Annotated in this window: 45 protein-coding genes (1 of these 45 running past the window's edge); 26 read left to right on the top strand and 19 right to left on the bottom strand. The window is 72.4% G+C overall.

Features of this window, described 5'->3' with window-relative positions:
• Window positions 1-421: 421 nt before the first annotated feature.
• Complete coding sequence (locus tag WMF20_RS37505; RefSeq protein ID WP_437606590.1) at window positions 422-2,221, bottom strand: protein kinase domain-containing protein; 1,800 nt, start codon at window positions 2,219-2,221, stop codon at window positions 422-424.
• 302 nt (window positions 2,222-2,523) lie between these two features.
• On the bottom strand, window positions 2,524-4,350 hold the full coding sequence (locus WMF20_RS37500; protein ID WP_437606589.1) for a radical SAM protein: 1,827 nt from the start codon (window positions 4,348-4,350) through the stop codon (window positions 2,524-2,526).
• Between the two features lie 228 nt (window positions 4,351-4,578).
• On the opposite strand from WMF20_RS37500, the gene WMF20_RS37495 reads away from it, so the two are divergent.
• The 15 genes from WMF20_RS37495 to WMF20_RS37425 all read left to right on the top strand — a co-directional run bounded on the left by WMF20_RS37495 (window position 4,579) and on the right by WMF20_RS37425 (window position 23,105).
• Window positions 4,579-6,768, top strand: coding sequence for a HEAT repeat domain-containing protein (locus WMF20_RS37495; RefSeq protein ID WP_437606588.1), 2,190 nt, complete (start codon window positions 4,579-4,581; stop codon window positions 6,766-6,768).
• On the top strand, window positions 6,765-7,169 hold the full coding sequence (gene xseB / locus WMF20_RS37490; protein ID WP_437606587.1) for an exodeoxyribonuclease VII small subunit: 405 nt from the start codon (window positions 6,765-6,767) through the stop codon (window positions 7,167-7,169). Before WMF20_RS37495 ends, xseB begins: the two co-directional genes overlap by 4 nt.
• 16 nt (window positions 7,170-7,185) lie before the next feature.
• On the top strand, window positions 7,186-7,914 hold the full coding sequence (locus WMF20_RS37485) for a competence/damage-inducible protein A (RefSeq protein ID WP_129578782.1): 729 nt from the start codon (window positions 7,186-7,188) through the stop codon (window positions 7,912-7,914).
• A 565-nt stretch (window positions 7,915-8,479) separates the two neighbouring features.
• Window positions 8,480-9,457: a hypothetical protein gene (locus WMF20_RS37480; protein WP_437606586.1), complete on the top strand. Its 978-nt coding sequence runs from the start codon at window positions 8,480-8,482 to the stop codon at window positions 9,455-9,457.
• A gap of 657 nt (window positions 9,458-10,114) precedes the next feature.
• Window positions 10,115-11,431 (top strand): hypothetical protein, encoded by a 1,317-nt coding sequence (locus tag WMF20_RS37475; protein WP_437606585.1) that lies wholly within the window; start codon window positions 10,115-10,117, stop codon window positions 11,429-11,431.
• Window positions 11,428-13,635 (top strand): hypothetical protein, encoded by a 2,208-nt coding sequence (locus tag WMF20_RS37470; protein ID WP_437606584.1) that lies wholly within the window; start codon window positions 11,428-11,430, stop codon window positions 13,633-13,635. The genes WMF20_RS37475 and WMF20_RS37470 overlap by 4 nt, the downstream gene beginning before the upstream one ends.
• A complete protein-coding gene (locus WMF20_RS37465; RefSeq protein ID WP_437606583.1) occupies window positions 13,632-14,783 on the top strand; it encodes a hypothetical protein in 1,152 nt (383 codons plus the stop codon). Before WMF20_RS37470 ends, WMF20_RS37465 begins: the two co-directional genes overlap by 4 nt.
• A 172-nt stretch (window positions 14,784-14,955) precedes the next feature.
• Window positions 14,956-15,429, top strand: a complete 474-nt coding sequence (locus WMF20_RS37460; protein WP_437606582.1) for a hypothetical protein — start codon at window positions 14,956-14,958, stop codon at window positions 15,427-15,429.
• A 282-nt stretch (window positions 15,430-15,711) separates the two neighbouring features.
• The gene (locus WMF20_RS37455; protein WP_437606581.1) at window positions 15,712-16,998 is read left to right on the top strand and encodes a hypothetical protein; all 1,287 of its coding nucleotides are present in this window, start codon (window positions 15,712-15,714) and stop codon (window positions 16,996-16,998) included.
• The gene (locus tag WMF20_RS37450; protein WP_437606580.1) at window positions 16,995-18,050 is read left to right on the top strand and encodes a hypothetical protein; all 1,056 of its coding nucleotides are present in this window, start codon (window positions 16,995-16,997) and stop codon (window positions 18,048-18,050) included. Before WMF20_RS37455 ends, WMF20_RS37450 begins: the two co-directional genes overlap by 4 nt.
• A gap of 493 nt (window positions 18,051-18,543) precedes the next feature.
• Complete coding sequence (locus tag WMF20_RS37445) at window positions 18,544-19,383, top strand: JAB domain-containing protein (RefSeq protein ID WP_437606578.1); 840 nt, start codon at window positions 18,544-18,546, stop codon at window positions 19,381-19,383.
• Window positions 19,384-19,505: 122 nt separating this feature from the next.
• Window positions 19,506-20,111, top strand: coding sequence for an RNA polymerase sigma factor (locus WMF20_RS37440; RefSeq protein WP_437606576.1), 606 nt, complete (start codon window positions 19,506-19,508; stop codon window positions 20,109-20,111).
• Complete coding sequence (locus WMF20_RS37435; protein ID WP_437606575.1) at window positions 20,108-21,394, top strand: FecR domain-containing protein; 1,287 nt, start codon at window positions 20,108-20,110, stop codon at window positions 21,392-21,394. Before WMF20_RS37440 ends, WMF20_RS37435 begins: the two co-directional genes overlap by 4 nt.
• Window positions 21,395-22,522 carry a hypothetical protein gene (locus WMF20_RS37430; RefSeq protein WP_437606574.1) on the top strand — a complete coding sequence of 376 codons (1,128 nt, stop codon included), beginning with the start codon at window positions 21,395-21,397 and terminating at the stop codon, window positions 22,520-22,522.
• Between the two features lie 19 nt (window positions 22,523-22,541).
• Window positions 22,542-23,105, top strand: coding sequence for a hypothetical protein (locus WMF20_RS37425; protein WP_437606572.1), 564 nt, complete (start codon window positions 22,542-22,544; stop codon window positions 23,103-23,105).
• A gap of 58 nt (window positions 23,106-23,163) precedes the next feature.
• Here the strand turns inward: WMF20_RS37425 and WMF20_RS37420 are convergent, their stop codons facing one another.
• Together WMF20_RS37420 and WMF20_RS37415 are read right to left on the bottom strand one after the other, a co-directional pair.
• On the bottom strand, window positions 23,164-24,342 hold the full coding sequence (locus tag WMF20_RS37420) for a tetratricopeptide repeat protein (protein WP_437606571.1): 1,179 nt from the start codon (window positions 24,340-24,342) through the stop codon (window positions 23,164-23,166).
• Window positions 24,343-24,439: 97 nt separating this feature from the next.
• The gene (locus WMF20_RS37415) at window positions 24,440-25,225 is read right to left on the bottom strand and encodes a hypothetical protein (protein ID WP_437606569.1); all 786 of its coding nucleotides are present in this window, start codon (window positions 25,223-25,225) and stop codon (window positions 24,440-24,442) included.
• Window positions 25,226-25,507: 282 nt separating this feature from the next.
• Here WMF20_RS37415 and WMF20_RS37410 point away from each other — a divergent pair, with 282 nt between their 5' ends.
• The 4 genes from WMF20_RS37410 (at window position 25,508) to WMF20_RS37395 (ending at window position 30,984) form a co-directional block, all read left to right on the top strand.
• A complete protein-coding gene (locus WMF20_RS37410) occupies window positions 25,508-26,845 on the top strand; it encodes a Stp1/IreP family PP2C-type Ser/Thr phosphatase (RefSeq protein WP_129578767.1) in 1,338 nt (445 codons plus the stop codon).
• A gap of 89 nt (window positions 26,846-26,934) precedes the next feature.
• The gene (locus WMF20_RS37405; protein WP_437606568.1) at window positions 26,935-28,509 is read left to right on the top strand and encodes a hypothetical protein; all 1,575 of its coding nucleotides are present in this window, start codon (window positions 26,935-26,937) and stop codon (window positions 28,507-28,509) included.
• A gap of 61 nt (window positions 28,510-28,570) precedes the next feature.
• Complete coding sequence (locus tag WMF20_RS37400; protein ID WP_437606566.1) at window positions 28,571-30,034, top strand: hypothetical protein; 1,464 nt, start codon at window positions 28,571-28,573, stop codon at window positions 30,032-30,034.
• Window positions 30,035-30,039: 5 nt separating this feature from the next.
• On the top strand, window positions 30,040-30,984 hold the full coding sequence (locus WMF20_RS37395) for an RluA family pseudouridine synthase (protein ID WP_437606564.1): 945 nt from the start codon (window positions 30,040-30,042) through the stop codon (window positions 30,982-30,984).
• A 76-nt stretch (window positions 30,985-31,060) separates the two neighbouring features.
• Here WMF20_RS37395 and WMF20_RS37390 read toward each other — a convergent pair whose 3' ends face one another.
• From WMF20_RS37390 to WMF20_RS37365, 6 genes are all read right to left on the bottom strand, one after another.
• Window positions 31,061-31,981 carry a M23 family metallopeptidase gene (locus WMF20_RS37390; protein WP_437606563.1) on the bottom strand — a complete coding sequence of 307 codons (921 nt, stop codon included), beginning with the start codon at window positions 31,979-31,981 and terminating at the stop codon, window positions 31,061-31,063.
• A 172-nt stretch (window positions 31,982-32,153) separates the two neighbouring features.
• A complete protein-coding gene (locus WMF20_RS37385; protein ID WP_437606562.1) occupies window positions 32,154-34,454 on the bottom strand; it encodes a CapA family protein in 2,301 nt (766 codons plus the stop codon).
• Between the two features lie 633 nt (window positions 34,455-35,087).
• Window positions 35,088-35,792: a phosphoenolpyruvate--protein phosphotransferase gene (locus WMF20_RS37380; protein ID WP_437606560.1), complete on the bottom strand. Its 705-nt coding sequence runs from the start codon at window positions 35,790-35,792 to the stop codon at window positions 35,088-35,090.
• Between the two features lie 585 nt (window positions 35,793-36,377).
• Window positions 36,378-37,208: an alpha/beta fold hydrolase gene (locus WMF20_RS37375; protein ID WP_437606559.1), complete on the bottom strand. Its 831-nt coding sequence runs from the start codon at window positions 37,206-37,208 to the stop codon at window positions 36,378-36,380.
• A 136-nt stretch (window positions 37,209-37,344) separates the two neighbouring features.
• Window positions 37,345-37,704, bottom strand: a complete 360-nt coding sequence (locus tag WMF20_RS37370) for a hypothetical protein (protein WP_437606558.1) — start codon at window positions 37,702-37,704, stop codon at window positions 37,345-37,347.
• 251 nt (window positions 37,705-37,955) lie between these two features.
• Window positions 37,956-38,315 carry a hypothetical protein gene (locus WMF20_RS37365; RefSeq protein ID WP_437606557.1) on the bottom strand — a complete coding sequence of 120 codons (360 nt, stop codon included), beginning with the start codon at window positions 38,313-38,315 and terminating at the stop codon, window positions 37,956-37,958.
• A gap of 104 nt (window positions 38,316-38,419) precedes the next feature.
• Between WMF20_RS37365 and WMF20_RS37360 the strand changes: the two genes are divergently transcribed.
• Window positions 38,420-39,304, top strand: coding sequence for an alpha/beta fold hydrolase (locus WMF20_RS37360; protein ID WP_437617203.1), 885 nt, complete (start codon window positions 38,420-38,422; stop codon window positions 39,302-39,304).
• Window positions 39,305-39,434: 130 nt separating this feature from the next.
• Here the strand turns inward: WMF20_RS37360 and WMF20_RS37355 are convergent, their stop codons facing one another.
• On the bottom strand, window positions 39,435-39,557 hold the full coding sequence (locus WMF20_RS37355) for a hypothetical protein (protein ID WP_437606556.1): 123 nt from the start codon (window positions 39,555-39,557) through the stop codon (window positions 39,435-39,437).
• 622 nt (window positions 39,558-40,179) lie between these two features.
• Here WMF20_RS37355 and WMF20_RS37350 point away from each other — a divergent pair.
• Both WMF20_RS37350 and WMF20_RS37345 read left to right on the top strand, forming a co-directional pair.
• Complete coding sequence (locus tag WMF20_RS37350; RefSeq protein ID WP_437606554.1) at window positions 40,180-40,806, top strand: hypothetical protein; 627 nt, start codon at window positions 40,180-40,182, stop codon at window positions 40,804-40,806.
• Between the two features lie 436 nt (window positions 40,807-41,242).
• Window positions 41,243-42,043 (top strand): hypothetical protein, encoded by an 801-nt coding sequence (locus tag WMF20_RS37345; RefSeq protein ID WP_437606553.1) that lies wholly within the window; start codon window positions 41,243-41,245, stop codon window positions 42,041-42,043.
• A 149-nt stretch (window positions 42,044-42,192) separates the two neighbouring features.
• Here WMF20_RS37345 and WMF20_RS37340 read toward each other — a convergent pair whose 3' ends face one another.
• Both WMF20_RS37340 and WMF20_RS37335 read right to left on the bottom strand, forming a co-directional pair.
• Window positions 42,193-44,196 carry a hypothetical protein gene (locus tag WMF20_RS37340; protein ID WP_437606552.1) on the bottom strand — a complete coding sequence of 668 codons (2,004 nt, stop codon included), beginning with the start codon at window positions 44,194-44,196 and terminating at the stop codon, window positions 42,193-42,195.
• A gap of 138 nt (window positions 44,197-44,334) precedes the next feature.
• Window positions 44,335-45,399, bottom strand: coding sequence for a hypothetical protein (locus WMF20_RS37335; RefSeq protein WP_437606551.1), 1,065 nt, complete (start codon window positions 45,397-45,399; stop codon window positions 44,335-44,337).
• 104 nt (window positions 45,400-45,503) lie between these two features.
• Here WMF20_RS37335 and WMF20_RS37330 point away from each other — a divergent pair, with 104 nt between their 5' ends.
• A complete protein-coding gene (locus WMF20_RS37330; protein WP_437606549.1) occupies window positions 45,504-47,360 on the top strand; it encodes a hypothetical protein in 1,857 nt (618 codons plus the stop codon).
• 138 nt (window positions 47,361-47,498) lie between these two features.
• Here WMF20_RS37330 and WMF20_RS37325 read toward each other — a convergent pair whose 3' ends face one another.
• From WMF20_RS37325 to WMF20_RS37305, 5 genes are all read right to left on the bottom strand, one after another.
• Window positions 47,499-47,747: a hypothetical protein gene (locus tag WMF20_RS37325; protein WP_129578743.1), complete on the bottom strand. Its 249-nt coding sequence runs from the start codon at window positions 47,745-47,747 to the stop codon at window positions 47,499-47,501.
• Window positions 47,748-47,972: 225 nt separating this feature from the next.
• Window positions 47,973-48,464, bottom strand: a complete 492-nt coding sequence (gene rraA / locus WMF20_RS37320) for a ribonuclease E activity regulator RraA (protein WP_437606548.1) — start codon at window positions 48,462-48,464, stop codon at window positions 47,973-47,975.
• Complete coding sequence (locus WMF20_RS37315) at window positions 48,461-49,825, bottom strand: sigma 54-interacting transcriptional regulator (protein WP_437606547.1); 1,365 nt, start codon at window positions 49,823-49,825, stop codon at window positions 48,461-48,463. The genes rraA and WMF20_RS37315 overlap by 4 nt, the downstream gene beginning before the upstream one ends.
• 128 nt (window positions 49,826-49,953) lie before the next feature.
• Window positions 49,954-50,880: a Grx4 family monothiol glutaredoxin gene (gene grxD, locus WMF20_RS37310; RefSeq protein WP_437606545.1), complete on the bottom strand. Its 927-nt coding sequence runs from the start codon at window positions 50,878-50,880 to the stop codon at window positions 49,954-49,956.
• 120 nt (window positions 50,881-51,000) lie between these two features.
• Entirely contained in the window at window positions 51,001-51,519 is a 519-nt protein-coding gene (locus WMF20_RS37305) for a hypothetical protein (RefSeq protein WP_437606543.1), read from the bottom strand.
• A 75-nt stretch (window positions 51,520-51,594) separates the two neighbouring features.
• Here WMF20_RS37305 and WMF20_RS37300 point away from each other — a divergent pair, with 75 nt between their 5' ends.
• Window positions 51,595-51,753 (top strand): hypothetical protein, encoded by a 159-nt coding sequence (locus WMF20_RS37300; protein ID WP_437606541.1) that lies wholly within the window; start codon window positions 51,595-51,597, stop codon window positions 51,751-51,753.
• 83 nt (window positions 51,754-51,836) lie between these two features.
• Here the strand turns inward: WMF20_RS37300 and WMF20_RS37295 are convergent, their stop codons facing one another.
• Entirely contained in the window at window positions 51,837-54,872 is a 3,036-nt protein-coding gene (locus tag WMF20_RS37295) for a beta-propeller domain-containing protein (RefSeq protein ID WP_437606539.1), read from the bottom strand.
• 432 nt (window positions 54,873-55,304) lie between these two features.
• Between WMF20_RS37295 and WMF20_RS37290 the strand changes: the two genes are divergently transcribed.
• On the top strand, window positions 55,305-56,216 hold the full coding sequence (locus tag WMF20_RS37290; protein WP_437606537.1) for a hypothetical protein: 912 nt from the start codon (window positions 55,305-55,307) through the stop codon (window positions 56,214-56,216).
• 564 nt (window positions 56,217-56,780) lie between these two features.
• Window positions 56,781-57,671, top strand: the 5' portion of a protein-coding gene (locus WMF20_RS37285) for a type I restriction endonuclease (protein ID WP_437606536.1). The gene runs 342 nt beyond the window's last position; the window shows 891 of its 1,233 coding nt (coding positions 1-891); its start codon is at window positions 56,781-56,783; its stop codon lies beyond the right edge, outside the window.

Genomic DNA, 57,671 nt, shown 5'->3' with positions numbered 1-57,671 from the left:
CCTTCTGCTGGTTTTCGCGGAGATGTAGGTGCGGCGGCGACGCGTTCCCTCCGCCTCGCGCAGGCCGCGCGACCTCGGGTCGCGCGGCCTGCGCGAGGCGGAGGGCGGTCGTGGTCGCCGGAGCCTTGGACGGGCCTCCATGGCCGGAGTGTTGGACGGGTCGGCAAAAAGGATCACCGCCTGGCCGGCCTCGCGCGTGATGATCGCTGCGCCGGCGCGCAGGCGCGAAGCGCCGCGTCTGTCCAGCGCTGACGTCCGGGGACGCAGGTGCGCCGATGGCGTCTCGCGATCCCGTGACATCGCGCGTTACCACCTCGCCGGTTGGCGCGTTATCACCTCGCCGGTTGGCGCGTTATCACCGTCGCTGGCGGGCGCGTCGCCGCCCCGCTGGTCGGCGCGTCACCGCCCGCTCTCCGGCGTGTCACAGCCCTGAGGGTTTGAAGGGTGTCCGGGAGGTCGCCCGCGGAGCGCTCCGCTTCGGCTCCGGTGCCTTCGGCGTCGCGGTGCGGACGGCCGACGAGCGGGGGGCAGGCTTCGCCGTCGAGACCGTGGATCCGCCCGCCGTGCGCGGTTCCGCCCGGCCCGTCCTGGGCTTGACGGCCACGGGCGGGGTCGCTCTGGGCGCCGGCCGCGGGGCGGCGTTCGCCGCGCGGATGGCGGTGGGAGCAGGGGCATGCGCGGCTCGGCCGAGCGCGGAGCCCTGGACGGATCGGCCGGGAGCGGGGGCATGGGCGGAACCGACGGGGGGCGGGCTGTGCGCGGCCCGGCCGGGGGCGGGGACCTGGCCGGCGCCGCCGGGGGCGAGAGCCTCGACGGTCCCGGCGGGCTGTCCCGGCGCGGTGGCGTGGACCGTCGCGCCGTCGGCCACCGTCGCGGGGAGGTGGGGCGAGCTCGCGAGGACCGGGGCGCTCTCCGTCGCCTCTCGAGCGGCGGGCTCGCGCGCGCCGAAGGCGAAGAAGGCGCCCACGCCGGCCGCGAGCGCGACGGCGCAGGCGCTGGCGATCACGCTGCGGCGCACGAGGTGCTGCCGGCGGAACACGGCCTCCGAGACGACGGCGCCGAGGCCCGGCGCGCTGCCCTCGGCGCCCGAGAGGTCCGGCGCCGGCCCGAGGATCTGCAGGCCGAGCGGAGAGCGGTCGCTCAGGGGAGAGCGCTGGCTGAGCGGCTCGCCCAGGGGAGAGCGCTGGCTGAGCGGCTCGCTCCGCGGAGAGCGCTGGCTCAGGGGCGAGGGCTCGCTCAGAGGGGAGCGCTGGCTGAGCGGCGAGCGCGCCGACATCGGCCCGGACCTCGGGCCCGACGCGGGGCCGTTCCGCGCGCTGATGGGCGCGGTGAGGTCGCGCAGGCCGACCTCCTTGATGAGCGCCTCCACCGCCCGGGGCGACGACACGGCGAGGCCCGGCGTCTGCGCGGCCGCCTCCTCGAGCGCCTCGGCGAACGCCGCCGCGGTCGGGAACCGGTCGTCCGGGTCGGCGCGCAGCGCGCGCATGCAGATCGTGTCGAGCGCGGCGGGGACCGACGGCACCACGGCGCGCGGACCAGCGGGCGGGCCCTTCAGGATCTGCGCGATCAGCGCGCCGTCGTTGTCGGCCTTGAACAGGCGCTCCTCCGTGAGCATCTCCCAGAGCACCACGCCGGCCGAGTACACGTCGCTGCGGCGGTCGACCTGCTCGGCGTGGATCTGCTCGGGCGCCATGTACGAGAGCTTGCCCTTGAGCGCGTTCCCCTGCGTCGACATGAGCCTGGTCTCGGCGCGGGCCACGCCGAAGTCGGTGATGCGCGAGACGCCGTCGATGCCGACGAGCACGTTCTGCGGCGAGACGTCGCGGTGCACGAGGTTGAGCGGCTCGCCCTCGGAGCCGGTGAGCTCGTGCGCCGCGTGCAGGCCCGCGAGCACGTCGAGGAAGATACGGAGCACGATCCCGATGGGGACCCGCCGCTTCGCCCGCGCGCACGTGCGGAGCAAGAGGTGCAGCGACGGGCCCTCGATGTACTCCATGACGAGGAACAGCGGGTCCTCGACGAGATCGAAGGTCGCGACGACGTTGGGGTGGCGGACCCGCGCCGCGAGGCGCGCCTCGTCGAGGAACATCGCGACGAACTCGGGCTCCGCCGCGATGTGCGGGTGCATCATCTTCAGGGCGACGAGGCGCTCGAACCCGCCGGCGCCGAGCGCCCGCCCGAGGTACACGGTGGCCATGCCGCCCGACGCAATGGCGCGCAAGCTCTCATAGCGGCCAGCGTGCAAGGTCACCCGGCCAGGCTACACCATGCGTGGTGCGTTCTCCACGAGTCATGCGCCGCTCTCCGCGTGCGCGCGAGCGTCGCACACGGCCACGACGAAAACCCGATTTCCTTCCGATGTGAGGCGCGCTACGACCGATCGCCGACAGCCTGGGCTCACGTGATCCCTGGGTCGGCGATCGGCGGCGATGGCGCATGCGCGCGGCGATGGCGCATGCGCGCGGCGATGGCGCATGCGCGCGGCGATGGCGCATGCGCGCGGGCGCGGAGGATGCCGCGCGATCAGCTCACGATCGGCAGCCGCCTGGCCGCCGGTCGCGCGCGCGGAACGCCCTGCTCGCGCTCGCGCAATGCGAGATCATGCTCGATGATCGTTAGGGGATTCTCGTAGGCCGGTAGAGGGAGATCCCTATTCTTCGCGTACACGGGGTGTCGGCCGTGCTTCTTGTACCATTCGGCGACCGTGGCATTGGCCTTCATCTTCTCGAGGATGTTCCGCCACCCGGCGCCGGTGTTGTACGCGCAGAAGCTGATTTCGCCGAGCTGCGTTCCGTACGGAATGATGCACATCTCGGTGCGGCGGAAGTCGTAGTTGAACAGGTCCTGGAACCACATGCCCGCCACGAACAGGACCCGCCACTCGTAGTCGCGGGCGTCGCCCTCGCCGGCGTGCGCGGCGCCCGTCTGGCTCATGAACTGCTTCACCAGGGTCGCGAGGTGGAAGTTCGTCGGCGCCTTCTCGGGCCGGTAGCGGCGCAAGAGCGCGGCGACGACCTGCGCCGTCGTGAGCGCGCGGCCGCGCCCGGCGTCGAAGATCGCGCGCAGGTCGGAGAGCAGCCCCTCGACGTCGATGAAATCGAGCAGCGGGACCACCTGCTTCGTCTTCTTGTGGACGAACAGCACCGTCCCGATCCCGCAGTTCGGGTGGCACCCGCAGTTGAGCTGGCCCCAGTCCTTGTCGGGGCCGTCGAGCAGATCGGTCACGTTGCCGAAGGGGCTGAGCGCCGACAGGGGGAACCAGTCGCGGAGCGGGTCGGTCACGCCGGTCTGCCGGGCGACGTCGTGCGCGAGGTGGCTCAGCGTGTAACGCTGCTTCTCGCGCAGCTCGTCGGAGATGTCCTCGTCGCGGCCGGTGAAGCTGACCGGCTGGAAGCTGACGACCGTGACCTTGTCGGCGTTCTGGACCGCGAAGTCGATGATCGGGCCCACCTGGTCGTTGTTCACGCCGTTGACGATCGTCACGACCAGGATGACGTCGATCCCGGCGGCCGAGAGCTCCTCGATCGCCCGCAGCTTCACGTCGTAGAGGTTCGCGATCTTCCGGTGGCTGTTCGCGGCGTTCGTCACCCCGTCGAACTGCAGGTACGCCATCCGGAGGCCCGCCTCCTTGGCCTTCCTGGCGAAGCCCGGCTCCTCCGCGAAGCGGATCCCGTTCGTCGCGCACTGCACCGCGAAGTACCCTTTCTTGCGCGCGTACCGGATCGCGTCGAGGAAATGCGGGCTCAGCGTCGGCTCGCCGCCGGAGAACTGGATCGACATCTGGCGGCGCGGGCGCACCTCCGCGGCGTCGTCCAGGATGCGCGTGATCTCCTCCCAGGAGAGCTCGTGCACGTAGCCGACCTGATTGGCATCCATGAAGCACGGGTCGCACATCATGTTGCAGCGGTTCGTCAGATCCACCGTGAGCACCGAGCCGCGGCCGTACCGGATGGTGCTCGAGCCGTGGTCGTGGATCCGGTCCGGCGTCATCTCGACGTCGCGGCCGCCGAACAGGCGCTCGATCCGGGCGAGGAACTCCGGGTCGATCGAGATCGTGTCCGAGAAGAAGCCGTGCTTCGGGCACGTCTTCTCCATGACGACGCGGCCGTCGCGCGCGACGATGCGGGCGCGGATCTCCCCGGGCTTGTCATGGATGAGCTTGGTCCAGTCCGCCCTGCCACTCAGGATCTCGGCGCGCGCCTCCTTGACGCAGCGCGGGCACAGGCTGTCCGTCTCTCGAGGCCAGCCGAGCGGGGGCTTCGAGCGCTGGCCGCCCCTCGGGATCGGCTTGTCGCTCCACTTCGGGTGAAACGGCTTGGGCTCGCCGCCGAGCCGGCTCAGATGCTGCAAGACTGGCCACGCCTTGTTGGCCGATACCGTGATGGCCTTTTCCAGTGTCCGTACCAGGTCGATCAAGCGTCACCTCTCTCACAGGCCCATTTCGCGGCCGCACCGTAGGGCGACCTAGCGCGTGCTTCCATCAAATTCCAGGCTCGTCACGCCGCGTTGGCGCGCCCTCCGCGGCTCAGCCCGGGGAGTGACAGCGGGCCGTCGATCGCGGGATAGTACGGGGCGCGTATGCGATTCCTCCCTGGAACCCCCCGCGCCCTGGGCCTCGCCGCGGCGCTCGCGGCCGCGGCGGCGGCGGGCCCGGCCGTGGCGCAGCCCGCGCGGGCGGCCCGGGCCGCGGAGGACAGCGGCAGGGCGGCGGCCGAGGCCGGCGCGGCGCCGCTGCGCGGCAGCCTGGGCGTGCCCGTCGCCGAGCGGCTGCTCGCGTCGAGCGACCCGGAGGCGCGGCTGCGCGGCATCGAACGGCTCGGCGCGATCGGCACCGAGGAGGCGGTGACCGCGCTGCTCGCCGCGCTCGATCAGGGGGGCCCGGCGGCGCGGGATCCGAGGGCGCGCCTCGCGGCGGTGCGGGCGCTCGCCCCGCACGCGCAGCGCGACAGCGTGCGCCAGCTCCTCTCGCGCGAGCTCTCGGAGGGCGGCGGCCCCGCGCGCGGCGCCGCCTCGCCGCTCGGCGAGGTGCTGCGGGGCACGGCCGCCCTCGCGCTCGCGCGCACCGGCGAGCGGCGCGCGCTCGGCGCGCTCGTGAACGCGCTCGTGCAGGGCGGGGCCGCGGGGGAGGCCGCCGCGCTCGCCATGAAGGCATACCCGCCCGAGTCGCTCCAGCTCCTGCTCGGGAGCCGCAAGCGGCTCGAGCCCGCGCTCGTGAGCTTCCTCGGCGAGCTCGGCGATCTGCGGGCGATCGCGGCGCTGCGGCCGATGCTCGAGGGCGGCGATCGGGCGGCGCAGGTGGCCGCGGCGCGCGCCCTCGCGCGGCTCGGCGACGAGGCGGCGCTGGCGAAGGCGCGCGCGTGGCTGAGCAAGCCGGAGCCGGGGCTCTTCGAGGCGACCGTCGAGATCCTCGTCCACCTCGGCGCGCCGGAGGCGCCGGACGCGGTGGCGACGCTGCTCGGGTCCGAGCTCGGCCGGCTCGAGGGGCTCAGGCTGGCCGAGCTCGCGCCGGCGGAGCGGCTCGTGCCGGCGCTCGCGCGCGCGCTCCCGCTGCTCGCGGAGGACGCGCGGCCGCGCGCCGTCGCGGCGATCGGCCGCGCGGGCGGCGCGGAGGCGGCGCGGCAGCTGCGCCGGCTGACGCTCGAGCGCCCCGAGCTCGCGACGGCGGCGGCGTTCGCGCTCGCGACGATGCCCGGGGCCGAGGCGCGGGCCGCCGTCGCGGAGCTCGTCGACGGGCCGCGCGCCGCGAAGGACGCGGACCTCCGCAGGCTCGGCCTGCGCGCGGGCGTGGTGCGCGGGCTCGCGCTGCGCGACGCCCCCGCGTCGCTCGAGGGGCGGCTCCTCGCCGCGCTCGCGGCGCCGAAGGGGTCGAGCGATCGCGCCGTCGGGGTGTTCGGGGCCGTGGCGCTCGGCCTCCGCGACGCGCTCGAGCTCGTCGGCGGGTGCTCTCCGGCCTCGTGCGATCGCGCGGCGGTCCACGCGGCGGCGCGCGGCGCGCTCGCGCGGGGCGATCGCGCCCTCGCCGCGCTCGCGCCGCTGTTCGCGGAGCTCGCCGCGCCCGGCGGCGGCGCCGCGCCGGGCGGCGACGACGCCGCGCCCGACGCGGCGGCGATCTCCGCCGGCGTCGCGCTGCTCGCGGAGCCTCGGGGCGGCGCGGTCGCGACCTCGCGGCTCGCCGCGATCGCGGAGGCGGGCGGCCCGCTGTCGCCGCTCGCGGCGCGCGCGCTCGCGGCCCGCGACGACGAGGTGGTCCGCGGCAGGCTCAAGCGGCTGCTCGAGGGGAGCGACCCCGTCGTGCGCGCGCACGTCGCGCTCGGCCTCGGGAGCGACCCCTTGCCCGACAGCGTGTCGCTCCTCGCGCGCGCCTACCGCTTCGAGGACGACCCCGCGGTGCGCCGCGCGATCGTCCGCGGGCTGTCCCGGCGCGCCGAGGTGCAGCGCCGGCGCGTCCTGCTCGCGGCGCGGGATCTCGATCCCGACGAGGGGGTGCGCGCGCTCGCGCGGGCCGCGCTCTCGGGCGCCGGCGCGCCGGCGCTCGATCCGCCGCGCGCCGCGCTGGCCACGGGGGTGGTGTGGATCGCGATCGTCCCGAACGACCCGGGCGCGGCCGCGAGCGCGTCGTCGCGTCCGGCGCGGCTCGTCCGCCCGGATGGGCTGGCGATCCCGGTCGTGGCCGATCCCGACGGCGTGCTCCTCGTACCGGCGGTGCCGCCCGGGGTGAGCTCCGTCCTGCTTGCGCCGGCCGCAACACCGGGGGACGCTGGCTCATGACGACGATGAGCAACGCGACGGACGAGAGCCGCACGGGCGAGGGCCCGGGCGAGGGACCCGGCGTGGAATCCGGCGTGGAATCCGGCGTGGAATCCGGCGTGGGATCGCGCGCCGATCCCCGCGCCGCGGCGTCTCCGGCCGAGGGCGAGCGCGCTCCCGCGAGCGGCGACAAGGCCGCGGGCGCGATGTCGTTCGAGGAGTCGACGCGCCGCCTCGCGAAGATCGTGGCGGAGCTCGAGGGCGGCGATCTGCCGCTCGAGCGCGCGCTGTCGCTCTTCGAGGAGGGCATCCGGCTGTCGCGGTCGGCGCAGGAGCGGCTCGACCGCGCGGAGAAGCGCGTCGAGGAGCTGCTCGGGATGGACGCCGACGGGCGCCCGGTGACGCGCGAGTTCGAGGGCTGAGCGGAGCAAAGGTGAGATGAGGACGGCCGCGGCGCTGATCATCGGCAACGAGCTGCTCAGCGGGAAGATCGCTGACGAGAACCTGTTCGTGCTCGCGGGCACCCTGCGCGCGCTCGGCGTCAAGCTGGAGCGCGCGGTCATGGTGCTCGACGACCTCGAGGTGATCGCCGCGGAGGTGCGGGCGCTCTCGGCGTCGCACGACTGGCTCTTCACGAGCGGCGGCGTGGGCCCGACGCACGACGATCTGACGATCGCGGGCGTCGCGCGCGCCTTCGGCGTGCCGGTGGTCAGCGCGCCCGACATGGAGAGCATGCTGCGCGAGTACTACGGCGACCGGCTCACCGAGGGGCACCTGCTCATGGCGCGCATCCCGGAGGGCGCGCGGCTCGTGATCGGCGGCAGCGCCGCGTGGCCGGCCGTGGTGATGCGCAACGTGTGGATGCTGCCCGGCGTGCCGCAGATCTTCCGGGCCAAGCAGGCGCTCATCCAGGCCGAGCTCTCGGGCGGCACGCCGTTCGTCTCGCTCGCGGTGTTCACGACGCTCGACGAGGGGCAGCTCAAGCCGATGCTCGACCGCGTGGTCGAGGCGCACCGCGACGTCGACATCGGCTCCTACCCCCGGTGGTCCGGGGTCGAGTACCGCACGAAGCTCACGTTCGACGGCCTCGTCGAGGCGAAGGTGCGCGCGGCGCGCGACGCCTTCGCCGAGAGCCTGCCCGCGGGGACGGTCGTCCGCGTCGAGTGACGCGCGCCGCTCTCGCGTCTCCCTGTGAGCCCGGCCGGCGCCGCGCCGTCGGGCTCATTCGGGACGCGGCAGCCGACGGGCGGGAGCGGTGGCCGCGCCTCTCCAGCGAGCGGATGCCGACGGGGCTCCGCCGGATGACGACGGGCTCCACCTCGGATGACGGTGAGCCCCCCGTCGGATGACGGCGGGTACCAGCCTCGATGACGACGTCTCCGGGCCGGATGCCGATGGTTCCCGGCCCCATGCCGATGGGTTCCGGCCGGATGCCGATGGGCTCCGGCCGCATGCCGGCGGGCCCCAGCCCCGATGCCGATGGCTCCGGGTCGGATGCAGATGTCTCCCGGGCGGATGACGACGACGTCCACCTCGGCTGACGATGGCCCCCTCCCAGAATGACGACGCCCTCCGCCGCGATGCCGACGGTTCCGCGCCGCGCGCCGGCGGGTCGCACGTCGCGCCTCGCGCTGTCGCCATCCACGGGCACGTTCCTCGGCGCTCGCCGGCGCCATGACCAAAACTTGCCACTCCCTCGACGTGCCGCTCCGCACCTCCTTAGCCTGCGCTGATGGCCAAACATATCTCTCCTCCCGAAGAGACCGACGACGACGAGCCCACGCTCGAATCCCTGGCCGAGCGGCTCGGCAAGCCGGAGCCCGGTATCATCGAGGCCTTGCTCGACGGCACGACCGAATCCCAGCTCGTCGAGCGAGGGCGGCAGATCGCCTCCTCGCGCGTTTTGACCGATCTGCGCCGCCTCTACGCGACGGCGCACGCGTGCTGGTCGGGCGCGTCGAAGGAGAAGCGGGAGAAGCTGCGCGGCTTCTCGCCGGAGCTGCTGGCGCTCGCGGTCGACCAGGCGCTCGCGCTGGAGCGGCTGCTCGAGGCGCACGAGAGCGCCGGGCAGAAGAAGGACGCGGCGCGCGCGACGACGGACGCGGCGCTGCGCGAGCGGCTCTCGCGCGCGCTCCTCCTGCGCAATCAGGCCTACGAGGTCCTGCGCGGCGTCGCCGGCTCGGGCAAGGAGGCGCGCGAAGAGCTCGCGCAGGCGGTCGGCACCGCGGAAGATCCTGGCGCGCTCGCGCGCGGGCTCACGCAGCTCGCCGCGCTTGGCAAGCGCTACCTCGCGCAGAAGAAGGGCCCCCTCGCCGTGCGCGCCAAGCTGATGCGGCTCGACCAGGGCTACGTCGAGCGCCTCGAAGAGACCTCTAAGGAGCTGACCCAGGCGGCGAAGACCGCGGCCGCGCGCCCGGCAGGGCAGAAGGTCACGAGCGGCGATCTCGACCGGGCCGACGGCATCAACCTGATCCTGCTGGAGCAGATCGTGCGGGTGTTCGAGCGCGCCAACGAGCAGGATCCGACCATCCCGCGGCTCGTGCCCATCGCGACGCGGCGGCTCTTCAGCCGGAGCACCAGGAAGAAGCCGACCGAGGCGTCGGGCGGAGGCGGCGGCGCGTCCGGCAGCGGCAGCGCTGGAAGCGGCAGCGCCGGCGGCGCGCCGCCGGACGAGGAGGATCCGCTCGAAGGTGACGACGCGCCGGTCTGAGCCAATAGCGCCCGATCGGATCCGAGCGTCGACGGAGGGCTCAGGCTGCAATCTGGGCCCTCTTCCTTTGTTTTGTCGCGCCCTCGTCGGCGACTTTACGGGCGGACCCTCACCGGCGGCCAGCTCGCATCCATTTCCCGTGTTCCCTCGGATCTGCGTGGCCACCTGCAGTGGACGAACACCTGCGCAGCATACGTGGGCTTCTACCGCTGATTCGGCAACCAGCGCGCGTGGGGAACGCCACTGGCGCGAGGCGCATCGACTTCGCGTGCGGGACGTCACGAAGCTGTTCCGGCTGACTGCGCCGCGCGCTGTAAATCGGCGGTGAGGACCTACGGAGCGGCCGAGGCACACGGCCACAGCCGATATGCCGAGGGCGGAGGAATGGAGATCGAGGACACGCTCCTCGGCCGAGCAATGTCCTACCGCTTTTGTGAGGACGCTTGCAGCTGGCGAACGGGCGGGTGAGCGTGCGCAGGTGAGAAAAATCGCGGGGTGGAGACAATGAGGTTGAGGGAGCGATCCAAACCGAGACGGCGGAGGGCGATTCTCGCTGTGGCTATCGCCGCCCAGGCGCTTGGCGCGATGGCGGCAGGGTGTTTATGGGAGCGGGAGGAGCGCGCTCCCGGCCGGTTCTGCGCGCAAGCGAACACCAGCGTGGTCGAGCACTGCGTGGACGCGAGCGAGGGCCCGGGCAGCGCGTGGCGCGAGGCCGAGGAGGACGGCGAGCTGCCGATCCAGATATGGGCGTTCGGGCCGAACGGCGTGATGTCCGACGAGCTCGCCGCGAACGAGGCCGAGCTCCGGGCCTGGTTCGACAACATCGATCGGGCGGTGGCCTACGTGCGCGACGAGGAGAAGAACGCCGAGTCGCTCCGGGCGACCCTGCACGGCAGGCTCCTCGGGCTGCTCTCGCAGTCCAAGCTGCGCCAGGAGGCGATCTTGGAGGAGGAGCCGGTCCGCGCGTCCGACAACTTCCGGCAGGCGATGACCGACAAGGCGAGCGCCGAGAAGGAGCCGCTCGCGGCCGCGCTGGCGGCCGACAAGCAGGCGATGGCGGTCGTCCAGGCGATCTTCGACCAGGCCCGGAGTGACGCCGCGCCGCTGCAATCCAGGTACGCGGGCGTCGCGGCGCGGTTCGCCGCGTACCGCGCGACCGAGGCGGCGGAGACGGCGGCGTATGCGGCGCTCTCGGAGCGGGCGTCGCGGTCGGACCTCGACGGCCTCGACGGCGCGGCGCAGGCGGTGCTCGCGGCGGCGCGCGAGGCGAGCCAGGCGCCGAACGAGCTCGCCGCGGAGATCATGACGCTGTCGGCGGAGCTCCAGGCGCTCGCGGTCTCGTTCGAGGAGGCGCTCGCGCCGCACAAGGAGGTGCTCGCGACGCACGGAGCGGTGGCGCCGGATATGACCTCGGGGGCGCTGCGCTCGCTGAGCGCCATGCGGGGCTATGCGCAGCGGCGCGTCGCCCGGAGCGACGCGACCGCGACGGCGCTGCTCGGCGGCGTCGCGCTGCGCCGGCAGGCGCTCGAAATCCTTCAGGTGGACGAGGGGGCGCGCGAGGGGATCGCGCGCTCGCGGATCGAGAGGGCGTCGGAGGTGTTCGGCGAGGGAGCGCGCGCGCGGGTGGAGGCGCTGTCGGCGGCGCCGCCGGTCAGCGAGAAGCTCGGGCTGCCGCTGCTCGCCGAGCGGTGCGGGGCGCTCGTGGCGCTCGTGCAGATGCGGCCGCTCTGCGAGGCGGCAGGGTCGTCGTGGCGCGAGGCCGGGTGCGCCGCGCTGCGAGGGCGGTTCGACGCCGCGGAGGCGGAGCTCACGACGGGCTTGCCGCGGAAGATCGCTGCGGGGCTGGCGGAGCTGCGGGAGAAGGGGATGGCCGTGGCGGCGCTCGACGCGGCGCAGGCGAGGCTCGACGCGGGCGACGTGAAGGGCGCCGCCATCGCGTATGACGCCGCGGTGCGCGGCGCGGAGGGGACATGAGCCGGTCGGAGAAGGTTGCGCGGCGTGGCTTTCGCGCCGCGGGGTTTCAGAGGCTCGTCGCGCTGGTCACGATGGTGGCGGTGCTCTCGCCGTCGTTCGCGCGGGCCGGCACGCCGTACAGCCTGAGCTGGGAGCACCAGGAGCTCAGCGGGTCGTGCGAGGCGCCCTTCTTCGTCGGGCACGAATTCTTCAGCGTGAACGACACGCCGCTGGTCACCCACGAGGTCCCCGGCGCGCTGGTCGAGCACGCCGATGGCTCGGCGGCCAACAGGGCGGAAACGGAGTTCGACTCGGTGTTGCTGCGCATGGGAGCCAACGACTTCCACTTCCATGCGCAGAACTCCAGCGGCGAGGACTGGTGCACCGACGCGCACGAGCTGGTGCGCCTCGTCTCGGAGCCGCTCGGGCTGAACAAGCCGCTCTTCAACGTCCGGCGCCGCGGGGCGAAGTTCTCCGGCAGCACCGCGGTCGACCTGAGCCTCGCGGAGATCAACCCGGAGCTGGCGCGCGACATCGCGGAGCTGGAGGTCAGGATCGCCCGGCTGATGACGGAGCTCCTCCGCAACTCCGCGAAGGTCGCGGACCTCCGGGCGCGGATGGACCTCTTGCGGCAGCTCGACACGGAGCTGCACGACCTGGTGAGCCGGCCGCTTGACGAGATCTCGCGGACCGACCTCGACGCGATCCTCGACCGGTACGAGGACGTTGTCGACGCGGAGACGCGGGCGTCGATGCAGCAGCTCGTCGACGACCTGAAGAAGAGCGTCAGCGACCTGGAGAGCGAGCTCGCGCGGCTGCTCGACGAGTTCGGCGCGCAGGCCGATGAGGTGGCGGATCTGGCGACGCAGGACGCGCGCGCTGACGGGTGGGACCCGGACGACCCGTGGGCGTACGCGCTCGGGGAGAGCGAGGTGCCGTGGGTCGAGGTGCCGGACATCGCGGAGGTGGACGAAGCGTTCGACGAGGGGCGGGATCCCTACGCGGCGTACGCGGACGCGGTGATCGCGGCGCTGGAGGCGGACGTGAGCGGCCGGGTGGTGGTCCTCCGGGCGGACTTCGTGGCGAACGTGCGGGCATGGCGGGACAACAGCGCGGCGCTGGAGATCGCGCTGCGCGACCGGAGGGGGGTGTCGCTGGCGGAGACGAACGCGTTCCTGAAGGCGCAGAACCGGATCACCGGATTCGTGCGACGGTACATGGATGCATCGGACTGGTTCGAGGACTCGCCGGTGCCGGCGGACCTGCGGGCGCACGTGGACACGGTGCTGAAGCCGCGGTTCGATGCGCTGGCGGACCAGATGAAGGACAGCCTGAACCAGTGGACCGGGGACGGGCTCGACCTGGAGCAGACGCAGCTCTACCAGACGATCAGCGCGTTCGCGGGGGCGATGTCGACCGTCGGCGAGGGGGTCGAGGCGTACGCGGGGGTGATGCAGACGCTCGTTCACGCGACGACGCGCATGGGGGTGGGGTTCGTGCCGGTGGTGGGGCCGGCGCTCGACCTGTGCGAGGCGGTGACCGGGAAGGCGTGGTGCCTGCCGTCGGGGCAGGCGCTGAGCGACGAGGAGCGGATCTTCTCGGGAGTGGGCTTCGGGTTCGGGGCGGTCGGGCACGTCTGGCACGGAGTCGCCGTTGCCGGCGGGCTGCGGCCGGGGGCGATCCGGGTCGCCAGGAAGATCGAGGAGATCGAAGACCCCGTCATGGCCGCGCTGCACGGGAACCGGCGCACATGGTACAAAACGCTGCGCGGAGCGGTCACGAGCAAGCCGCTCGACGCATTCGAGAAGAAGGCGGCCAAGTTCATGCTGGACGACGGGCGGGCGCTGATCGGCGTCGGCGACGATGGCGTGCGCGACGTGCTGCGCATCCCGACAGAGTCACCCCCCGGCACCGACCTTGCCAAAGCTCCCGACTTCTTGTCGGTCACCAAGGGGAACGCTCTCGCCCTCAGCGAGGTGAAGTCGATTGAGAACGGGAGCGTCGACGTCAACAAGGCGCTCAAGCAGTTGACGAACGGGATGGAGGCTCTCAAGAATAAGGGACTCGCTGGAGACGTTCAAAGGATCGAGCTCATCATGCCCAAGGGCGCGCCGCTCAATAATGAGGATCTGAAGATAGTAAACGGCTACTTGGTCAGAGTAAGCACGGGCGAGCGCATCACCATCAAGCGTTTCAAGAATTTGGTCATGGTCATCCAGCTATGAGCGATTCGGGTCCTTGGTTCTATGCGTGGTGTGACGAGGCGGCCAGGCTCGACGCGTTCGAGGCGGCCTTGGGTGCCCTTGTCCACCCGAAGGCGCGCTGCGATGTCGCCATCACCTCGCTCGACGCTCCCGCGGAGATATGGCGCCGTTCGATTCTCATCGACGAGGTCGTCACAGTGATACGTGCCGCCTTTGCTCCGGGTACGCACGTCTCCGTAGACTTCGGAGCGCAGCTGAGATCCGGGCGCTGGCCCTGCTTCGACATCGAGTGCTTCGGTGAGGAGTACGAGCGCCGGCATCCCTCCGGCCCGGTGCGCGGGTCGCCTTTCGACCGGAGGGATCTGCTCTCGTCGAGCCTCGAAATCGCCGCCGGCACGATGCGCGGTGTGGAGATCGAGGCGGCGATCGCGTCAATTCAAGTCCAGCAGGACATCGAGGATCTCCTGATCCGCCTCTGCGCGCCGGAGGCGCATGGACACGTGAAGACCGGCGCGTGCGTGGACGTTGGGCATTGGGGCGCCCCCGTCGAGACATGCGCGACCTACCACGCGGACGCCGCGTCGGTTGCGCGCGACCTCGCCCTCTCATGGGTCCACCTGCACGAGGGTGACAAGACAGCGCTGACCGCGGGGATGTCGCTCGAGTTGCTGCGCGCGCGCATCGACGCCGCTCCGCATGGGGCATGGGTCGGCATTGCAGGCGACGTCGATCTTTTGCGCCAGCATACGCGGATGGACTGGGCCGCGGCGGCGTCGAGAGACACGCGACCTACGCGCGTCGACGCCGTTCGTCGCGGAGCACGCGCCCCCATCGAGGGTGACGCCGAGCTCACGCGCGAAACCGTCCTCAAGGCGCTGGATACGCCTCCGAGCCTACTCCTCGACGCGCTCGAAGCCTCTGCAGTGCCCGACGACGATTGGCGCAGCGTCGAGTCGACCGCCCGCGAGACCATCGCAGCGACGAAGGAGGGTGCGGCCACCTACCAGGCGGACGTCGTCTCGCGCAAGCACGTCCAGTTCATCAAGCGCCACGCCCCCTTTCACGTGCAACGCCTGCCGACCGGCGGCGTGATGCTGGCGACCCACCCGTACCGCACGCTCTGGCCGCTCTGGGCGGATGCGCTCTTCGCCCTCGGCATTGTGCCGTAGGTGAAAGCGATGGGATGCTCGCCCGGCTCAGAGCCAGTGTCCTCCGCCGTCGTCCGTCCGGCCTCTCCTTGCCGGGCATCACGTCATGATGTAACGGTGTGTCGGTTTCGCTCGCGGCTCATTGGGCCTCGCGGGCAGGTGGACCCGTTATTGGAGACAGGAGACGCGATCCATGAGCAAAGACCCTCACGCGAAGCGATTCGAGATTCAGCGGCTCGTCGAGCGCTCGCTCGACGTGGCCAGGCACGCGCTGCTGCAACAGGGCTCGTTCCTTCCTGGGTTCATCGCAGTCCAGCCGAACGGGAAGTACGACATCGGGGTGGCAGCGCAGGGCGGCGCCCAAGGTTCGAACCTGCTCATCATGACGCTGAAGCAGAAGGCATCGGCAAAGCAGATCAAAGCGGCTGCTGTTTATCGAGATGTGCGGGTCCGCCCCCAAGGCGCATCGGAGGATGTTGACGCCATTCAAGTCGTGGCCGAGTTCGCGTCGGGGGAGTCGTATAACGTATTCCAGGTTTACCGCATGGACGAGGAGAAGCTGGTCTTCGAGGAGGGGCGGGAGGTCGAGCGAGTCCCCCCTGTCATCTTCGCGGAGTCGGATCGAAGCGGGGCAGGCACCAAGCGATGGTGGGAATTCTGGAAGTGAGCTCCTCTTCACCGGGGCTATCGCGCCGTGCACGCTTTACCATCTCCGAACCTCACACCCCGGCCGCAGGTCCCCGACGGCGCACCCCTCCCTGAGCGCGCGGAGCGCGCGATGAGGGAGGGGCGGACCGCGCGCAGGCGCGAAGCGCCGAGCACGGGCCGGGGGTGGGCATCGGCTCTCTCTCGGCTGCCCATCGCTCCTTCAGAACCTTCCCCGTCGACGGCCAACACCGAGGGGTGGGACCCGGACGACCCGTGGAACTACGCGCTCGGGGAGGGCGAGGTGCCGTGGGTCGAGGTGCCGGACATCGCGGAGGTGGACGGGGCGTTCGATGAGGGGAGGGACCCGTACGCGGCCTACGCGGACGCGGTGATCGCGGCGCTTTCGGCGGACGTGAGCGGCGGGGTCGTGGTCGCGCGGGCGGACTTCGTGGCGAACGTGCGGGCGTGGCGGGACAACAGCGCGGCGCTGGAGATCGCGCTGCGCGACCGGATGGGGGTGTCGCTGGCGGAGACGAACGCGTTCCTGAAGGCGCAGAACCGGATCACGGCGTACGTGCGGCGGTTCATGGATGCGTCGGACTGGTTCGTGGACTCGCCGGTGCCGGCGGACCTGCGGGCGCACGTGGACACGGTGCTGAAGCCGCGGTTCGATGCGCTGGCGGACCAGATGAAGGACAGCCTGAACCAGTGGACCGGGGACGGGCTCGACCTGGAGCAGACGCAGCTTTACCAGACGATCAGCGCGTTCGCGGGGGCGATGTCGACCGTCGGCGAGGGCGTCGAGGCGTACGCGGAGGTGATGCAGACGCTGGTGCACGCGACGACGCGCATCGGGGTGGGGTTCGTGCCCGTGGTCGGGCCGACGCTCGACCTGTGCGAGGCCGTGACGGGCAAGGAGTGGTGCCTGCCGGCCGGGCGAGAGTTGAGCGATGAGGAGCGGATCTTTTCGGGGATGGGGTTCGGGGTTGCGGCCATCGGGCCGATGTGGCGCGCCGTCAAGACCAGCAGCGGGCTGCGACCGTCCGCGATCCGGGTGGCCGGGGAGATCGCGGAGATCGAGGAGGCGTTCGCGCAGATTGTCAAGACGAACCGCGTCAGGGGGTACAAGAACCTCCGCGGAGCGATCACCAAGTTCGAGGTGGACATCTTCGAGAAGAAGGCGGCGAAGTTTCTGGTGGACGACGGTCGATCGCTCGTCGGGGTCGGTGACGACGGCGTGCGCGAGGTGGTCGGCATTCCGAAGCACTCAAGCCCTGGTGGCGACGAGGCGCTGGCGCCCGACTTCGTGTCGATATCCAGGGGGCACGAGCTGATCGTGAGCGAGGCAAAGGGCGGCGGAACGATCCCGGTCAGGAAGGTGCGCAAGCAGCTCTCGAACGCAATGAAGGCACTAAAGGAGAAGAAACTGGATGGAGACGTGGTCCGGGTCGAGCTCATCATGGAGCAGGGGGCGAAGTTCGATCCGAAGAAGTACACGGTCAAGGACGGCTACCTGTTCGATTCGGACGAGGGCAAGCCCCTTACCCTCGACGGTTTCAACAAATTCATCATGGTGATCCGGCTATGAGCTATTCAGGACCTCGATTCTTCGCCTGGTGTGACGAGGCAGAACGGATCGACGCGTTTACGGCGGCACTGTCTGAGCTGGTCGTCCCAGGGGCTCTCATCGATCTGATGATGAGTGCGACCATTTCGTGCGAGACGCGATCCATCGACGAGGTGCTCGCCGTGGTGCGTGCTCACTTCGGAGGACAGAAGAGCGCTCACGTAGGCTCCGGTGTGAGGCTGAACGATTCCGATCGCGTCATCACGTTCGACCTCGCGTGCTACCCTGAAGAAAGCGAACGTCGCCATCCTTACGGCCCCCTCAAGGTGGAGGCGGGTGAACGTAAGTGCGACTTCTACCCCTACGAGATCCCCGTGGGTGGTGGTCCGCGCTCAATCGAGGCCGAGGCCGCGGTCGCTTGTCACCTGATCCAGGGCGACATCGAGGATCTCCTGCTCCGCCTCTGCGCGCCGGACGCGAGCGGGCGCGTGCCGACTGGCGCCTGCACCGACAAGGAGGACTGGCTCGCCCCGGTCGAGATGTGCGCGACCTATAACGCGAACGCGGTGGAGCTCGCGCGCGACCTCGCCCTCTCCTGGGTGAGCCTGCACGAAAAGCAGAGCGTGTCGCGCATCGCGGGCATGTCGCTGGAAGCGCTACACGCCCGCATCGACGCCGCGCCGCGGGGCGCGCGCGTGCCCATGAAAGGCACGCACGAGCTCAGCAGCTCGCTCTCCCGCGAGACCGTGCTCAAGGCGCTCGCGACGCCGCCGGCCACGCTGCTCGATGCGCTCGAGGCGGCAGCGGTGCCCGACGACACGTGGCGCGCAGCCGAACCCCAGGCGCACGAGATCATGGAGCTGCTCCGTCAGCTCGGGGAGGCCGAGGGCGAGGGCCCGCCCGCTTTTCGGGCAAAGGTCACGACGCGCGGGCACACCCGCTTTCTCGAAGAGCACGCGCCCTTCCACGTGCGCCGCCTGCCGAGCGGCGGCGTGATGTTGGCCACGCACCCGTACCGCACGCTCTGGCCGCTCTGGGCAGACGCGCTCTTCGTGCTCGGTCTGATGTCCTGAAGCGCCTCGTGCACGCTCTCCCTTTTCCGGACTTCGCATCCCGACCCCAGATGCGCGACGGCGCACCCCTCCCTGAGCGCGCGGAGCGCGCGATTAGGGAGGGGCGGACCGCGCGCAGGCGCGGAGCGCCGAGCACGGGCCGGGGGTGGGCATCCGCTCTCTCGGAGCCGTCCTCCGCCCTTGCCGATCCGTCCTCATCGAGGACCAACACCGAGGGGTTCTATCCGGACGACCCGCGGGCGTACGCGCTCGGGGAGAGCGGGGTGCCGTGGGTGGAGGTGCCGGGCATCGCGGAGGTGGACGGGGCGTTCGACGAGGGGAGGGATCCCTCATCATCGACGACCCAATCATCCGCGGCCCGTCTCGCGCTGCTCCTGGCGCGCCGCCCTGGCGGCCGCCACCCTCCGCCGCCGCTCCGCCGCCCCGCAGGCGCGCCGATCGCCGCGGCGCCGCGCGCCGGCCGCCGGGCCCGCCGCGTGCTTGTGGCCGGCGCATGAGCTCCTGGAAGCGCGCCGCGCCGCTGCCCCATCACCTCCCCGTCCACGATTCGTACACCGACGATCCCGCGGCGCTCGCCGCCTTCATCGGCCCGCGCGAGCGCGCCCTCGAGGAGGGGATCTGGTCGCTCGGCGACGCCGACCTGCTCGCGATCGTGCTCGGCACCGGGCTGGTCGGCACGCCCGTCACGATCGTCTCCGCCGCGCTCCTCTCGCGCTTCTCCGGGCTGGAGGGGCTCTCGCGGCTCGGCCCGCACGCGCTCGCCGAGCACCCCGGCCTCGGCCTCGCGAAGGCGCTCCGGATCGCCGCGTCGCTCGAGCTCGGGCGGCGCGCGTTCGAGCGCGCGGTGCGCCCGCGGCCGCCGGTGCGCACGTCGGCCTCCATCGCGGCGTGGTGCGCGGCGCAGCTCGGCCCGCTCGATCACGAGCAGATGTGGGTAATCTCGCTCGACGGCCGCAACGGGATGAGGGGAGCGCGCCGGGTCGCGCAGGGCGGGCTCCACGGGTGCTCGGTCACGGCGAAGGACATCCTGCGCGCCGCGCTCTCGGACGCGGCCTCGGCGCTCGTGCTGGTGCACAACCACCCGAGCGGCGACTCCGCGCCGTCCCCCGAGGACGTGGCCATGACCGACGCGGTCGCCGCGGCCGGCGAGGTGATCGGGGTGCCGCTCGTCGACCACGTCATCCTCGCGCCGGACGGCCACTACTCGTCGCTGCACGATCTCGGGATGATCAAGCCCGGCGACGCGCCGGCGGAGGGCGAAGCCGGCGCGCGCCCCGCGCAGGCAGGGGCAGCCGCCGCTGGTCCCGGCCGCGCGGGCCACGGCCAGCGCTAGCGCCGCGCGCGTCGACGGCGGTGAGCCGTTTTGCGACCCTGCCGTGACTCCAGGGGGCCGGTCGGCTCACGAGGCGGCGCTCGGCGTTCGGTCATGTCCAGCGGAGCCCTACGATCATGGTGATGCGCGCCCGAGCTCTCGCCCCCCCTCGAAGGCTCGGCGTGGTCGCCTACGCGAGCGACGAGGCGCTCGTGGAGGGGCTCCGCGCGAGGCACCCCGCCGCCCTCGCCGCCTTTCACGATCGCTTCTCCGGGCACGTGCTCCGCGTCCTCGGCCGGCTGCTCGGCAGCAGCCGCGACCTGTCCGACGCTCACCACGACGCCTTCGTCCGCGCGCTGTCCTCCCTCGACACCCTGCGCGATCCGGCGGCGCTGAAGGCGTGGATGACGTCGGTCGCGGTGTTCACGGCGCGCACCTGCATCCAGCGGCGCGCGCGCCGGAGATGGCTCCTCTTCTTCGCCCCCGACGAGCTCCCGCCCCTCGTGGCGCGCCCGTACGAAGGCGACGCGCACGAGGCGCTGCGCGCGACCTATCGAGCGCTGGACCGGCTCCCGGCCGACGAGCGCATCGCGTTCGCGTTGCGGCGCATCGACGGCATGGAGCTCCAGGAGGTCGCCGACGCGTGCGGCGTCTCGCTCGCGACCATCAAGCGGAGGCTGGCCCGCGCGGAAGCCAACTTCCTCGAGGCGGCGCGGGACCAACCCGCGCTCGAGGAGTGGCTGAAATGAGGCTCGTCAAGGGCGACCGCCCCTCGCTCGACCGTCTCCGTGAGCTCGGCCGCGCCCAGGATGAGGCGCTCGCGGCGCAAGATCTCGAGGGCGCGCGCGAGCGATTCCTGGAGCGCGCGGCCGGCGGAGCCGCGCGTCCCGGGGCTGCCCGCCTCGGACCCGCGCGCCCTCGGTGGATCGCGCCCGCGGCCTTCGTCGCGCTGGCAGGCGCTTGTGCGGTCCTGCTCCTCGTCCTGCTCCCCTCGTCGAGGTCGCTCTCGTTCTCGGTCGGGTCGGCGCAAGGGCAGGTCGGGACGTGGATCGCCGCCGCGGATGCTCCTCTGCCGATCCGCTTCTCGGACGGCACGTCGCTCGCGCTGGACGCGAACGCCCGGGCGCGCGTGGTGGCCGCCGACGCTCGCGGGGCGCGGGTGCTGCTGGAAGCCGGCCGGCTCACGGCGACGGTGACCCACACCGCGACGAGCACCTGGAATTTCGACGTCGGCCCGTTCGATGTGCTGGTGACGGGTACGCGCTTCGAGCTGAGCTGGTCCCCGGTGGACGAGGAGCTCACGCTGGTGCTGCGGGAAGGATCGGTCGCCGTGTCGGGGCCGCTCGTGGGGGGGCGGCGCGCCGTCGCTGCGGGAGAGACGCTCGAGGTCTTCTGCAAAGAGCAGCGCTTCGAGCTCACGCGCGGGGAACCGCGCGCCAAGGGCCCGCCTCCGCCGTCGTCCACGCCCATCGCCCCGGCCGCGCCCATCGCTCCGGCGGCCTCCGGGCCGGCCCCGGCGGCGACCGGCGACACGGTCGCGAAGACCGCGGGCGCATCCACGCGCGGGCCGAGCTGGCGCGACCTCGTGGACGCCAACAGGTACGACGAGGCCATGACGGCGGCCGAGGCCGAGGGCTTCGACCGGCTCGCCGCCCGCGCGAGCGCGGCGGATCTGCTGATGCTCGCCGACGCCGCGCGCTTCTCGGGGAAGCCGGAGCGCGCGGCGGCGGCGCTCACCGCGGCGCGGAGCCGGTTCGCGGGCTCGGGCGAGGCGGCGAAGGCCGCCTTCCATCTCGGCCGGATGGCGTTCGACCAGCGGCGATCCTACGCCGAGGCCGAGCGTTGGTTCGGCGTGTACCTCGGAGAGCAGCCGGGCGGATCCTTGGCGCAGGAAGCGCTCGGGAGGATCATCGAATGCAGAGCGCTGATGGGCTCGGACAGCGGGGCCCGGGAGGCCGCGCGGCGCTACCTGGAGCGCTATCCGGCGGGGCCCCACGCCGATCACGCCAAGAGCCTCCTCGAGGAGGAGTGAGTGCGATCGCGAAGGACGGCGCGCGCGGCGCGCGGCGGAGCCTGGGCGATCGGGCTCTGCCTCCTCGGCGCATCCGGGGCGCGCGCGGCGCCGCCGGAGCCGCCACGCCCGAAGGTCGTCCTGATCGCCGATCGCCGGACCGACTCCATCATGGCCCGCGTCTACGCCGAGCTCGCGACGCTCGGGTTCACGGTCGTGGTCGTGCGGGGCGACGCGGATCCGCCCTCGCGCGGGCCCGTCGAGGCGAGCGCGCGAGAGGACGGCGCGGCGGCGGTGATCCGGGTGAGGGAGGTGCCGGGTGGCGTCGATGTCTCGATCGAGCATGGCGCGACGGGCGAGTCGGTCCAGCGCACCGTGATGGACGACGATCCCCCCACGGTCGCGATCCGCGCGGTGGAGCTCCTGCGCGCGAGCCTCCTGGAGGTGCGCTCGCCCCAGCCGTCGCGGGGCGAGGTCGGCGCCGAGCCGAAGGCCAGGACCGCCGTCGACGCGCAGCGACCGCCGCCGGCCAAGCCGGCGCCCGTCGCCGCCGCGCGCCCGCGCGCCGACGGCGCCTCCCGCGCGCCGCCCGCTCCGCCGTCCAGGCCAGGCGAGACCCGGAGCGCGCCGACGTTCGGCGTCGGGGCGGCGCCCGCCCTGCTGTGGAGCGCAGGCGGTGTGCCCGCCTCCCCGATGCTGGATGTGTCGGGGTACGCGATGATCGGGTCTCGACTCGGGCTCTCCTCCTTCGCCCAGATCCCGCTCGGCAGCGTGAGCCGAGAGGGCAAAGAGGGCACGCGGCACGTGCGGGTGGCGCTCGCCGCCCTCGGGGTGCGCGTCCCGCTCGGCCCCAGCGACGCCGCGTGGCTGCCCTCGGTCGGCGCGGGGCTCGCCGCCGCCTGGCTGCATGTCGAGGGCGAAGGCCGCTCGCCCGAGTACGTCGGCGCGTCGGACGACGCGTACGCGCTCGCGCCGTACCTGCGCGCGGGGCTCTCGTTCGCGCCGGTTCCGTACCTGCGCATCAGCGAGCACTTCCTCGCCGGGATCGCAACGCCGCGCATCGTGATCGACGCCGCTGGCCGCGCGGCCGACACGTGGGGTCGCCCGTTCCTGGGCGCATCCCTCGGGGTGGAGGTCGCGCTGCCGTGAGCCGAAGAGGGCGGCTGTCGTGACCTCACTACAGAACGTCTGGACGCCGGGCGCTCGGGCGCCTGGCGTGGAGGGCTGCATGAAGATCACGGTGACGAAGCTCTGGGCTCTTGCCTTGTCGATGGCCTTCGCGTGCGCGCCGGCGGCGTGCTTCGACAGCCACGTCGATCCGATCGTGGAAGTTCACCTGGCGACCTCCGTCGCGGGGGCTACCGAGGGGCCGTGGGCTGCCTGCGTCGTTTCCCCCGAGGACGAGAGCTCCTTCGCCCTCCCCCTCGTCTGTCCGGATCCCGGACCGGACGGCGAAGAGCGCATGTGCTCGGCGGCGTACGTGGCCGAGAGACAGGAAGATGGATCGATGTGGTGCGACGTGGCGGCGGTCTGCATGTACGAGTGCGAGACGGCGGCGGACTGCCCGCAGCCGCAGAGCGGGACCGCCACGCCCGTGTGCAACTCGGTCTGCTCGTTGCCCTGCGACGAGGACACCACGTGCCCGAACGGTATGGAGTGCTGGCACCTGCGCCACGGGCCCGGTCTCGTCGACGAGCAGGGCTTCTGCATGTGGAAGTACGAATGTGACTGAAGGTCGCGATCGGCGAACCGGGTGCCGCGTCGCCTGAGATCCTCGCCGGCGGGCACCGCTAGCCGCGCCGGCTGACCAGGATGCCGTGCCGCTCGCCGCCGGGCCTCCCCGCGGTGCCCGGGACGCTCGCGAACCGCAGCGTCGCGCCGCCCCAGTCGATCGACGGGCTCCCCTTGAGCAGCGACGCGTAGAGCGCGCTCGCCTGCGTCATCGGGCAGCCGAGCGCCTCGCGCAGGAACGTGAGCGACGCGCCCGTCGCGTAGCTCACGGGCGCCTGCCGGCCGTCCTCGCCGATCACGGTGACCTCGAAGACGTCGTCCTCGGCGCGCGCGGCGCGGTCCGGATCGGTCAGCGCGAGGTGCAGCGCCTCGATCGTGCCCCCGCCCGCGTCGAGCGTCACGTGGAGCTCGAGGAGCGGCGCCGTGTAGCGGACGATCCGCCGCGCGCCGCCGCCCTCCACCGGGACGGGCGGCGCCAGCGTCTCGCGGCGCCTGAGCTGCGCCTCGACGACGAGCGCCGACCGCGCGAGCTCCCGCTCCGTCTTGCCGAGCAGCCGGCGCGCGCGCATCTCGGCGAGCGCGCGCCTCAGCACCTCGCGGTTGCTCGCCGCCCGCTCGTGGCCCGGCTCGCGCGCGAGCAGCGCCTCGAGCTCGCGGAGCGCCTGCTCGTGCTCTCCGATCGACGCGAGCGCGTCGGCGAGCGTGAGCCGCGCGTCGGCGAACGCGGGCGCGCGCCGCACCGCCTCGCGGTACGCCGCGATCGCCGGCGCGATGTCCCGCCGCGCCTCGTGCGCGAGCCCGAGCGCGAAGGCCGCCCGCCCGTCGTCCGGCGCCGCCTCGCACGCCCGCGCGAGCCAGCGCGCCGCCTCGTCGTAGAGGCGCTCGTCGTAGAGCACGATCCCGAGCTCGCGCAGCACCCGCGGGTCGGGCGGCTCGATCGCGGCGCCCCGCCGGAGCTCGGCGGCCGCGTCGTCGAGCCGGCCGAGGCGGACCAGCGCGCGGGCGTAGGCGAGGCGCGCCTCGGCGTCGCCGCCGCCTCGCTCCACCGCGGCCGCGAGCGCCGGCGCCGCGTCCGCCCAGCGGCCCTCCGCCGAGTATGCCGCCCCGAGCGCGAGCCACGCCCCCGCGTCGTCCGGCGCGCCCGCGAGGTACCCCTCGAGCCCGGCGATGCCGCCGGCCATGTCTCCTCGGCTCAGCAGGTCGAGCGCGCGGGCGCGCTGCGCGTCGGGCGGCGTCATGGCGGCAGGGTACGCCGGCGCGACGAAGCGGGTCGAGCGCCGCCGGGGCGCGCGTCGCCGCGGGAGCGGCCCAGCCCGCGCGGCGGGCGCGCGGGCGTCAATACCCCGGCGGGAGATCGGCCGTCAGGCACGAGACGGTGTTCGGGGCCGCGCGCGACGACCACAGGGCGCCCGCCGGCTGCTCGCCGGAGAAGCGCACGCCCTCGCGCGGATCCCACGACGGCGCCTCGCCCGGGCGCAGGGAGTGCGTCCCGCTCTGATAGAACGCGATGATGTACGTGTGCCCCGCGACCCGGCAGCCGAGCCGGCCCGCGAGCGCCCGCGCGAACGCCTGGCCGGTGTGGCCGAACGCGCTGCAGCAGCGGAGCCACACGAGGGCGTCGGGCCCCGCGAGCTCGGCCCGCAGCGCGTCGAGCGCCGCGTCGAGCGGCGAGCCCGGCCGGAGCGCGGCCTCGTCGAGCCGGGTCGCCCCGAGGCGCATGTACCCCCAGCCGCCGTGGCCCCAGGCCTGCAGCGACGCGATCTTCCGGCCGCGCTCGCGCGCCGTCCGCGCCGCCCACCCGAGCGCCTCGGCCCAGCTCGAGGCGGCGAGCCCCGCGTCGGCCGCGCCCCGCATGCGGTGGAGGAGCGCCCCGGCGCGCCAGATCGGCGAGAGCCCGATCGTCGCGCCCACCGCCTCGCCCAGGACCGTGAGGTCCGCGGGCTCGGCGGCCGCGCCGCGCGCGAGGTCCGCGGCCTCGGCGGCCGCGCCGCGCGCGAGGTCCGCGGCCTCGGCGGCCGCGCCGCGCGCGAGCTCCGCGCCGTCGCGCCGGCGGGGCGCGCCGCTCGCCCGCCGCGCGCGGCCCCACCCGACGTCGGTGTTATCGAAGAGGACGAGCCGCATCGAACCTCCCATTCTACGCGTTCCGAATGTACCGCGGCTCGCAGCCGCGGCCACGCGGTCGATTCCCCACCCGCACCCCGAGCGCCTCCCGACGGCGCACGCACGCCCCGGGCGCGCCCGGCGCGGCGAGCGCGAGGCCCGGCGCGGCGAGCGCGAGGCCGGCGCGGCGAGCGCGAGGCCGGCGCGGCGAGCGCGAGGACGACGGGAGGCGGTCGTCCCGTTCGCGGTGGGCGCAATCGCTAGTGATTTCCTCCCGCGCCCTCGGGTAGCCTGCCCGAACCGATGGGCCTGTCCGAAAACATCAGGTTTTATGCGGCCACCGACGTCGGCCGCATGCGGGACCACAACGAGGACAACTACCTCGTCGACAAGAAGCTCGCGCTCTTTGTGGTTGCCGACGGAATGGGCGGACACGCCGCGGGCGAGGTCGCGAGCGCGCTCGCCGTCCGCATCATCCACGAGGAGCTCAAGAAGGAGCGGGACCTCATCGAGAACCAGGCGCGCAGCAACGTGCGGCGCGCCGCGATGAAGGAGGTCCTCAGCCTGCTCGAGCACGCCGTCCAGCGCGCGTGCGCGCGGATCCACGAGGAGGCGAAGGCCGACGCGACGAAGCGCGGCATGGGCACGACGCTCTCCGCGCTCCTCATCGCCGGCTCGCACGGCTACATCGCCCACGTCGGCGACAGCCGCATCTACCTCCTCCGCGAGGGCCGCATCCAGCAGGTCACCGAGGACCACACCGTCTACAACGAGCTCATCAAGCGCGGGAAGCTCACGCGCGATCAGATCGAGAAGGTCGCGCAGAAGAACGCGATCACCCGCGCCGTCGGCGTGTACGAGCGCGTCGAGGTCGACACGCTCACGATCGAGGTGCTCCCGGGCGATCAGTTCCTCCTCGCGTCCGACGGGCTCCACGGGTACATCGCGCACACCGCCGAGCTCGAGCCGTTCTTCGAGGAGGAGAACGGCGAGGTCGCCGCGAACGGCCTCATCGATCTCGCGAACAGGAAGGGCGGCAAGGACAACATCACCGCCGTCCTCGTGCGGCTCGGCGCGGGCGATCACCGCGACAGCGTCCGCGCGCGGCTGCTCGCGCTGAAGCGCGACGTGCTCGCGAAGATGCCGCTCTTCGCGCGCCTCCACGAGCGCGAGATGCTCCGGGTCATGCAGGTCGCCGAGGTGCTCTCGTTCGAGCCCGGCCAGGTCGTGGTCCGCGAGGGCGATCGCGGCGACGAGCTGTTCATCGTGCTCTCGGGCCTCGTCCGGATCGTCCGCGGCGACGCCGTGCTGAGCGAGGTCGGCCCGGGCGAGCACTTCGGCGAGATGGCGCTCATCCGCAGCATGCCGCGCTCGGCCACCGTCTCGGCCGTCGAGCAGAGCGAGCTCATCGCCGTCCGCCGCGCCGACTTCTTCGAGATCCTCCGCAAGGAGCACGAGCTCGCGGTCAAGCTGCTCTGGCAGTTCCTCGGCGTGCTCGCCGACCGGCTCGACCAGACGTCGCGCGACCTGACCACCGCCCGCGAGGAGCTCGCCGCGGAGGACATCACGAACGAGATCTTCCCCGACAGCGAGGAGGGGAAGAGCCCGTTCTCCGCCGAGGAGCGCTCGTCCGCCCGCTGATCCCCGCCGCCGCGCCCCGGGCGAGCGATTCGCAGATTGACACCCTCCTACCCCGGCCGGTAGCGTCCGTCCGACGGATAACCATGAGCATGCACGGCAGAAGGTACTGCGAAGGCCATCTCGCTCGCGTCGCCATCGGCATGGCTGGGGGCTCGGCGTTCGCGTCGCTCGCCGTCGCTGCGGCGGCGGTCCTCGCGGCGTCCCCCGCGGCCGCGGACGAGCCGCGGAGCGCCACCGAGCCGCGGCTCATGATGGAGACCGGCGAGCTCACGAGCGTCGTCGACGCGTTCGACGAGGGCGACAACTTCGATCTGAACTTCAGCTTCGGCTTCGAGCACGCGTCGAAGACCGCCAAGATCCGCCGCGAGACGAACATCGCCGCGCCGGGCCTGTCGACGGGCGGCTACACGTCGAACATGCTCAACGTCGCGAGCTACAGCGAGGCGACCTCGAAGTTCAACATGCGCCTCGACGTCGGCCTCTACCGCGACCTGGCGCTCTACCTCCGGATGCCGCTCATCCTGAACCACTCGCGCGAGCTCACGGGTCTGGACGGCAGCGAAGGCCACCAGAGCGTCGTGCTCGCGGGCGCTCCCGGGGAGCAGCTGTTCTCGCTGCCCTTCACGTCGCCGAACCGGAGCGGCATCGAGTACCTCGCCGTCGGCCTCGACGTGAACATCATGAACCAGGCGCGCGACCGGACGAAGCCGACCTGGCTGTTCGGCGTCGAGGGGCGCTTCCCGGTGAGCGAGGCGATGCACGCCTGCACCGAGTCGCCGAAGAGCGGCCAGGTGAAGTGCGCCGACCCGACGGACATCAACCGGAACGGCGCGGCTGACGGCGGGCTCGAGGGGGGGCGGATCGCCCAGCGCGAGCCCGGCATCTCGCGCGGCACGATCGGCCTCGAGGTGCACACGTACCTGTCGAAGCGGATCAAGTACATCGAGCCGTACGGCGGGTTCAAGGCGCTGTTCGAGTTCCAGCAGGAGTCGAGCGACTACGGCCTCACCGACCTGAAGACGTCGCTGGTGAACCACCCGCCGCTCGTCGGCAACGTGATGCTCGGCGTGATGATCATCCCCTGGGAGAACCGCGAGAAGTTCACCGGGCTCACGCTCGACCTGCGCTTCACCGGCGAGTACCACTCCGAGGGGCGCGACTACTCGGAGCTGTTCGACGCGCTCGGCTCGAGCGACGCGCCCACGCTGCGGCAGCCGCAGTGGGCGTCGTTCCGCGAGAACGAGGCGTACAGCGTGGCCGCCTGCCGGAGCGGCGACCCGCGCGCGTGCGCGCCGTCGGTCATCGATCAGGGCTCGCAGCGGACGTACTTCACGGGGCTCAGCGACATCCAGCCGTTCGGCTCGTACCGCGCCTCGGCGAGCGTGACGTGGAGGGCGGCCGAGATCGTGAAGTTCCAGCTCGGCGCGGGCTTCCGCCACGATCAGGGGCACGGCATCGGCGGCGACCAGCCGTGCAACTCGCAGTACAAGGACAGCATCGGCGCGGCCGGGCCCTGCCGCCGCCAGAACAACGACGGGACCTTCACCGTCACCGGCAGCCCGAACCCCAACTACCGCCCGACCATCAACGCGGTCGGCCGCCGCTTCTACGTCAACGACAGCAACACGTTCGACATCTTCGCGAGCGGCACGTTCATGTTCTGATCGACGCCCCGAGCGGCGGTGGCACCGCGGCGCGCGCCGCCGGGGCCGAAGCATCGACGCCATGATCGACCCCCGGCACCTCCGCGGCCTGGCGAGCGCCCTGGCGCTCGCCGCGGCGTTCACCGCGGCGCTGCCGGCGTCGGCCGAGCCTGCGCGCGCCGCGCCGCCCGCGCGCGTCGGGCATGCCGCGCAGCGCGCGGGCTCCGGGCAGCCTGCGCGGCCTGCGCGGGCGGCCGTGGTGCTCCCGACGGCGCTCGCGCCCGACGCCGCGGAGCGCGCCGCGCCGCTCGCCAGCGCGCTCGACGGGCTCCTCTCGGACACGGCGCAGGACCTCGGCCTGTCGGTCGATCTCGAAGGCCGCGCCGCCTCGCGATCGCCGGTCGACGAGGCCGAGCTCCTGGAGCGCGCGCGCTCGAGCGACCGGCTCTTCATCGCGCCGAGCCTCGACCTGCGCGGCGACGAGGTGGAGCTCCGGCTGGCGCTCGCGTCCGGCGGCGCGCGATCGCTGCGGGTGCGCGTGGAGCGCGTCGAGCGCGACGACGTCGCGGTGCGCGCCGCGGTGATGCTCCGCGATCTCGTGGCCGAGCTCGACGGCGCCGCCGCGTCGCCCCCGCCGGGAGAGGAGGCGCCGTGCGCCGAGCGGTGCCGCGGGCGCCTCGCCACGCCGGCGCGCAGCCTGGGGAAGGCGACGCTCGCGGCCAACGCGACCCTTTACGGCGGCCTCGTCGGCTTCTCGATCCAGCGATCGAGCGGCTCGGACGATCCGCGCCTGCTCTACCCGCTGCTCGCGGTCGGGGCCGGCATCGGGCTCGGCGGGGCGATCATCATCGCCGAGGAGTGGGACGTCGGCGTGGCCGACGCGTGGTACCTCGGGTCCGGCACCTGGTGGCCGACGATCGCGGGCCACCTCATCTACCAGGGCCGCTTCGCGGAGCACGCCGAGGAGCCGATCGAGGAGCGCTGGGCCGCCGGGCTCATCGGGGGGAGCGCCGGGATCACGCTCGCCGCGATGGGGCTCTCGCTGGGCCGCATGTCCGACGGCGGCGCGCTGCTCGCGCAGTCGGGCGGCGGGCTCGGGCTCATGCTGGGCGGGCTCGTCGAGTGGGCGGCGCGGGGCGACGTGCAGCGCACGCCGATCGCGGGGATGGGCTACGGCGCGGCGCTCGGCTGGCTGGCAGCGGCCGCGGCGGCGACGCAGCTCGACGTCACGGCGTCGGAGGTCCTGACGGTCGACGTGGGCGCGCTGCTCGGCGGCCTCGGCGCCGCCGCGCTCGCCAGCCCGCTCGTCTTCGACGCCCCGACCGAGGCCCAGCAGCGGGCGTGGGTCGGCGCCACGGCCGGCGGGTTCCTGCTGGGGGCGGGCGTCGCGTGGTGCGTGACGCGCCCGGCCGCGGCGGGCGCCCGCAGCGCCGGCCCCTCGTGGAACCGGTTCGGCCTGCCCATGCTGGGAGTGATAGGAGAGAGCGTGGTCGGGAGCCGGCGAGCGCCCGCGCTCGGCCTCGGGTGGCAGGGGGCGATTCCGTAGGAGCTATGAAGATCACGATCACCGAGCTGGATGCAGGGACGCGCCTCGACAAGCTGCTCGTGCAGCTGTTGCCCGGGCTGGGACGGGCGGGCGCGAAGCGGCTGTTCTCCGAGGGGCGCGTGCGCGTGCTCGGCGTGGGGAAGAGCGGCGCCGGCCGGCGCGCGTCGAAGGGCGACGTGGCGGCGGCGGGCGAGGTGCTGGAGGTCGACGTCGAGCCGACGGAGGCCTCCGGGGCGGCGACGCCGGATCCTGGCGCGCCGCTCGACGTGGTGCTCGAGCGCGACGACGTCGTCGTGGTGAACAAGCCCGCCGGGGTGCCGACGGCGCCGCTCGATCCCGGCGAGCGCGGGACGCTCGCGAACGCCCTCGTGGCGCGGTACCCGGAGATGGCGGCGATCGGCTTCTCCCCGCGGGAGCCTGGGCTGTGCCACCGGCTGGACACGGACACGAGCGGCCTCGTGCTCGCGGCGCGCACGCCCGCGGCGTTCGCGGCGCTCGTCGCCGGGCTGAAGGAGGGGCGGCTCGACAAGCGCTACCTGCTGATCTGCCAGATCGGCGATCTGCCGGAGATGGGCTCGATCGAGGTGCCGCTCGCGCCGCACCCGAAGGACAAGAAGCGGGTCTACCCGTGCATCCACCCGCGCGACGTGGCGCGCTACGCGCCGCGGCCGGCGGCGACGATGTACAAGCGCGTGCGGCAGGTGGGGCTCTGGGAGCTCGTCGAGGCGCGCGCCCCGCGGGCGCTGCGGCACCAGATCCGGGCGCACTTCGCGTCGGTGGGGCACCCCCTGGCCGGCGACGCGCTCTACGGCGGGCCCGCCGTGGAGGGGCTGAGCCGCCACGCGCTGCACGCGCACTACATCGGGTGGGGCGGCAGCGACGCGGTGCCCGCGTTCGTGGTGACGTCGCCGCTGCCCGCGGACATGGCGGCGCTGGTCGGCGAGGCCTGAGCCGGTCGCCGCGGCGCGGGCGCGCGCCCTCCTCCACGCGCGCCCGGTCGCCGCGGCGCGCCCGCGCCGCGGCGGCTCAGGGCGCGCTCGCCTCGACGACGTGGCCGTTCACGTCGCGCGCCCGCGCCGTGATCCGGAGATCGTCCGCCGACGCCGTCCCGTCGAGGTTGCTGAAGCGGAACGCGACGACGTACGCCGAGGACTGCGCGTTGAACTTCGCCGGCTCGATCCGGATGCCCCCGAGGCTCTGCTCGTCGATGATCGCGGCGTCTCCCTCCGCGGTGTACTGGCGATTCCACTCGTCGTAGTTGAACACCCGCTCCTCGATGACCTCTCCGGTCGAGCGGCGCTCCGTCGCGGCGGCGACCTCGATGAGGCCTGGCGCGATGCCGGGCAGGGTGACCTCGACCTCGGCCGTGACGCTCGAGGTGGAGTCCTTGTCGGTGCGGCGCACGGCCAGCGCCGGCGGCAGACCGGCCGGCGCCGGGAGGAAGCGGAGCGGGTGCACGCAATTCACCTTTGCGGTCCCTCCGTCGCGGATCTCGAAGTGCAGGTGGGGGAACAGGCTGCTCGCGGCGAGGCCGGTGTAGCCGATGTGCTCTCCGCGCCCGACCCGATCGCCGGCCTCGACGAGCGGCATCGTCAGGTGGATGTAGGTGCTGTAGAAGCACGCGCCCGGCGCGTCGCAGTGCTCGATCTGCACCACGACGTCCTCGAAATCGTTGTAGCGGCCCGCGCGCGTCACCTTTCCGTCGGCGACCGCGTACACCGGGGTGCCCATGGGGGTGGGGATGTCGATGCCTCGATGAAAGTCGTAGACGCCGTCGCGCGACGCCTGGAGGCGGGGCCCGAAGCTCGACGACATCGGCTGGATCTCGTCCGTCCCCCCGATCGGCCACACGAGATCAGGGCCCTCCGGGTCCGAGCCGCAGCCGGCCAGGGCCGCGGCGAGGGCCAGCACAGGAGCGAGACACGACGATTTCCGCGATGGCTTCATGAGGGCGAGTCCGTGGCGCGCGAGCGCAGGGCAGGGGTCGAGCCCACGGCAGAGCGCCGCGCGCTCATGCTATCCAAGCAGAGCACGGAAGTCGAGGCGACCCCCGCGCGCCTGCCCGGGTCGAGCGCGGTCCCGAGCTCCCGCCCCGCGCCGCCGCGCCGCGGCGGCGGCCTCAGGGCGTCGCTGGGGCCAGCGCGTACGACCGGTGCGTCATCGTCACGCCGAGGCTCGTGAGCGCCGGATTCACGGCGGTGCAGCGCGCGAAGCTCCAGTTGTTCGGCGTGGGGAGCGCGAACCCGAGCGACGCGTCGGCGACCGTGCCCTCCCACTCGATGAGCGACACGTCGTCGAGGAACGCGGCGGCCTCGCCGCTCGCCGGCGAGCCCGCCCGGAAATAGACCCGCACGGAGCCGGCGTTCGACGGCGGGGTGAGATCGACCGTGAACCGCTGCCAGTCGTAGGTGCCGGCCGCGCGCGTGAGCACGACGCTGTTCGACACGCTCGCCCCGCCGCTCGTGTACCAGTAGACCTGCACGCGCACCTGCCCGGCGTTGTCGCCTTTCAGGAACCCGGTCAAGGTCAGCTTGCGGCCGGGGTCGAACTTGACGCGGTTGTTCATGTACGTCGAGACCTCCGTGGTGCTGCTCGACTTGCGCAGGAACACCATCGCGCCGGTCCCGCCGTGGACGACGCTGTTCTGGATGTAGCGGAATTCGCTCATCGACCACATCGAGCCTTCGTGGAAGGCGTCGTCGACGTCGCCGTCCTCGAAGTCGCCGTAGAGCATGATCTCCCGGCCGTAATCGCAGCTCGCGGCGGCGCTCGTCCGGAGGGCGGCGAGCGAGTCCGCTTCGTCCGACCGAAGGTGCTCGATGGGCCCCGTGGCGCGGCTCGTGAGCGGCACGATCCGCGTCTCGACGTGCTCGCTCGTCGTGTACTGCGACGGACCGCTCACCGCGGCGGCCCGCGGGCCGCTCGCGAACACGACCGCCCCGGTCAGGCCGTCCGCCGCCTCGCCGGACGACGGCGCCGCCGGCAGCGTCGTGGAGAGGTGGCCGATGTGGCGGATCGCCCGCCCGAGCCACGCGCCGCCCACGAGCTTCGGGACGTAGTCCTCGTTCTGGAACGGGATGAGCTGGACGCGGTGCACCGCGCGGTTGCCGCTCGAGTCCTCGTCGATGTCGATCGCGGCGAGGTACGACTGGTACGTCTCGAAGACGTCCTGATCGAAGACCATGTTGCCGAGCGACATGAAGACGAAGCGGGGCCCGGCGCCGGCGTCGTACAGCCCGACGCCGTGGATCGTGTGCGGGTGGTGCGCCACGACCATGCCGGCGCCCTTCTGGACGAGCTGGACGAAACGCCGCCGCATGCCGGACGACGGATAATCGCTGTACTCGATGCCCCCGTGCACCACCGGGATGCCGAAGCGCCCGACCGCGTCCTCCGCCATGAAGTCGCTGATCTCCGCGAGGCTGAGCTCGAGCGCGCCGGCCTTGGGCGGGGGCCCGTCGGAGGCGGTGAGCGTGTACGCCGCGTCCGTCGACCCGTCGTTGACGAGCTGGTTGAACCCCTGGAAGGCCATGTCGACGCCGCGGATGGTCCGGTAGAGCACGGTGCCCTTCGCCGTCGTCTTGTCCGGTCCGGCGCCGAACCAGTCGAGGCCGGCGTTCGGCACGTGGATGAGCGTGTCGGCGACGCCCCCCTCCATGTAATCGAACATGTGGTTGTTGCCGAGGCTCACGGCGTCCACGCCGGAGAGCGCGAGCGCCCGGGCCGTCTCGGGGTAGGAGAAGAACGTGAACGACTTGTACGGGTGGGGCGTCGCCGGGTTGGCCGTGACGGGGGACTCCAGGTTCACCTGCGTGTAGTCGGCCGACGAGAGGACGTCGCGCAGGAAGGAGAGGACGGCGAGCGCGTCCGCCTCCCGGGTGCCCGGGCGGATCAGGTCGCCGGCCTCCCCCTCGACCCCGTTGGCGTCGCTGTCGACGAAGCGCCGCCCGAACATCGTGTCGCCTCCGACGACGAGCCGCGCGCGGCCCGCGCGCTGCTCGGTCAGCACGACGCGGCCGACCGCGGCGGAGGCCGCGGCGAGCGGCCGGTGCAGGTCGGCGGGGACGATCTCGGTATAGTACCCGTCCACCTCGACGCGCAGCAGCACCGAGCGCCGCGCGAGCGCCGCCAGCGAGAACGCGCCCGCCGCGTCGGTGAACGCGAGCTCGCCGTCGTTGATCGCGCCGCTCCCCCAGCCGATGGCCGTCACCTCCGCCCCCGCGATCGGCGACCCCGCCTCGTCGACGACGACGCCGGTGACGTCGATGGGCGTCGCCGCGTAGGTCGCGTCGAACGCCGCCTCGGTCGCGTCGAAGCGGTAAGCCGCCGCCGCCTCGCCCCCGGGGAGCGACGCGCAGAGCGCGGCGCACGCGGACAGCGAAGAGAGAGTGAATGTGGGGATGACGCGCCTTCTTGCCATGATCGCTCCCGGTCTGCGCGGGTCCTGTCCGAGGACGGCCGACATCAAAAGAGGACGACGACGCCAGAGCAGAGCTCCGCCGGGCCGGTCACCCACGTGCAAAAATGCCGTGCGACCAGAACACCAGCGTTTCTCTCCCGGCCTCAAAGGGTCGCGAGCGTCGACTGGCCGCTCGGCCTTCGCCGCAGAGGCGGCGAGAGCGCCGACCCATGCATGATTCGATCCGTATCAGCGCCGGCGTTGGAGACAAAGACGATTATTGCGAGACTATCATGCTTGGGTCGGCGTTCGCTATGGGATCGAGTGGAGCGGCCTGCGATTTGTTGTCTTGTCGGTCTGGCAAGGTGTTCCTGCGCGTAAGGCGTGCGCATGGAAGGCGCGCTGTGGCGGTGCGCGCATGTGTCGCATAGGGGCGTACCGCCGTGGGCCGGCAGCGCGCGCGTGCAGAGCACGGAGCGGCGCCGTCTTTGGCGGCGCCGTTCATCGCGGCTGGCCATCAGGGCGCTTCCTGCACGCCTCGTTGCACGGGCGCCGTCCTGCTAGGGTGTGCGTCTCTCGCGCTGACGCCCAAACACCGCGTCGGCTGCAGCATCATCCATGCGCTTCAGCTCGCGTTCGATCCGCTCGGCGAGCTCAGCGAACTTCTCGGCTCGCGTCCTCGTACGGCGAGAGCAGACGATCGCGCAGGAGCGCGTGGGTCTCGTCCCTGTCGTCATCGTACTCGGCGTGCACGTGCACCATGAGCGCGCCGTAGGCTTCGTGCCACGCCTCGACCGCCTTGACGGCCGGATCCGCGCCCTTGGCCTCGGTGACGCCGAGCTTCCTGCCATAGAGCTCGGTCCAGCGCCGCAGCCGGCTTACCTCGGCCGAGGGCCCGAGTCGCTCCACCGCGGCGTTCACCTCCTTGCCGTCGAGCGCCTTGATCATCGCGCTCATGCGCACCCATTGCTGGGAGTGGACGAGCCGGAGGAAGTCGGTGCCTGACGACAGCACCTCGGAGCGCACGAGCGCCGCGTCGGCGCGGCGCGCGGCCTCCTCGTCGGAGAGCGGCAGGATGCCTTCGTGATCGAACGCGCGCACGATGCTGTCGAGCACACTGCCGAACGCCCCGATGCACCGATCGGTGCCGCGGTCGATCTCGGTCATCGTGGCGTCGGTGCTCCCGAGCGCCTGGAGGGCCTCGGTGGCTCCGAGGACGGATTGGATCGAGGTGTCGACCTTGGTGGAGAGCTTGATCTTCTTCGATTTCAGCGCCTCCCGGTGGGCGGCGAGCTTGGTCCCTGCGACGATACACCCGCTCGGCGGGAGCCGGCGGGCGAGAAAGGCGCCTTTCCTCATGAGGCCTTGTTATCGCGGTCTCGGAGGCAGGGCCAGGCGAGGGCCGGATTCCGGCGCACACCGGCGGTGGTCCCCCCACCGGGCGGAACGTGTCGGCGAGCGCGCTCGCTGCACCCTGGCGCCGCAGGTCAGAAATCCCGCCAGGAATTCCCGGTCGGAGAGGAGCGATCGCCAGAAAGCACAACGGTTCCGTAGGCTTCCGGCCGTTTCGCCGCCGAGGGTGGCTCCGACGTGGCCCAACGCGGGCCCAGCGGGCCACCCTCCGCCGCCGCGTCGGCCGCTGTCGAGCGGCCCGCGGCATCATCGGTCGGGGTCGGCGCCTGACTCGACGGCGCGGCGCGGAAGGAGCCACCGTCGCTCGCCGCCCCGGCATCCGGTCGCACCAACACGAGAGCTCCTCCGACCGACCCGCTCATACCTCGGAGCTCGGGGATCGCCTCATCCAGTGGGGCGAAGTCGCCCAGGCCGAGCTCAGCGACCTTGCGCGCGGCGCGCTTATAGTGGTGGATCTGACGGCTCGACTTGTGACGACACGATGATCGAGCCCCGTTGCGTCATCTGAAAGGCCCTGCCGTCGGAGGAGGCTCAGGCGATGCGGAGCGCCAGTTCGGCGAAGGCCGCTCGCACAGCCTGGGGATTCTCGATCCAGGGGAAGTGCCCAGCGCCCTCGATGACGCGCTCGATTACGTTGGGCGTCTGGAACCTCGGGTCGCCCCAACCGCCTTGCCAGACGATCCGATCGTCCGAGCCGGCCAATCGAAGGACCGGCATTCGAGTCGGCCACCACGAGGCCCGGTAGACGTGGTCGAAGTTCGCCTCCGACCACGCGACCGCCGCGCTGTTGTAGGGCATCCTCGCGAGGAGCTCGCGTCCCGCCGAAAGCCCGGCCGGGGTGAAGTTCCATTCCGCGGACGCCACCGCAATCGCGGCGATGTTCTCGTCACGCGGATCCGCTTCATAGATCGCAGTCGCCGCCTCGACGTCGGGCAACGGATTCGCCTGGGTCATCTCCACGAAGCGAGGATGCCAGAGGGCGTCCGGCGCGGTGTCCAGAAGCGCCAGGGCCTCGAGGTGCGGCTCCAGGTCGGGCGTCGAAAGCAGATACATGCCGCCGGTCGAATGCCCGGCGAACACGACCTTCGGGAGCGCCCTGGCAGCCTCGGCCACGACTTGGGGCCAGGCATCAAAAGGAATCGCGAGGCTCCCAGGAGGGTCGCGGTTCGAGCCGTCTCCAGGCAGATCGACGAGCCAGGTGGCCCCCGGCACATCCAGGATGTCGGCGAGCCCTTCGAGGCTTTCCGAGCCGATGCCGGGTCCTCCCGGCAGGAACAGCCAGTTGAGGTCGCCGGGGCGGCTCGAGTGACGACGCAGCCGGACGCCCGACGGGGTAAAAAAGAGGTCGGCCATGTCGGCCATGGTTAGCGCAAACGACGCCTCCGGCCAGGCTGCGGAGAGGGTTGGGGAGGGGGAGACCCGGCAGGCGGCGTGGACCGCCATCAGCAGAGCTCGGCCGCGGCGCTTCAGGGAGGGGATTCGGGGCACATCCGGGGCATCACCATTGCGCGAGATGCGGATACCGGGACCCGAGGTCGAGCTCCTCCACCTCGATGTCCAAGCACACGATGGTGAGCACCATTTGGCCTTCGAAATGGATGAACCACGACTCCGGGAGATCTGCCGGGTCGACCTTGTAGCCGTATTGCTTTACCTCCTCATGGGTCAGCTTGCCGCGGCGAACGTCCACGGCAACGATCTCCGAGAGGTCTTCATCTTGGCAATCCGTCCAATCGCGTGAGCAACGCAGGTGGATCAGACCAGATGGCCACAGGCGAACGACCTTTCGCCCCCTGAGAAGGTCGAACCAAAGCCGAAACGTCCGCTCGCTGTTGCCAAGTCCCAGGAGCGAGGACACCCCTCGGAGCATTTTGGCTTCTCTCTCTCGCTCGTTCATGTGTGCGTAGGTAAAAGAAGCCGGAGCGCAGCGCGAAGAAGTGAAGCGCAGCAAACCGAAATGGTGGGATCGCGAGCGTCGTGATGGCTCGGTCCTAGGTCGAAAGAGCGTGCTCCGGGCGGCGCCGAGCGCGCTACGGGGCGCATCGGCGTGCCGTGGGCACACGTGTCCGTCCGGGCGTTGGTCTGGCCCGGGAGGCGCGTCGCGAGACGCTATGCGACGTCACCGAGCGCCTTGCGGCGCACAACGGTGCTTTTCCAGTACGGTGGTTCCCGGTTGGGAGAGCGTGCTGGAACATCGGTCGGCTCGCCGAGCGCGCAGAGGAAGCGGACGATGTTCCGGGGCTCAGTGACCATGGCGACGAGCTTCATCCACCGCTCGCGGAGGAAGACACCGAAGCCGACCAGCCCCGCCACGCCGGTGAGCGTCGTCTCCGTGGCGCGGACGTGCACCGCACGCGGGCGCGTCGCGGCGGGGTCGGTTTGGGCTTGCTTCAGCGGATGCGCCGTCGCACCTTCGAGGCGCTCGGCGTGCGCTTGCGTTGGGTCATAGGAAACGCAACGGTTGCGCACGCCGAGCCTTTCTTCAAGGCGTTCCGTTTTGCGCCGTCAGTTTGCCACCTTTTCTTGAATGGCTCAGGACGCGCGAAATCCAGGTTCAAACCAAGGAGGTTGCCATGACATCCCCAACGCCCGGACTTCGCCACGGCAGCGTCGTCGTCGACGGACACCGTCTGCACCACGTCGAATGCGGCCAGGGCCGGCCGCTGCTGCTCGTGCCGGGCTGGCCGCAGAGCTGGTACGCGTGGCGGCTCGTCATGCCCTTGCTGGCGGCGGCGGGGCGTCGCGTCGTGGCCGTCGACCCGCGCGGCATGGGCGATTCGGCGCATCCGGCCGGGCCGTACGACGTCGGTACCGTCGCCACCGAGCTGCGCGCGTTCGCCGCGGCGCTCGGGCTGGACGCCGACGGCCCGTTCGACATCGCCGGCCACGACGTCGGCGCCTGGATCGCCTATGCCTTCGCGGCCGACCATCCCCCGGTCGTGCGCCGCGTGGCGCTGATGGAGGCACTGCTGCCCGGCCTCGCGCAGCCTGCGGCCGGCATCCCGTCGGAGGCGGCCAACCTGCGCACCTGGCACTTCGCGTTCAACCGCCTGCCCGACCTGCCGGAGCTGCTCGTGCAAGGCCACGAGCGCGCGTACCTGGCGTGGCTGTTCGCGCAGAAGTCCGCCCGCGGCTGGGCCTTCACGCCCGAGGTGCTGGACGAGTACGTGCGCGTCTTCGCCCAGCCCGGCGGCGCGCGCGCCGCTTTCGCGTACTACCGCGACGCCTTCTCCGAGCCCGCCCTGCAGCGCAACCGCGAGCGCGCGGCCACGCCGCTCTCGATGCCGGTGCTGGCGGTGGGCGGCGAGCACGGCGTCGGCGACGCCCTGCACGCGCTGATGAAGCCGCTCGCGCGCGAGCTGCGCGGCGCCTGCCTGGCCGGCGTCGGGCACTACGTGATGGAAGAGGCGCCGGACGAAGTCGCCGCGCTGCTGGTCGGGTTCTTCGACAGCGACTGAATCACGCATGCCGAGGCTACGGTGCGAGTTGAGCCGACCCTGCGCGTAGGCAAATCAAGCCGGATCGCAGCGCGAGGAAGTGTAGCGCGGCAGAGCGAAAGGGTGGGCTCGACGTTCGGCCCAAGCTTGCTCACCCCTCCGGTGCCACCGGCAGCCCGAGCAGCCGACCGTTCGTCTCGTGAACGACCCGGGCCGCCACCTCGTCCCCGAGGGCGACGGCGCGGCTCAGGGTGCTGGCCAGCGAGGCGACCACGGCCGCCCGAGGCGACGGTCGGTCACGGCGAGCGCCCCAAGCCCGGGGCTTGGCCCTTGGGCCCGCGTTGGGCCCATGCCTCCCGAGGCGGTGCGATCCGTCGTCATGCTCTCCCCAAATCCCCGGGGAGGCGACGGATCGCGACGGTTCGCCCCCGCGGAATCGTCCCGCCAGGATTTCTCCGGCAGCGAGAAGGGACCACGACAACGGCGTGATCGGCGCGCACACCCTCGACGCGGCAGAGGGCCAGCGCATCCGCATCCTCAAGGTGTGCGGCTGCAACGCCATCCGCAGCGCCCACAACCCTGTCGCGGGCGTCATCGCGGCGCGGCCAGCGCTTCCCGGGGCGCCTCGCGGCTCAGGCACGGCGCCTCGCTCCGCGCACGCGGGCCCGTCGGCCCAGGCCATCCCTTCCTTGGGATCGCGCGCTCGGCATTCCGGAGCTTCCAGCGGGAGCCCGAGCCGCGCGAGGACCTCCCTCACCGCCGCTGGCCCGGTCACAGCACCTGAAAGACGCATCTTGCCGCCACAGCCAGTATAGGAGAGCTCGTCATCTTGAGGTGTCGCGCCACGCGGGCCCGGTTGCGCATGTGCGCGGGATTCATCGTGCTGATCGTCACCGGTGCGGCGCCGGGCGCATCGGTGCGGCACTCTGGGAAGGGCTTGGCGCAGCCGCTTCGGCACCACGATCCGCCGGATCACCGCGGTCGCGCCGGATGGCGGGAACGCCCCGGTCATCAAGCCGATGTACTCGACCATCTCGGCATGGAACGCGGACGAGTCGAGGCTCATCCTCTTCTCGGTCGCAGCCGGCGAGCACCAGCTCTGCGACGGCAAGACGTACCGGCTCATCAAGGCGCTCGACATCTCGCCGGCGGACATCGAGCAAGTGTACTGGCACACATCTCATCCCGACATCCTGTTCTATGTTGACGGCAAGGACCTCATCCGTTATCACGTCGGCGCCGGGACGAAGGAGGTCGTGACGACGTTTGACTTCTGCTCGGGCGACGCGAGCGCGGGCAGCGCCCCGCTGTTCATGTCGTGGGATTCGAACCGCATCGGCCTTACGTGCGACGAACAGGTGTTCATCTATGATATCGGTCAGAATACGGTGCTCGCGAGGAAGGAGCTCGACGAGAACCCCGCCCAGGTCGCGCCGAGCGGGACGCTCGCGTTCCTGACCGCACAGCGTGCCCAGCCCCAGCGGCACGCGCGCCGTGTTTGGGAGCGACTGGGGCAACGGTGATACCGTCGACACCTACGTGATCGAGCTACCCAGCTACAAGCCGTGATGACGGGCCGCGAAGGGCCGCGCGGGGCACCGCTCGATGCCTCACCTCTGGACGACGCCCGAGGCGCCAGCGGGTAGACCCACGGGTGGAGACGGGCGTCACTGCCGAGCTCCTCGCCCAGCGCATGCTCGACACCGGCTTACCTGCTGACACCGGGCGCCTTGTTTCATGCGCGCCGCCAACCCTGCACGCTCATGCGGAGCAGTCCCGCCAACACCCAGAGCGCTGCTTTCTGGAGAGTGTTCGAGCAGAGGGGGACATGCGGTCGCCCACCCGGCGCCTTGCCGTAACGCAGAAGGAGCAAAAGATCCGGTCTCAAGAATGGCCTGCCCGGGACCGCGCCGCCGCGTGGCACGGTCAACAAGAACAACCAAGGATAGGGATGGAAGCATGCATAATCCAGGCGATGTGATCGGCACCTACGGCAAGAGCCGTTCGCTTCTTTTTGCGGGATGGTTTCTGGCAGCGCTGTTCGCCGGTGCGGGCGCCCTGGTGCTGTCCCTGGTACCAGGGCCGGGCAGCACGGTGCGGTTCGATGGGGATGTGTCGGTGCTGTATCGCGCTGGCTATGGGGCGATCGCTCTGGGCGTCGTGATCGCGCTGGGCACGTGGTGGGTCGTGGGCGCGCAGCCCGTGTTCGTGCTGCGCCAGAACGCGATCCAGGTCCGGGAGCAGAAAGGCACCCGGACCGACTTCTACGCCGACATCGAGGATCTCTACACGTTTTACTTCGGCGGTATCGGCTACCGGGCGACACCACAGGCGCCGTGGGTCTTCATTGGAGCACGCACCTCGCGCTACGCCGAGCTGAGCCAGACGTTGCGGATGCGCCATGTAGAGCAGCGCGGGGAGCGGCTCTACCACCAGCTTCAGGCCGGTGGATCGGTCAGCTTCCGGGCTCTGCCCGACAGCGTGGCGTTGTCCAAAACCCTGTTCGCCTCCCGCGACATGGACCACCCGATGCGGATGATCGAACTCACGCGCGGCCACCTCACGATCGAGGGGAAGTCCATCGCGATCGAACGCATTGCCGACGTCGCATCCAATCTCTGGGCAGAGCGGTCGCAGATTCTGGATGTGGATGGCAGGGTGCTCCACGCCATGCACTCGAATGCCGTGATGTCGTTCGACGTGCTGGTGACGCTGATCGCCCGCTTGCAGCAGGACGCCGCCTCTGCAGCCCGCGTCTGAGAGCGCGCATGGACAACGCACGCGCCGGAGGGGCCGGCGCGTGCGCGGTCAACCGAGGGGGTCGGGGCCCTGCAGGGCTGGGCCGCTCAAGAACTCCCCAAGCCCGGGGCTCAATCGTCGGGCCCGGGTTGGGCCTATGGCGGGTGGAGCTAGGCTGCAGCGGAGGCCGCTTTGTCCCGGGGCCGCGGCCCCCGGGGCGCGCCGGCGCCCTGCGGCTTCGTCGCCGCGGCGCCCGCGGGCGGGGCGGCGACGGCGCGGACGAGCGCGGCGGCGATGGCCGCGGTCATCCGCGCGGTCGGCAGCCGCGGCGTGAACGCGAGCACGCGCTCGCCGGGGCGCCGCCCGCGCGAGGACCGGCCGCTCTTCGCGAGCCCCTCGACGGCGCGCTCGCACGGCGAGCCCGGGGCGACGCGCAGCAGGACCTCGGGCAGCCCGATGGGGCCGCCGGCGCCGGGCGCGTAGACGACGCCGACCTCGATCGCCACGAACCCAGGGAGCGCAGCGCGCGGCGAGAGGCCGAGCCGCAGCTCGTCGGCGTCGGGGCTGCCGTCCGGGATGCGGAGGCGGCCGACCACGCGGAGCTCCGACGCCCTGGCCGCGGCGCCGGCCGCCTTGGCCGCGGCGCCGGCCGCCTTGGCCGCCGCGCGCGCGGACCCCTTGGCCGCCGCGCCCTGCGCCGCGCTCGCGGGCGCCTTGGCCGCCGGGCGGGGCGCCTTGTGCGACCGCCGCACCCGCCGCGCGACGTCGCGCAGGAACGCGACCGGCCGCGCCGCCGGGTCGGCGGGGAGCTCGGCGAGGCGGCCAGTGCAGAAGATCGCGAGCAGCGCCGTCGCGTCGAGCGCGAGCAGGTGGGCGTGGTACGGCGAGGCGCCGGCCACGGCGTAGACCCCCGCGCCGAGCGCGGCGAGCAACGCGGCGAGCAGCGCCTTGCCGGCGCGCGTCGAGACGTCGAGGTAGACGCCGCGCACCCGCGGCGGCTCGCGAAAGGCCTCGGCCTCCGCGACGGGGAGCCACTTGCCGGGGCGGCGCAGGGCCGCGGCGGCGCGCTCCGGCCGGGGGGTGCGGTGCGCGGCGAGGGCGGTCGCCGCGGCCACGAGCGCGGCGCCGGCCGTGCCGTCGCGGAGCAGCAGCTCCAGGGCGACGCCCGCGACGAGCGCGAGCCCGGCGAGGGCGGCCCGCGGCGCGAGCGGGATCGGGACGAGGGGCCGCGGCAGGGCGCCCGCGGCGCGCGCGAGGCGCTCGTGCTCGCGCGCCTTGAGCGCGACGAGGGCGCTGTAGAGCGCGAAGAGGGCCGCGCCGGCGGCGAGGTAGAGGGTGCGGCTCCGGTCGGGGCTCGCGGCCGCGGCGTCCGAGAGCCGCCCGAGGGCGTCGGCGCTGGGCGGCGCCGCGGCGGGCTCGGGCTGGAAGGCGCGCGCGTCGGCGCGGATCGCCCACCGGATCGGCTCGGCCTTCGGGGTGTACGGGCGGAGCAGCTCGAGCTCGTCCTTGTCGACCGAGCGGCGGAGCGTCGACAGCGTCGACGGCGCCGCGAGCGCGCCCTCGTCCGCCGCGTCGGCGGGCGCCTCGTCGACGCGCGGCTCGTCGGGCGCGGCCGGGATCGCGACGGTGAGCCGCGCCGAGTCGTAGCCGTCGTCCCAGAGGGGCCCGGTCCACGAGATGCGGGCGCTCGGGCCGTCCTGCCGGATGAGCCCCCGCTTCATGAGGTCCGTGCGGTAGCGGAAGAAGAGCACGAACACCCCGCGGCTCAGGCCCCTGCCGTCGAAGCGGGCCCGCAGCGCCGCCGGGCGGCGCGAGCCGTCCTCGCGCGGGCGGAGGTCGGGCGGCAGGAGCTCGAGCGCGACCGGCGTCGCGGACGCCAGGGAGCCCGCCTCCGCGGCCTTGAGGGGCGCGGCGTAGCTGCCCGGATCGAGCTCGGCGTCCGGGTCGACGCCCTGGATGTCGAGCGCGCGGAGCGGCCCGCCCGAGATCTTCAAGGTGACCTTGTGCTCGACCGTGGCGGCGCCGGCCCGGTCGATCGCGAGCCGCACGTCGTCTCCGGCGACGTGCACCTCGACCCACGCCCGCGCCGGGAGCGCGAACGCGATCGACACGAGCGCGGCAAGGAGCGGCAGCAGCAGCGCCGGCCCGGGGCGGCGGGCGATGCGGGAGGGCATGGTGCAGACGTCCCACGGCGCCGCGCGCGGGGCCAAGTTCTGGGGGCGGCGGCGCCCGCCGGCCCGCCTGCGCCCCCTCCCGCCGCGGCGCGGCCGCGCCGCCCTGCGGGGCCTGCCATCAGGGGGCGGCGGGCGCGATCAGAACGCGACGCCGAGCGAGAGTGAGCCGAGGAGCTTGATCTTCCCCGTCTTCTCGTAGAAGACGTACTGGTAGTTGCCCGCGGCGCCTGCGGCGACCGTCGCCGGAGGGGCGAGCGCGACGCCGAGCCCGAACCCGCCCGACATGGCGAACCCGCCGTCGCGGCCGAAGATGTTCGTGCTCCCGATGCTGAGGCCGAGGATGGCGCTGCTCACGTCGCGCTTGCCGGGGGTCACCCTGGGAGAAGGGGTGTAGACCGCCTCGAACGACTCGTAGCCGAGGCGCCCTTTCACCCAGAACCCCTTCAGCGGCTTGCCCTCCACGTAGACGCCGATGTCGGCCCCGAGCGCGAACCCGGTCGTGTCCAGCGTCGCGTCGTCGAGCGAGCCCCAGATCCAGGACGGCGCGAGGCCGACGGTGAGCGGTCCGAGGATGGCGACCTCGCCCTCGAAGGTCATCCGGCCGAACAGGAGGTCCAGGGCGTTGTAGCGGACCGACCAGCGGCAGCAGGTCGCCTCGGGCGGCATCGGGGGCGGCGGCGGTCCGGCCGGCAAGGCGTATCCCTGACCGTAGCCGGGCGGCTGCTGAGGATAGCCCTGCTGAGGATAGCCCTGCTGAGGATAGCCCTGCTGGGGATAACCCTGCTGCGGATACCCTTGTTGCTGAGGGTAGCCTTGCTGGGGATAGCCCTGCTGGGGATAGCCCTGCTGGGGATAACCTTGCTGCTGCGGGTAGCCTTGCTGGGGATAACCTTGCTGCTGCGGGTAGCCTTGCTGGGGATAGCCCTGCTGGGGATACCCCTGCTGCGGATACCCTTGTTGCTGAGGATAACCCTGCTGCTGGGGATAGCCTTGCTGCTGAGGATACCCGGCCTGCGGCTGGGCAGCTCCGCCGGGCTGTCCCTGTCCCGGCGGGAGCGGCGGAGCGGGCTCTTGCGCTGCCGTCGCGGGGGCGAGGAGGAGCGCGCCGAGGCCGAGCAGGACGCCGCAGGCGGCCGAGCGGGGAGCCCTCGCCGAGGAGGGCGCGCGCGCCGGGCCCCGACCCGTGGTGAAAGCGCAATCCATATGGCCGTGGACTCTACCGAATCCCGAGCAGGCCGGCTACACGCGCGCCGCGGACCGTCGCTGCGCTCGCGCGCGCGATCGCCTGCCTGTAGTCTCCGCCCCCGATGCCGCCGGTCCCCGATCTCGTCACCGCCGCCACTCCCGCGCCCGGAAACCTCCCCTCCGGCGGACCCGCGGCCGCGCCTGCGGCCGATCCGGGCGCGGCGCGCGGCGCCGAGACACCCCCGGCAGAGCTCGATCGCGCGCTGTCCGAGCTGGGCGACGCGGCCCTCGGCTTCGCGCGCATGCCGCCCCGCGAGAAGGCCTCGCTGCTCCGCGCGCTGCTCCCCGGCCTGCTCGCCGCCGCGCGCCCGCAGGTCGAGGCGTCGTGCGCCGCCGCGGGGCTCGACCCCGGCTCGGCGGCGGCCGGCGAGGCGTGGCTCGCGGGGCCGTGCGCGGCGCTCGCGCAGGTGCGCCTCCTCGCCGAGGCGCTCGAGGACATCGCCGCGCACGGGCGCCCGCGGCTCCGCCGCGGGGCGGTGCGCGCCCGGCCGGACGGCCGCGTCGAGGTGGACGTGTTCCCTGCGGGCCTGAAGGACGCCGCGCTCCACGGGCCCCTCCGCGCGCGCGCCCTGATGCAGCCCGGCGCGACGCCCGCCGGCGTCCTGGAAGCGCAGGCGCCGTTCTACCGGCAGCGCGACCCCGAGGGCGGCGTCGCGCTGGTGCTCGGCGCGGGCGGCGCCGCGAGCGTCCCCCTCCGCGACGCGCTCCACAAGCTCTTCGTCGACGGGCGCGTCGTCGCGCTCGCGGCGAGCCCCGCGACCGCGCCCCTCGGCGCGCTCCTCGAGCGCGCCCTCGCGCCGCTCGTCGCGCGCGGGCTCCTCCGCTTCGTCCACGTCGGCGCCGACGCGGCCGCCTACCTCGCGGCCCACCCCGCCGTCGCGGAGGTCCACGTCACCGGCGCGGCGGCGGCGCACGACGCGCTCGTCTGGGGTCCGCCGGGCCCGCAGCAGGCGGGCCGGCGGGCGTCGGGGGAGCCGCTGCTCCACAAGCCCATCACCTCCGTGCTCGGCGGCGTTCGCCCCGTCCTCGTGATGCCGTGGCTCTACGGCAGGGACGAGCTCTGGTTCCAGGTGAGGCTCCTCGCGAGCCGCGTCGTGAGCAGCGCCTCGCTCGGCGACCCCGCGGCGCACGTCCTCGTGCTGCCCAGGGGCTTCGTGCAGCGGCCGCTGCTCTTCCGGATGCTCCACCGCGCGCTCGCCGCCGTGCCCCCGCGGCGCGCCGTCCATCCGGAGGCCGAGGCGCGGCACGCCGCGCTCACGGCCGGGCGCCCGCCCCTCGAGCGCGAGCGCCTCGAGGGCTCCGCCGACGTGCCGCTCCCGTCCGGGGTCGTGCGCATCGGCGAGCCCGGGCCGGGCGCGCCCCCGTGGACGCTGATCGCCGGGCTCTCCGCGTCGGATCCCGCCGAGCCGCTCTTCTCGATCGAGCCGCTCTGCGGCGTCCTCTCCATCGTCGAGGTCGGCTCGAGCGATCCCGTGGAGTTCCTGGAGGCGGCGGCTCGCTTCTGCAACGACCGGCTCCAGGGCACCCTGGGCGCGTCGATCGTCGCGCACCCGATCAGCGAGGAGGACCCCGCCGTCGGCGCCGCGCTCGACCGCGCCCTGCTCGAGCTCCGGTACGGCGTGATCGCGGTGAACCAGGCGCCCGCCGCCGCGCACGCGCTCGTCGCCCTGCCCTGGGGCGGCCACCCGAGCGCCACGCTCGCCGACATCCAGAGCGGGCTCGGCTTCGTGCACAACACGGCGATGCTCGCGCAGGTCGAGAAGACCATCCTGCGCGCGCCGCTCACCACCTTCGCGCGGCCGCTCAGCTCCTGCGATCACCGCCGCGCCCACGTCGTGGGCGAGCGGCTCGCGGCCTGCGCCGCCGACCCGCGGTGGGGCAACGTCGCGCGCGTCGCGGCGGCCGCGCTGCGCGGGTGAGCCGCGGGGCCGGCGCTCGGACAGCGCGCGGGCGGACAAAGCAGCGGCGCCCACCGGGCTCCAGCCGAGCTCCTGGTGGGCGCCGCCTGTCGCGCCCTCGTGGGGCGCTCTCGTCACATCATCCCGAAGGCGCCGCGATCAGGAGGGCAGCGACGAGCGGAACTCCTTCACCTTCTCCACGATGTCGCGCAGCGCGTTCCGCGAGGTCTCCGAGACGTCCTCGGCCAGCTTCTCGGCGTCGAGGAGCGTCGGCTCCAGCTTGCTCCAGGCGTCCTTCGCCTCCATGCCGGCGAGGTGCAGCCTGACCCGGATCTCGTCGCGCAGGGTCTGGAGCGACTCCAGGCTCTTGGTCAGATCGCTCTTCAGCTCGGACGTGATGTTGCTCATTCTTGTCCTCCCGTATCTACGAGGTGTTGGTAGCCCCGGCGTCGATGCATCGGCCGCGCCAGTCGGCGCGCTTCGACGCGGCGCGCGACGCGCGCGCGTCCAGACCGGAGCCGAGCCCATCCATCCCGCGAGCAACCGCCGCGCGGCCCCCTCCTCGTATGTGGCGAAATTGCGCGTCGACGTGCGTTTTTGCCTCGCCGATGCGCGAACGCGCGAGCGAGCTCCTCAGACGAGCGCCTTGTGGGCGAAGACGATCCCGTCGTGATCGGCATAGACGAATCCGCCGGGAACATAGGTGATCCCGGCGAACGTCACGGGGACGTCGCGGTCCCCCGCGCCCTTCTTGTTGCTCTTTCGCGGGTGCGTCGCGAGCGCCTTCACGCCGATCGGGATGCGGCCGATCGCCTCCGCGTCGCGGACGCAGCCGTACACGACCAGCCCGGCCCAGCCGTTCTGGTGGCCGATCGCGGCGAGGTTATCCCCGAGGAGCGCGCAGCGGAGCGAGCCGCCGCCGTCCACGACGAGCACCCGCCCCTGGCCCGGCTCTTCGAGCGCCTTGCGGACGAGCACGTTGTCCTCGTGGACCTTCACCGTGGCGATGGGCCCGTGGAACAGGCGAGCTCCGCCGTAATCCCGGAAGATCGGATCGGCGACGGCGACGGCGTCCGGGTGGTCGTCGCAGAGATCCGTGGTGCGAACCGTGGTGTTTGAGCTCATGTCGACTCCTTGGCAGCAGCGCCGTCGTCCTTGCCCGCCCCCGCGCCGGCGAACGCCGCCGCGTCGATCCCGTGGCGGGCGAGCCAGCGGCGCAGCTGGTTCCGGTGCATCCCGAGCGAGCGGGCCGCGCGCGTGACGTTCCCCTGCTCGCGCCGCAGCGCCATCTCGATGGCGATCCGACGCAGCTCCACCGCCGGCGGCGTGCGCCTCGCGACCTCCGTGATGTCGAGGCCCGCGGAGGGCGCGAGGTCCGACGCCTCCACCACGGCGCGCCCGGCCGCGTGCGCCGCGAGGCCCGCCTGCCGCACCTCGCGCAGCAGCTCCCGCACGTTGCCCGGCCACGCGCGCAGCGCGCACGACTCCACGAGCCCGAGGCTCGGCGCGAGCCGCGCGCCGCCGCGCCGGAGCTCCGCCGCGATCAGCCAGGGCAGCTCCTCGATCCGCTCCGCCAGCGCCGGGATCCGCACCTCGGGCCGGCCGATCCGGTAATAGAGGTCCTCCCGGAAGCGGCGCGCCGCGACCTCGGCCTGGAGATCCCGCAGGGTGGCCGCGCAGAGCCGGAACTCCACCTTGCGCGGGCGCGTGTCGCCGAGCGCGGTCACCTCGCGCGTCTCGAGGACGCGGAGCAGCTTGGGTTGAACCGACGCGTCGAGCTCCGCGATCTCGTCGAGGAACAGCGTGCCGCCGTGCGCGGCCTGGACGTAGCCCTCCGCGTCGGCGGTCGCGTCCGAGTACGCCCCGCGCCGCGCCCCGAACAGCAGCCGCTCCGCGAGGCCCTCCGGGATCGCGGCGCAGTTCACGGCGACGAAGGGGCCGCCCCGCCCCGTCGCCGCGTGGAAGGCGCGCGCCGCGAGCTCTTTGCCCGAGCCGCTCGGCCCGGTGAGCAGCAGCGTCTCGCCGCGCGTCCCCGCGCGCGCGATCAGCTCGCGGGTCTGCCTCAGCGTGGGGCCGATCACCCCGTCCTCGTGCTCCAGGACGCCGCCCCGCTGGAACGGCGCGACATCCGGGGCGAAGCGCAGCAGCGTGCCCCCGATCCGGATCAGCCGCGGGAGCGTCGGGAAGACCCGATCCTCGACCTGCTTGCCGTCGACGAAGGTGCCGTTCCTGCTGTCGAGATCGGTGATCTGCAGGCCCTGGCCCGAGAGCGCGACGCGGGCGTGCCGGCGCGACACCTGATCGTCGTCGATGGCCACCGTGTCGCCCGCCGGCGCACGGCCGAGCACGACCGCGCCGTCCCCGAGCGGGATCGGCGCGCACGCAGGCTGCCCGCGGGTGAAGATGACGACGAGGCCCGGCGTCGCCGACGCCGCGGACGCCGCCTGTGCGTCGGACGCCCTGATCGTCGACTGATCCGCTCCCACACGGTACGCATACATGATCCAAGGGCGGCCCTGAAGGACCCGAGGATCAGAGCGCAGTGTGGATGGAAAATTGGCTTTGGTGGATGCCTGTCCGGATCCTCGCCGCGAGCGCGTCGCGGGTGGGGCGGTCAGTACCGCGGCACCGAGGGGTCGACCTCGCGCGACCACGCGTCGATGCCGCCCTGGAGGTTGTAGACGTTCCTGAAACCCTTCGCGAGGTAGTGCTCGGCGGCCGCCTGGCTGCGCCCGCCGTGGTGGCAGTGGAAGACGATCCGCGCGTCCTTGGCGAGCGCCTCCAGGCGCTGCTGCCCTTCCTGGTCGAGGCGGCGCGCGCCCTCGATCCTCGCGATGTTGCGCTCCTGGTCGGTGCGGACGTCGAAGAGCTCGAGCGCCTCGCCGCCGTCGAGCATCGCCTTGAGTGCGGCGGGCGAGAGCTGCTTGACCTTCGGCGGATCGTTGGGGCTCTCCAGCTTGAAGCCGCCGCCGGAGGGGCCTTCGACGAAGTCGATCGACAGCCCCTCGGCGCGCCGCGCGCTCGCGCGGTCGAGCAGGAACACCACCCCGCCGGCCTCGGCCTCGACGTCGCCGGCCTGCCGCGGGCCGAAGTAGAGGCCGTAGTTGAAGGAGGGGTCGATCTCGATGTGAACGAAGTCGGCGTCGGACTCCCGCGCGGCCGCGAACGCGGCGAGGGCGGCCTGGGTCACGCGGATGGCGGGCGGCGCCTGCGGCGCGCCCTGCGCGAGCCCGAGCGCCTTCACGAGCTCCCCGGTCGCGTGCAGCTCCTTCACGATGTCGCAGCCGCCGATGAACTCGCCGCGGATGTAGAGCTGCGGGATCGTGGGCCAGCTCGAGAACTCCTTGATGCCGTCGCGCAGCGCGGGGTCCGAGAGGACGTCCACCGTCTGGTAGGTGGGCAGGTGCTCGTCGAGGATGCTCACCACCTGGGCGGAGAAGCCGCACTGGGGCATGGTCCGCGTCCCCTTCATGAACAGGACGACGTCGTTCTCGCGGATGATGGTGGCGATCCTGGCCCGCATGGGCTCGCTGAGGCTCATGTGCTTGCTCTCCGTCCGCGGCCGTGGCGGGGCAGTCCATCCCCGCGCGCGTCCGCGGGCCTCTCGCTAGCATGGGCCCTGCACGGCAGCGAGGCCCTGCCGGCGGCGTCGACCGCGCGCTCAGCGGCCGAGCAGGAGCCCCACGACCGCCGCGATCGCGGCGAGGGCCGCGAGGACGGCCGGCGCGCCGAGCTGCGCGCCGAGCGCGCGCAGGCCGCCGCCGTCCGGCGCCGCGGCGCGCGCGAGCGCGTCCGACGGGGGCGGCCCGACGCGGAGCACGCCGGGCGACGCCGCGCTGCCCTCGCGGATCTCGATGAGGAGCTGGTCGAGCGGGGCGTGCTCGCCGAAGGGGCGCACCAGGCGGAGCGTCGCGCCGGCGGTGAGATCGGGCGGGAGCCGGAGCCGCAGCGTCCTCGCGGCGGCCTCGGCCGGGGCGCGGTGGGCGCCGCTCCGGGCGCAGCTGTCGCAGCCGCCGCCGTCGCAGCGGGCGCAGGTGACGCGGGCGGGTACGGCGATCTCGATGTCCGCGCGGTCGCGCGCCCACGCCGCCGGGACGGCGATCGCGAGGCGGCCCCGCGCGCCGTCCGAGGCGTCGAGCCCTTCGCGATCGATCAGCTGCCCGAGCTCGGCTCTGCCCATGACACGTGTGTGCCGCAGCCGGGCCCCGGCGCCAAGCGCCCGCGGCGGACGGAGCCGGCCGCGCAGCGCTCACCCGTGCGCGGGGCGCCCCTCGCCGCGGCGCGCCCCGCGCCGCCCGCGCGGCTCTCGCTCGTCGGATCGGCGGTGATCCTGCCGGGGATCCTGCTGAGCTCGGGCGCCGTGTACGCGTGGGATTGCGTGCCGAGGCACGGGCAGATCTACGGGGGAGGGTAGGGCGGGGGAGCGTGCGGAGGCGGTCGGCGCCTCCGCCGCGCCGCCCGCGCGGGGCGGCGGCAGCGGAAGGCGCGGCGCGCGGGTCAGTCCCCGAGGTCGACGACCTCGAGCCCGTGGTGCCCGAGCGAGCAGAGGGCGCGGTCGCCGTCGAGCGTCACCCGGTTGATGTACGAGGAGAGCTCGCCCTTGGTCTCGTAGGTCAGCGCGTCGAGGTCGGAGGCGTCGATGACGGCGAGCGAGGGCGGGCTGTAGCTGGAGAGGAGGAGGCGCGTCCCGTCGGCGAAGAGCGGCGAGCTGTTGCTCAGCTCCGCGAACGGCTTCCTCACGAGCTCGATGCTGCCTTCCTCGAGCCCGCTGGCCACGAGCATCCTGTACGGCGCCTGGCCGTTCTCCACCACGTAGTTCACGTAGGTGAGCATGAACACGCGGTCGTCGCCCACGGACACCTGCCAGATGCCGGCGTCGTCGTCGATCGGGTGCTCGTCGCGGAGGCGCGCGGTCTTGCTGCCGACGTCGAGGAGCTTGATCGCGCGGCTCATCCCTCTGCAGACGCCGGGGCCCTCCCAGTCGTTCGGGCTGGTCGGCTCGAAGTCGACGTTCTGCGCGAACGCCCTGTAGCAGGCCTCGGCGCTCGGCACCTCGAGCTCGAACGGCTCGTAATCGACCGTGAGCGCGCGGCCGAGCGCGCCGTCGAAGGCGAGCAGCGACCCGGGCACGTTGACCGGCGTCCGCACGACCGGCGAGGACGGGTCGGACACGTCGATGCGGTCGAGGTAGAAGCGCGCCTTGGAGGGGTCCTCGGGCAGCGGCACCCAGCGCGAGGTCAGCACGGTGGTGCCGTCGATCTGAAGGCCCGTGTGGCCGGCGCCGGCGGGCAGCGCCACCGAGCGGTGCACCGGGTTCGACGGATCGGAGAGGTCGAGGACCTCGAGCGACGGCTCGTCGGACGCAGGCGTCTCGCCGCCGACGCCGTCGTAGTAATAGTAGGGGTCGTAGTTGGTGTTGCGGAGCACGAGGGTGCTCCCGACCTGCACCACCGCGTCGCCCGTCGGGACGACGGCGCCGTAGTAGTACCCGTAGGCGTAGAGCGCGCTGCCGCTGAACGGCAGGACGCGCTGGCTCGCGATCCGGGGAGATTCGGGGTCCCTGAGATCGATGACGGCGAGGTGCGCCTTGGTCGTCCCGCCCGTGTACGAGGGCCAGAGCAGGTAGGCGTATTGCCCGTGCGCGAAGAGGCGCGCGTCGGCGACGCCGTATCCGTAGCAGTCCCCCTCCGAGCCGGTGGTCAGCGCCGCGAGGTCGAGCTTCCCGATCGGCTCGGTGCGGCCCGGATCCGCGGCCGGCGCGATCTCGAGCTGCGGGCTGCTGGTCCACCAGTCCGCGCTCATGCGGACCACGAGATCGCCGGTGACGACCGCGTTGCTGACGACGGTCGTGAGGGTGAGGTCGGCGACCCCGACCGGGGCGTCGCGGTTGTCGATGTTGAACGTCCCGACCTCCTGATCCGAGACGGCGAAGAGCCGCTCGTCGTGGACGAAGGCGCGCCGCGCCTGGCCGCGCGCGGGGGCGGAGCCGCGCTTCGTCAGCGTGTCGGCCGTGAAGTCGATGAGCTGGATGCCGCTCTTGTACGTGCCGCAACCAATGTCGCCGTTCTGCTCCCAGCCGCTGTAGGGCACGAGGATCGTGCCGAGGTCGTCCAGGATGGTGAAGGCCTTGTGGATCCGGTCCTGGTCCTCGGCGAAGCTCCCCCACGAGCCGCCGAAGTGGACGCGCTCCAGCATCGTGGGGGCGGTGAGATCCGAGACGTCGAAGAGCGAGACGTGGAGCGAGCCCTCGGTGGAGGCGTTGTCGAACCCGAGGGCGAGCACGCGGTCGCCGCGCGGTTCCATGTGGTAGACCCAGCCGGGCATCTCGAGCTCGCCGAGCTGGGCGGGGTGCTCCGGGTCGCTGAGATCGATGGTGAACAGCGGGTCGGTCTGCTCCGCCGTGATGGCGTAGGCGCGGTCGCCGTCGAAGCGGACGGAGCGCAGCGACTCGGGCTTGGGCAGGCGGAGCTCGGTGTAGCCGAGGGGGGTGAGCTCCTGCGAGGACGCGACGGCGAAGGTCTGGACGCCGGGCTGCGCCGCGTTGTTCCACCAGAGGCCGGGCTGGCTGACGACGCGGAGGACGCCCTCGTGCTCATCCATCTGCCAGCGGCTCTGGATCTGGCCGGCGGCCTCGACGGTCGTGCCCTCCACGAGGTCGCCGCTCGGGTCGGAGATGTCGATGACCTGGATGGTGGAGTGCCCCTCGTCGGTGCCGTCCCACTCGATGCCGGAGACATACATGCGGTCCTGGGTGACGGTCACGCTGCGGCGCCACCCGTAGCCATAGGGGTCGTTGTCGCTGAAGCTCAGTTTGTCGACCACCCCGATCGCCTCGGGGTCGCCGACGGCCAGGGAGGTGACGGTGGTGTTCGGCGACCTCCCGCACCCCCAGCAATAGTTGTTCTCCAGGGTGACGGCATAGAGCACGTCGCCGACGATGCGCGAGTCGGAGATCGTGCCCGGCAGGTTGAACGAGCCGATCAGGCGGATGTCCGCCGGGTCGGAGACGTCGAGCGCCTCGATGCGGCTCGACTCCGTGTAGGTGTACTCGCCGGTGTCGTCGTCGTAGAGGTACTGCGTCCACGACGAGAACATCGCGTAGACGATGCCGTCGCGCAGGTACATCTCGAAGGGCATCCCGCTCGCCTGGTAGCGCCCGAGGAGCTTCAGCCGGTCGCGCCGCGAGATATCGATGACGCTGAGCCCCGCGTACTGCGAGAGCGCGTAGAGCTTGCCGTCCTTGACCTGGATGATGTCGGCCTCGGTGATCGCGCGCTCCGGGTCCTCGTCGCCCCCTCCTTCGTCCGGCCCCGCGGCGCCGCCACCGGCGCCCGTGCCTGCGGCGTTGGCGCTGCCGCCGTCGTCCTCCCCTCTGCCGTCGTTCCCGTTCGGATTGCCAGAGATGAAGTCGGTCGGAGCGTCGTCGGGCGGATTCCCCGTCGAGCCCCCCACCACGCAGCCGGCGAGTCCGGCCGATGCCGCTGTCGCCGCGACGACGAGCCAGCCGGCGTAAGTTCTAGACAGGAAGGTCATCGTTCACCTCGTTCACGAAGACACAGGGCGTCATGGCCGCGCCGGTGCGTGCTGCGCTGTCCGCGTCCCGTGCCGGCGCACAAGCAAGCGGCAGGCCAGGCAGGAGTCCGCGGAAATGCCCGGCTTTCGCCGGGGCGTGCTCGGTCTGTGCCAGAGTGTGCAGCCCCGCTGGCGGCCGCGGCAGGCGCCCGCCCGCAAGGCGTGCGCTTCGTCGCCGCCGGTGCGCCTCCTTCCGGCTGAGCTCTCATGAGCTGGAGGGCGGCTCGCCTCTTGCAGAGTGCAACAGCGAACAGCGAGAAAGCGGCTCGTCTCGGCGGGAGGTCGCGTTCACGCTTCGAGGACACGCCGGCGCGGGCCCGTGAAGCGACCGGCGAACCCTGGCGCCTGCGGCTGCCGGATGGCACGGTCGAACCCTTGATAGGAGGCTTAACGATGGATCTGTTCAGCAAGCGTCATCGGCTCGTGGTTGGAATGCTCGTGCTCTTCGTCCCCCTGCTCACCGGCGCCAAGGGCAAGGGCTGTCAGAGCCCGGGCGACGGCGGGCCTGGGGGCGGCGGGTCTGCGGGCGGCGAGCCTGGGGACTGCAGGCCGGCGGGCTGCAGCGGACAGATCTGCGCCGATGCCGATGACGAAGTGGTCACCACGTGCGAGTGGCGCGAGGAGTACGCGTGTTACGCGGAGCACGGCGTGTGCGAGCGGGGCGCGTCGGGCGAGTGCGGCTGGCGACCGACGCCGGAGCTCGAGGCGTGCCTCGGGGGCGGCGAGCCTGCCCCGTGCGTGGTGACCGGGTGCAGCGGGCAGGTCTGCGCCGACGCCGACGACGAAGTGGTCACCACGTGCGAGTGGCGCGAGGAGTACGCGTGTTACGCGGAGCACGGCGTGTGCGAGCGGGGCGCGTCGGGCGAGTGCGGCTGGCGACCGACGCCGGAGCTCGAGGCGTGCCTCGGGGGCGGCGAGCCTGCCCCGTGCGTGGTGACCGGGTGCAGCGGGCAGGTCTGCGCCGATGCCGACGACGAAGTGGTCACCACGTGCGAGTGGCGCGAGGAGTACGCGTGTTACGCGGAGCACGGCGTGTGCGAGCGGGGCACGTCGGGCGAGTGCGGCTGGCGACCGACGCCGGAGCTCGAGGCGTGCCTCGGGGGCGGCGAGCCTGCCCCGTGCGTGGTGACCGGGTGCAGCAATCAGATCTGCGCGGACGAGGACGTGGCCACGGACTGCGTGTGGCTCGAGGAGTACGCGTGTTTCGCGGAGCACGGCGTGTGCGAGCGGGGCGCGTCGGGCGAGTGCGGCTGGCGACCGACGCCGGAGCTCGAGGCGTGCATCGAGGCGGCGACCGGCAACTGAACGCCGGTCGGCGGGCGCTGCATCCCGAACAGCGGTGACGCGTGCGCCACGGACGCGGACTGCGCCGTCGGCGGCTGCGGCGGGGAGCTCTGCTACAACCCCGCCGTGAGCGACGGGGCCTCGACGTGCGACTGCTCCAGCCCGGGGCTGGCGTGCGGGTGCGTGGACGGCGTCTGCACCTTCTGGAACTGAGGTCGCCCCCGAACGCGTGCTGCAGGCCATCGAGGCTTGAAGGCAGCGGCCGGCGGGCGAGCGAGACAGCGCTGAGGATCGGCCGAGCGCCGCCGCGAACGCGCGCTCGGGAGCCGCTCCAGTCTCCGTTTCCCCTGATGTGGTCGTAATGACGACGATGAGCGTGATGCTGCCCTGTGAGAGGACAGCTCGGGGGTCCACTGTCGTCCAGCGTCTTTCACCCACCAAAATGTCGGCGAGAGCGATTTTTCGTGTCCTAGTAAAAATGCGGCGGGTGTACCGTTCATCGTGAAGGAAAGTGCGCGCTCCTGTTCCGGGGGAGCGACCGCCAGCGGGTTCCGCTGGATCCAAGCCGGTGCTCTCAGAGGCAATATGGCGCTGCTCGACAACATCCGCCGTCTCAGCGAAAACGTCCGCAGAAGACAACCTCACACCCGGGGAGAGCAAGCGACCAAGAACGCGCTCATCCTCCCCTTCCTCGACGCGCTCGGGTACGACATCTTCGACCCGACCGAAGTCCACCCCGAGTACATCGCCGACTTCGCCAAGAAGCGCCCGAGCGGTCCGTCGGAGAAGGTGGATTACGCAATCTACCTGAACGGCATGCCGATCATGTTCTTCGAGTGCAAGTCGGCGGACTCCGAGCCGAACCTGCACAATGGCCAGCTCCAGCGCTATTTCAACGCAACGCCGTCGGTGAAGGTCGCCGTCGTGACGAACGGCGTGCGGTATCTTTTCTTCACCGATCTCGAAGAGCCCAACATCATGGATGGTAAAGCCTTCTTCGAGTTCGATGTCCTCGGTTTCTCCGAGCGCGACGTCGAGACGCTCGAGGCATTTTCAAAGGCCTTCTTCGACGCCGCCCTCGTGCGGCAGCGCGCCGAGGACATCATCTATACCGGCAAGGTGACGAGCTATGTTAATGAGCTCCTGCGGAACCCATCGGAGTCGTTTACCCGCTTTCTCTTGAACGAGATCAACATCACGACCGGAAAGCTCACGGCCAAGAGGGTCGAGAAGTTCGTGCCCATCGTGAAGAAGGCGATCCAGTCGACGCTCCTTGAGATGGCGACCCGCTCGATCAAGCAGGAGACCTACGAGCCCGCGCCGCAGGTGGCCGTCACGCCGGCGGCGTCTCCGCCGGCACCGCCGCGCGCTCCGGCGGAGTCGCAGCCTGAATTCGCCAAAGGTATCGTGACCACCGCCGAGGAGCTCGAAGCCTACGATATCATCCAGCGTATCTGTGCCGACTCGGCGGTGAAG

The sequence above is a fragment of the Sorangium sp. So ce834 genome (assembly GCF_051521425.1).
Classification (GTDB): Bacteria; Myxococcota_A; Polyangia; order Polyangiales; family Polyangiaceae; genus Sorangium; species Sorangium cellulosum_D.
This window is presented reverse-complemented; position numbering and strand designations above follow the sequence as displayed.

Bases quoted from the DNA above. Each gene is read 5' to 3' on its own strand.
- WMF20_RS37495 (WP_437606588.1), top strand. From the start codon at position 4,579: ATGCGATTCCTCCCTGGAACCCCCCGCGCCCTGGGCCTCGCCGCGGCG.
- xseB (WP_437606587.1), top strand. From the start codon at position 6,765: ATGACGACGATGAGCAACGCGACGGACGAGAGCCGCACGGGCGAGGGC.
- WMF20_RS37485 (WP_129578782.1), top strand. From the start codon at position 7,186: ATGAGGACGGCCGCGGCGCTGATCATCGGCAACGAGCTGCTCAGCGGG.
- WMF20_RS37480 (WP_437606586.1), top strand. From the start codon at position 8,480: ATGGCCAAACATATCTCTCCTCCCGAAGAGACCGACGACGACGAGCCC.
- WMF20_RS37470 (WP_437606584.1), top strand. From the start codon at position 11,428: ATGAGCCGGTCGGAGAAGGTTGCGCGGCGTGGCTTTCGCGCCGCGGGG.
- WMF20_RS37465 (WP_437606583.1), top strand. From the start codon at position 13,632: ATGAGCGATTCGGGTCCTTGGTTCTATGCGTGGTGTGACGAGGCGGCC.
- WMF20_RS37460 (WP_437606582.1), top strand. From the start codon at position 14,956: ATGAGCAAAGACCCTCACGCGAAGCGATTCGAGATTCAGCGGCTCGTC.
- WMF20_RS37450 (WP_437606580.1), top strand. From the start codon at position 16,995: ATGAGCTATTCAGGACCTCGATTCTTCGCCTGGTGTGACGAGGCAGAA.
- WMF20_RS37445 (WP_437606578.1), top strand. From the start codon at position 18,544: ATGAGCTCCTGGAAGCGCGCCGCGCCGCTGCCCCATCACCTCCCCGTC.
- WMF20_RS37440 (WP_437606576.1), top strand. From the start codon at position 19,506: ATGCGCGCCCGAGCTCTCGCCCCCCCTCGAAGGCTCGGCGTGGTCGCC.
- WMF20_RS37435 (WP_437606575.1), top strand. From the start codon at position 20,108: ATGAGGCTCGTCAAGGGCGACCGCCCCTCGCTCGACCGTCTCCGTGAG.
- WMF20_RS37420 (WP_437606571.1), bottom strand. From the start codon at position 24,342: ATGACGCCGCCCGACGCGCAGCGCGCCCGCGCGCTCGACCTGCTGAGC.
- WMF20_RS37415 (WP_437606569.1), bottom strand. From the start codon at position 25,225: ATGCGGCTCGTCCTCTTCGATAACACCGACGTCGGGTGGGGCCGCGCG.
- WMF20_RS37410 (WP_129578767.1), top strand. From the start codon at position 25,508: ATGGGCCTGTCCGAAAACATCAGGTTTTATGCGGCCACCGACGTCGGC.
- WMF20_RS37405 (WP_437606568.1), top strand. From the start codon at position 26,935: ATGCACGGCAGAAGGTACTGCGAAGGCCATCTCGCTCGCGTCGCCATC.
- WMF20_RS37400 (WP_437606566.1), top strand. From the start codon at position 28,571: ATGATCGACCCCCGGCACCTCCGCGGCCTGGCGAGCGCCCTGGCGCTC.
- WMF20_RS37395 (WP_437606564.1), top strand. From the start codon at position 30,040: ATGAAGATCACGATCACCGAGCTGGATGCAGGGACGCGCCTCGACAAG.
- WMF20_RS37390 (WP_437606563.1), bottom strand. From the start codon at position 31,981: ATGAAGCCATCGCGGAAATCGTCGTGTCTCGCTCCTGTGCTGGCCCTC.
- WMF20_RS37385 (WP_437606562.1), bottom strand. From the start codon at position 34,454: ATGGCAAGAAGGCGCGTCATCCCCACATTCACTCTCTCTTCGCTGTCC.
- WMF20_RS37380 (WP_437606560.1), bottom strand. From the start codon at position 35,792: ATGAGGAAAGGCGCCTTTCTCGCCCGCCGGCTCCCGCCGAGCGGGTGT.
- WMF20_RS37375 (WP_437606559.1), bottom strand. From the start codon at position 37,208: ATGGCCGACATGGCCGACCTCTTTTTTACCCCGTCGGGCGTCCGGCTG.
- WMF20_RS37360 (WP_437617203.1), top strand. From the start codon at position 38,420: ATGACATCCCCAACGCCCGGACTTCGCCACGGCAGCGTCGTCGTCGAC.
- WMF20_RS37345 (WP_437606553.1), top strand. From the start codon at position 41,243: ATGCATAATCCAGGCGATGTGATCGGCACCTACGGCAAGAGCCGTTCG.
- WMF20_RS37340 (WP_437606552.1), bottom strand. From the start codon at position 44,196: ATGCCCTCCCGCATCGCCCGCCGCCCCGGGCCGGCGCTGCTGCTGCCG.
- WMF20_RS37335 (WP_437606551.1), bottom strand. From the start codon at position 45,399: ATGGATTGCGCTTTCACCACGGGTCGGGGCCCGGCGCGCGCGCCCTCC.
- WMF20_RS37330 (WP_437606549.1), top strand. From the start codon at position 45,504: ATGCCGCCGGTCCCCGATCTCGTCACCGCCGCCACTCCCGCGCCCGGA.
- WMF20_RS37325 (WP_129578743.1), bottom strand. From the start codon at position 47,747: ATGAGCAACATCACGTCCGAGCTGAAGAGCGATCTGACCAAGAGCCTG.
- rraA (WP_437606548.1), bottom strand. From the start codon at position 48,464: ATGAGCTCAAACACCACGGTTCGCACCACGGATCTCTGCGACGACCAC.
- grxD (WP_437606545.1), bottom strand. From the start codon at position 50,880: ATGAGCCTCAGCGAGCCCATGCGGGCCAGGATCGCCACCATCATCCGC.
- WMF20_RS37305 (WP_437606543.1), bottom strand. From the start codon at position 51,519: ATGGGCAGAGCCGAGCTCGGGCAGCTGATCGATCGCGAAGGGCTCGAC.
- WMF20_RS37295 (WP_437606539.1), bottom strand. From the start codon at position 54,872: ATGACCTTCCTGTCTAGAACTTACGCCGGCTGGCTCGTCGTCGCGGCG.
- WMF20_RS37290 (WP_437606537.1), top strand. From the start codon at position 55,305: ATGGATCTGTTCAGCAAGCGTCATCGGCTCGTGGTTGGAATGCTCGTG.